The sequence below is a fragment of the Candidatus Avelusimicrobium sp. genome (assembly GCF_051874775.1).
Lineage (GTDB): Bacteria > Elusimicrobiota > Elusimicrobia > Elusimicrobiales > Elusimicrobiaceae > Avelusimicrobium.
This window is the reverse complement of the sequence record NZ_JBJEGE010000009.1, coordinates 1-52,594: the sequence shown is the minus strand read 5'-3', so window position 1 is coordinate 52,594 and position 52,594 is coordinate 1. Positions and strand designations below refer to the sequence as shown.

Genomic DNA, 52,594 nt, shown 5'->3' with positions numbered 1-52,594 from the left:
CACTGCGGGCACGGGCAAATCGAGCGTCGGCAAAGCCGTCGCGGCTAAGTTGGGATACGGTTTTTTAAGCACAGGGGAAATGTACCGCGCGCTTGCTTACAAAGTGTTTGAAAAGAAGATTAGTCCCGAAGATCACGACGCCGTTTTGGCCGCTGCGCGCGCTTTGCGTTTTACGTTTGCGCGCCAGCCGGACGCCGCGCTGAAAATGTTCGTAGACGGCGAATTTTTGGGAGCGAAGCTTCATCTGGAAGAGGTAGGCGGCGTTGCTAGCCGCGTGTCCACCAACGGCGAGGCCAGACGGGTGCTTACCGAAAAAATGCGCGAAGTGGGAATGGACGGCGGTATCGTAATGGAAGGGCGCGATGTGGGCACCGTGGTGTTTCCGGACGCGGAAATGAAATTTTATTTGGACGCCTCCGCAGAGGAACGCGCCAAACGCCGCGTCAAACAGCTGCAGGAAGTGGGCAAAAAGGCCGATTACGATCAAATTTTGGCGATGATTAAAGAACGCGACTACCGCGATTCCCACCGCGCCGCCAGCCCCTTAAAACCCGCGGACGACGCCGTGATTATCGATACGTCCGCGCTCGATATGCAGCAGGTTATTGGGGCGATTTTGGAGAAAGTCGAGCATTATGCTTCTTAATTTGATAAAATTAGTGGCGAGGGTTTATTTTAAAACCTGTTACGATTTTAAGGTGGAGGGGCTCGAAAATATCCCCAAAACCGGCGCTCTTATTATAGCGGGGAACCACTTGTCTAACGCCGATCCGCCGGCCATAGGCAGTTTTGCCGGTCTGGTGCGCGATTCGCGTTTTGTAGCGAAAAAGGAACTTTTTTCCGTTCCGCTGCTCGGTTGGTTTTTCCGCCGCAGCGGTTATATTCCGGTAGACCGCGCCCGCACGATTGGGGATTTTGGCGCGCTTAAAGAAGTGGTGCGCGCCTTGGAACAAGGCCAAAGCGTGGTAATGTTTCCGGAAGGATCGCGCAGTAAAAACGGCAAACCGCAAAAGCCCAAAAGCGGCATAGGATTTTTGATTTATAAAACGGGTGCGCCCGTTCTTCCCGTCAAAGTGGAAGGTACGTTCGGTTGGCCGTGGGTCCGTAAAATCCGCGTGAAATTCGGTACGGTTACGTATTTTAAAAAAGATCCTGCTTTGGAACCGAAAGCGCAGTATAAACAATTTGCAAACGAAGTAATGGAAGCAATAAATTCAATTCATATCTAACGGAGGTCAACGCAGATTTTCCCTTCGGGAGAACCTGTAATAAGGACTTATGACGACAAACGAAGAAATTAAACAAACCGAAGAAACAATTAACGAACAAGAAATGACGATGGACCAGTTAATTGCGCAGCAAGAGTCTTTATCGGAGAAGTTGTACAAAAGAGAAATTGTAGACGTACCCGTTGTACAGATTAACCAAGATTATATTTTAGTGGATACCGGCGCGAAAAAAGAAGGCGCTATCGCCGTGTCCGAATTTGAAGGCAAGCCGCTTCCTGCGGTGGGGGATACCGTGTCCGCCGTTTTGGTAAAACGCGGTTCCGATGAAAGACCTTCCATTTTATCCCATAAAAAAGCGTTGGAATTTTTAGGCTGGGATATCTGCAAAAAAGCTTACGAAGACAAAGAACGCGTCAAAGGCACCATCGTGCAATGCGTTAAAGGCGGTTACATTGTGGAAGTGTTCGGCGTAAACGGTTTTATGCCTTTATCCCTGTCCGAACTGCACACCGCTTACAAACACTATTTGCCTGTGGGCGCGAAAATCAAAGCGCAAATCGTTGAATTTTCCAAAGAAAAACAGAAACTCATCGTTTCACGCAAACAAGTGTTGGAAGAGGACGAAGCCGTCCGCCGCGAGCAGGTGCTGGGCGAAATTAAAGAAGGCGACGTGTTACGCGTGGTCGTATCCAAAGTGGACAAAGAAAAACTGTTCCTGCGCTTCCACGGCATTGAAGGCGTGGTAACGCTTGAAAACATCGCTTGGAAAGAACCCGAAACCGCCATTGCCAATTTCCGCCGCGGCCAACGCTTGAAAGCCAAATTACTGACGTTGGACAAAGAAACTCCGCGCTTGGAATTTGGTTTGAAGCAGCTCTTCTTAAATCCCGCCGACGCCTTGAAACGCCGCTATCCATACAAGAGCTCCGTCAAAGCCGTCATCACGAAAGTGGACGCCGAGAATGGGGTGGAGTGTACGATTGGCAAAAACAACACCAAAGGCTTCATCAGCCCGTTTGAAATGGGCCGCGATTTTGCCGCCAAAGAAGGCGAAACCATTACTGCGCTTGTGGTGGGGGTAAATCCGGAAACCTTTACGGTCAACCTCTCCGTTAAAAAATACGATCAGGTGCAGAACCGCAAAGTGGTTGCCCAATACTTAAAACAGGCTCCGCGCCCGACCTTGGGTCAGCTGTTGCAAGATTCTTTCAAAACGGAAGAAGAAGAGGCCAACAACTAAGTTAGAATGAATTGAAAGATGTAATAAAAACCCTCCTGCATAGCAGGGGGGTTTCTTATGTAGGCCACTCCCCGGCTTTACCAGCTTTCTGCAAATGCAGTCTCAACCACTTCTCTCTTGTGTATTCCCTCCTTATCAGGTCATTTTGAAATTTTTTGTTCAGAATCTGCCGCTTTTTTACGGACACTGCTTTAACGCCGGAGATCCCGCGCAGAAACACCACGGGATGACTGTAATAGCCCCGGCCAGTATAGAGAACTCTCGCAGGGAATACTCCCTGACGTAACGTGCTATGGACTCGCGCGGATTTTGTAAAATATAAATATGTCCGGAGTAAAATTACTTGTGCTTTCCTGCTGTGCGCCGTGTTCGTGCGCCGTCATCAAAAAATTGGCGGACGACGGCGTAGACGCCACCGTTTTATTTTACAATCCCAACATTTATCCGTCGGCGGAGTATGAAAAACGGCGCGACGAGCAACGCCGCGTGTGCGAAGCTTTCGGCTTAAAATTCGCAGAGCTGCCTTACGAACCGGAAGTTTGGGATAAAGCGGTGAAAGGCTTTGAAAACGAACCGGAACGCGGCAAACGCTGTTCGGAATGTTTTTATATGCGCCTTAAAAAAGCGCAGCAGTACGCTCTTGAGCATAAGTTTGACGCGTTGACCTCTGTCCTGGGGGTATCGCGTTATAAAGACTTGGCACAGGTAAACGAAGCCGCGCGCCGCGCGTGGCAGGAAAGCGTCAAGCCGTATTGGCCTGCCAACTGGCGCAAAGGGGGGCTGGAAGAGCTGCGCCGTGCGCTTGTCAAAGAATTAGGCCTTTATGCCCAAACATATTGCGGCTGTAAATACAGTTTGGCCGCGTCTTTGGCGAAAAAGAAAGAAAATAAATAAAAAAACAGCAGGCGGATTTGATGATGATTCATTATAATGATAATGCCAAAAGCGGAACGGGGGCGTTATGAAGAAATGGGGCAGACGCGCCGTATATGGAATAACGGCGTTTTTTATTTTGTTGGTATTATTTGATTTATCTTTGCGGTGGGTGTCGTCCTCGGTTTGGGTGCGCCGCCGGGTAGCGGCGAAACTGTCCGAATCCCTGCAGCGCGAGGTACGGCTTGAAAAAATATCCGCCAGTTTGCTCGGCATAAAAATCAACGGATTGGCGGTGTCAGAAGCGGGCGGTTTTAAAGAAGGCACTTTTGCGGGCGTGGATCGGCTTCGTCTGCGCGTTTCGTGGTATCATTTGCTGCATAAACACGTTAAAGTGCACTCGCTGGCCGTAAACGGCGTTTACGTGCAAGTTATCAGAAATTCGGACGGCGGATTTAATTTTGATTCCTTAACTGCCTCTCCTGCAGAGCCGGACGCATCTTCCCCGGGCCTGCCGGTGCGTATTACGGCAAATCGGGTGGATTTGCGTAACGTCAATTTTGCCTATTTGCAGGAGCCGGAATTTTCCGTACGGGTGCATAAGGCTTCTTTTTCGGCGCACGGGGTGGGTATAGACCGCTTGTTTGAAGTCCGTTTAAACGCAACGGGCGAGTACCGCTCCGGTCCGGTGTCTGCATTATTTCCGGTTGGGTTGGAAGCGCGCGTTCATTTGGGCGAAATGAATTGGCAAAATGCTTATGTCCAGTTGGGGGCGCTTTCGGTCCGCGCTAATGATGCCGTTTTAAACGTGCAAGGTTCCGCGCACGATTTTACGCGCCCGCAGGCGGAGTTTTCGGCTGATTTGAGGCGTTTATCTGCTGCGTCGTTAAAGCCTTTTATGGCAGAGTTACCTGCTTTTTTTGTGCCGCAGATTCATTTCTCTGCGGCAGCATCTTTCGATTTACCGGCCCAAAAAGCGGAAATTTCCTCATTTGGATTCTCTATGGCGGGGTTGCAGGCGGGCGGCGGCGTGACGGCTGATTTTGCCCAAACACCGCTTTATAACGCGCGGTTGATGTTCCAGGCGGATTTGGCGAAACTGGCCTCTCTCGCGCCGGAACTGATGAAGCCGTATGCGTTGGGCGGCGGGGTAAGCGGAACGGCGGAGGTGTCTAACGAGCGGCTTTCGGCAGAGGTGTCCTTGTCAGACGCGGAAGGCGTTTTCCCGTATGCGGGCGCATTTAAGGGGTTAAATGCGTCGCTCACCGCCAGCGAATCCGGCGATTTGAAAACGGGCGTCGTAAACGGCAAATTGACGGGAAATTTAAACGGGGAACCTTTTTTAGTAAATTTTCGCGTTACGCAGACGCTTCAAAAAATCGCCGCCGTGTTGAATGCGTCGGCCAAACGCGTTACGCTGCCGCCTATGCCCGACTCCGAAGCCAAAGAGCCGGAACCGGATTTTGTAGCGGATACGCATATTGAACCGGTGGTCAAAACGAAGTGGAACCTGCCGCCCGCAGCCGTATTGGCGGATGTGCGGATTGCTTCGCTCGACGCGCCGTTTTTCTATGGAACGGATATTGTGTTTAAAGCGGATTTAGAGGGGCTTACACCGGATTTAAAACAGGCGCAGGGTAGTTTAAGTTTACGTACCGAAAACGGTGAAATCCGCGATTTGTACCGTTTGACAAACGCCAGTCCGGTAACAAAGGTGCTGTTTTTGTCGCTCAACGTGGTGGGAAAAGTGTTCAATTCGTTGGATGTGTTTTCCGTTTTAAACGGATTGGTCGGAGCAGATGACTCTGCCGAGCAGGACGCTCAAACCGCGGCGGAAAAAGTGATCAAAGTAGTGGAAGGACCGAACGGGGAACCGGTGCAAATTATGGTGCCGTATTCCTCGCGCAAAATGGACGGGCGGATGAAATTTGACCAGTTTGATACGAGTATTTACTTCAAGTCCGGCGTGGCCGATATGAAAGAGGGAACTTTTGTTTCGGACACGGTGTCTTTCACGCTTTCGGGACAGACGAATTTTAAAACGGAGAAAGTAGATATGAGCGTTCAGGCGGCCCCGGGCAAGCATTATGCGGACGGGATTATGCCGCTTAAACTTAACATTGGCGGGACGGTGGCTAACCCGACGGGGAGTATGAGCGTATTGGGGTCCGTGTCGTCTCTTGTGACGCAGGGGATTGCAAATAATTTTGCGTCCAATGCAGTCAAAAAAGGTGTGGGCGGCATTTTCGGATTATTTAAGAGAAAATCCCCAAAGCCGCAAGCGGATAATAAAGCGGAGCAATCGCTTTTAACGGCGCCACAAGAATCCGCAGCTATTTTGCAGGAATGAGCCGTTAGAAAAATAGTTTTATATCGTATCCGCTTCGGCGTATTTTGTCGGGGCGGATTTTTGATGAGAGTGTTTTTATCTATCTCTCGGTTGTTTTCGTTTCGCAGCTTCGCTCTTGGAAATGGACTTTTTGGATAGAAGATAACAGTAATGCCCAATCATTATAATGATAACTTTCCTGTGATGGAAGAATGGTATGATTCGTGTGTAACGGAAGTATATGATTCTGGCAGAAAGTAAAATAATTTGTAAACCGTTAGGATATAAATAAAAACTAAACTACCGCAGGGTATTGCCTGCGGTAGTTTAGTGTATACCGTTAAAGCCTTATTTGTTAGTAATTTCCAATTCCACGCGGCGGTTCTGCGCGCGGCCTTCTTTGGTTTTATTGGAAGCCACCGGATTGGCGGCGCCGTAACCGATAAAGGATACGTTCTTGGCCGGCACGCCTTCTTTAACTAACTGCATTGCCACGGCTTTGGCGCGGCGTTGGGAAAGGTCAACATTGTAGTTGGCGTCGCCCAAAGAATCGGTATAACCGGCTACGCGTACGGTGCTGTTCGGGTATTTTTTGAGCGCTTTTGCGGTAGCGCGGATTTGCGGCAGCGATTCGTCGGAAATTTCGTCGCTGTTATAGGCAAAATTAATCGGTTTTTTATAAGAAAGCACTAAGCCTTTGTCCGTTTTGCGGGCCACTTTGGCCACTTCGGAAAAATCTTCTTCTTTTACCTGAGCGGGTTTTACAGGGGCCGCTTTTACGGGAGCGGCTTTTTTAACGGGCTCTTGCACAACAGGTTTGGCGGGAGCTTGTTTTTTGCACGCGGTTTTGGTGCAGGTGCAGTGGCACGCGCCCAAAAATAAGGCTGCGGCCAATAAAGTGGTTACTTTTTTCATTACGAGTTTTCTCCTTAATTTAGTTTATGCTTCTATCCTCTTTATTCTACAAAATTCGACATTCCGGCGCGCCCTTTTTTTTCATCAGTTCTCTATACAGCCGGTAGACAGGCTTGCCCAGTTTAGGGTGAATGTATTCCGGCAAGATATAAGAAAGCGGTTTTAACACAAATTCCCGCTCGTGCAGACGCGGGTGCGGCACGATAAGGGGGTATTTGTCGTCGTCCTCAAACAGTATTTTGTCGTCGTAAAACAGCAGATCCAAATCTATCACGCGCGGCCCGTTGGGAAACGTCGGCGTCCGCCCGAGATGTACTTCCAATTCTTTTAATTTTTTTAGAAGCGGCAGCGGCCGGTACGGCGTACTTAGAATAACGACCGTATTAATAAAATCAGCTTGGTTTGTAAATCCCTCCGGCTTGGAAACAATGTACGGCGCGGTTTCTTTTACCGTGCCGAGTTCGGATAACGCGGCGACGGCGCGGTCGATATTTTCTTTGGAGGGGGCGATGTTGCTGCCCAGTGCGATGACGGCTTGCGGCATATTATTCTTCTCCCCTGTATTCCACCCAACGGTCCGCTTCCTCGGCCACTTTTACGGCGTAGAGGTGCGGGAACATTTCGCGCACGCGGCGGTAAATCCACAGGCAGACGGCTTCGGTAGTGGGGTTTTCAAAAAAATCCCCTAAGTTGCGTCCGGCAAAGTGTTGATTGATTTCTTTTTCAAACGCGGCGGAAAGTCGGCGGAAATCAAGCAGATATCCTTCCGCGTTTAACGGGCCGTGAAAGGTTACCTCGTAGCGGAAAGTGTGTGCGTGCACGTCCTCGGCCAGCGTGCCGCCGTGGCCGTGGCGGGCAGTAAACGCGCCCGTTTGCGTGAGGTAAACCGTTGTCATTTGGAAGACTCCAGCTCTTCGTAAAAATTGATGATTTTGCGCGTTTCTTTTACGTCGTGTACGCGCAAAATGTCGGCCCCGTTTTGCAGCGCCACCAAGTTGGCCGCCAGCGTTTGGGCCTTGCGTTTGGGCGCGCCTTCGCACTTTTGGCTGAGGAAGGTTTTGCGCGACAGCCCGACAAGCATCCGCACGCCCAAGTCTTTGAAAAAAGCAAGGTGTTTTAAGAGTTCGTAATTTTGCGCGCGCGTTTTGGCAAACCCGAAACCTACGTCTATAATCACGTTTTGTTTGGCGATGCCGCACGAAACGGCTTCGTCAATTTTGCGGGCCAAAAAGTCTTTAATTTCACCCAACAAATCGCTGTATTCGGTTTGGGTTTGCATCGTTTGCGGCGTGCCGCGCGTGTGCATAACGACGATTTTGGCGTTAAAATCTTTGACGAGTGTGAACATTTCTTTATCCGGTGTGCCGCTGACGTCGTTAATAATGTTGACTCCCGCTTTTAATCCCTCCAGCGCGACGGGGATTTTAACGGTGTCGAGCGATACGGGGATTTTCGGCCATTCTCGGCGTACGGCGGCGATAAGCGGCAGTACGCGGGCTTTTTCTTCGTCCGCGGACACGGGCGTGGCGGAAGGGCGGGTGGATTCTCCGCCGATGTCCAAAATATCGGCGCCGCCTTGCACGTAATCGTTGCATTTGGCCAGTAAAGAAGCCAGATTATTTTGCGGATCTCCGTCGTAAAAAGAATCCGGCGTGGCGTTTACAATGCCCATTAATTGCGGTGTCATGTTTTCTCCGTCGAGGAATGAGGAATCTCTATTTAATCATTTCCAAAAATTCGCTGCGCACTTCCATTTTTTTAAACGCGCCGCGGATCGCGCTCGTTACCATTACGGCATTATGCTTTTCAATTCCGCGCGAACTGATGCACATATGTTTGGCCTTACATACCACCATTACGCCGTGCGGTTTTAAGGTTTCCATTAAACTGTCGGCGATTTCGGCCACCAGTTTTTCCTGAATCTGCAGGCGGCGCGCAAACACTTCGACGAGGCGCGCCAGTTTGGAAATCCCGAGTACGCGCCCTTTGGGCAGGTAGCCGATGGAAATCGTCCCGAAGAACGGCTGTAAATGGTGTTCGCAGGTGGAATAAAATTCAATATCTTTCAGTACCACTATTTCTTCGCAGGAACCTTCGGTGAATGTTTTTAACACGTCCTGCGGCTTCATTTTGTATCCGCCGTAAAGTTTCTGCCAGCTGCGTAAAATGCGGTGCGGCGTTTCAAGTAAGCCTTCGCGGGAAGGGTCATCGCCGATGTAGGCCAAAATTTCGCGCAGGTTGTTTAAAATCTTTTCTTCCGTCAGCGGATATTTGCCATTTTGTGCATTTGCAGGCTTAGCCGCGCGGCGGGGTGTTCTTTTAGCAGTTTTACGCATAGGTCAATGTTCTCCTGTTTGTTGCTTTCGGGTTGAAGATAAATCTGCGTTTTGGCGTTTTCATACGCATAGTATTTTTTCAAATCGGCAAGGTCGGTGTCCTGCCCGACAACGATTTTAATGACGTCGGCTTTTTTGAGCATTTCCGCGCTGACGTACTTTTTTGGCGATACGCAGACGAAATCTACAAGGCTGACGTCCGTATCAACGGAGCCGTTTGTTTCCAAATGGATGGTATAGCCCGCATTTTTGAGTGCGGCAAACAGTGCGGGCGCGTCCTGTTCGGTCGGTTCTCCGCCCGTTACAATAACGGTTTTGCACGGATATTTTTTTAGTTCGGCATTTAGACGCGTTTCGTCCCATTCTTCGCCCGTTTGAAAGGCGTATTTCGTGTCGCAGAACGGGCAGTTCATACTGCACCCCGCCAAACGTACGAATACGGCGGGCATACCAGTATGTTTGCCTTCGCCCTGAATGGAATAAAAAACCTCGTTAACCTTCCACGACGGCTGCGGCATTTTCGCTCTCCCAAATTTCCAGCGTTTTTAATTTGAGCCCCGTTCCGGCCAGTTTCGCGCCGATTTTGGTAAACAAAAACTGCGCCAAATTTTCGGCGGTGGGGTTTTCCACCCAGTCGTTTAAAAATTTATGGTCGGGCAGGTTGTCGTCCAACAGCTTTTTGACGACTTTAAAGTCGCACACCATTCCGTCCGGTTTGACGGGCCCTTCAATAATAAATACGGCTTTCCACGTGTGGCCGTGCAGGTCGTGGCACGGGCCGTCGTAATGCGGCAGACGGTGTGCGGAGCTGAACGAGCGGATCAGTTTAATAAGCATCAGCGGTCCTCCGTAAGCGTGTTGAAAATTTGTTGTACGTAAATAATGCACAAAATCACTTGCGCCAGCGTAAAGAGCGGAATGTAAAACCACATCCGCACATACCACAGCGCGGCCAGCGGCCCCAGCAGAAAAACGGCCCATTTGCAAATAACCGCATTAGAAACGTCGGCGCGCGTGAGGGTTTTAAAGAAAAATCCCACCGCTGCGGCCGTGCAGAAACCGAACAGCATCATCAGCGGAACCAGCAAGCAAGCCGTCAAAAACGCCACCACTTTTAACGCGGCGGCGATATCGGCTTGGTTTTTGGCTAAAAATTCGGGCGTGGTGGAAAACGAAACGGACGGGGGGATATCGCGGCTTTGCACGCCGGCGGAAGAAGGCATATAAAGTTTGTTTTGGCTGATAAACATCAGCTGTTGCTTTTCCGTCATTTCATCAAGCGTGGGCGGGGTTTTGCGTTGTGCGTCAAACGTGATAAAAAAGCCGCTTTGCGCAATTTCGGCGCGGACCTCTTGTTGCGGCGCGGTCAGTACGCCTTTTTCGAAGGTTACAACGGGAAAATTTTTTAAGAAAACGGGTAAATTTTCCTTGATTTTGTCTCCCGCCGCAAAATGGAACACGATAAGCGACAGAAAAAAAAGGTATACAGCAAAACACACCGTTTGTGTGCGCGTAGCGGCGGCCAAACGGTGGTAAATACGGAACGAAAAAATAGTTTTAAAATGGGCCCAAAGCATATATTTCATTATAGCAATTTGGGGCACAGTCCGCGGGAGACTCAACGGTTAACGGGTATTTTTGTCTTTACAGGTTATCTGCGAGCCCAAAAAGAAAATCTGGTTTTTCTTAAACACGCACGAAAGTTTTTGCGCTCGGGGGGAACCGTCCGCCGCGTCCGGCAGGGGGGCTAAACACGAAATACGTGTGCAAGAATAGGTTTCCGCACATTGGGGAAAAGATGAGGAGGGAAAATTATCAATAAACCAAGAAAAATTCAGATTATAGCGAAGCGTCCGTAAAAATTCCGCGCAGTCAAGCTGTTGGAAAGGGCATTGCGGCTGTGCCGATTCAGGCACCTCGCTCACCGATTGGTTAAGCAGTGTATAGCGTTCCGAATCCACGGGATCGCCCTCCGTCATATAAACGTCGAAACAGGTGTACCCGTCCGGTGTGTTTTTGTTGCAGGAAAATTGTTTTAAAATGTTGTGTCCGTGGCAGGTGTCCTCCACCGCGTATTCGTTGGTGGACAGGTATTGCGCGGGCGCGCGCAGCGTAACGGGTCTGTAAGGCGCATTTTGCCCCCAAGCCGCTGCGGACGCCATCAATAAAACGATATACAGTTGCCGTTTCATATCTCCCCCTGTACGAAGTATACGGTTTTTGCGGCGGGCGCAGAACCGTAAAAAAGGGTTAGTCCGCTCCGTACGCACGCGGCCGTGCGCGTTCCTTGATATGTGTTGCGCGCCGGAGCGGAATTTATTAGTATATAATCGTAAGATTTTATTTGTCTCACCATATAGAGGAAATATGTCCAATAAACTTTTTTCGCTTTTTTCCGGTAAAGATAATTCCGCCACAGCCCCCGTCAAAGTTTTGACGCCTGAAATGTTTGCCTTTTTACATCAGTTCCCAACAGCCGTTTTACTGTTGGACGCTACCGGTAAAATTACGTTTGCCAACCCCGCTGCCGCCGCACTGTTGCGTACGGACGTTTCCTCTCTTACTTCTTCCCGCTCGGACCGTTTGGGGTTGACAATGACGCAAATCCGTTCGCTTTCGGACGCTTCCTCCTCCCAAAAAATGGTGTTGGATATTGTCAATCCGGATGCGGAAGCTCTGTCTGTCAGCGTGGGCGCGCGTCCGCTGGCCTCCACACCGTTTATTATGCTGACGCTGGAAGATGTTCCTCTTTTTAGGCAATTAAACGCCGAAAAGGCATTTTTGGCTTCGCTTGTGGACGGATATCCCGTTGCGGTAACGGTGCAGAATTTGGCCGGTATTTGCTTACAATGGAATAAAAACGCGGAAAAGTTGTTTGGGCATAAATCCCCGTCCGTGTTAAACCAAAGTATTTACAGTTTTTTACCTAAAGAAGTAGTGCAATCCGTCAAGCGTATGGATGAAGAAATCTGCTCCAAACAGCAGACGCAGTACGGCGTGCGGTTGACATACAATAACGTAAACGGCGGGGAGCGCGTGCTGTCGGTAACCAAAACAATGCTTGCGGATCAGGACGGCAAGGGTTGTTTTATTCTCAGTTTGTACGAGGATGTGACCGAGCATCATTTGCACGAACAAGAACTCCAGCGCAACCGTACGCTTTTGCAGGCTATTTTAGATAATGTTCCGCTGGGCCTCTATACGCGCGACTGTGATGCCAAAATGACCTTCTACAATAAGCAAAGTATGAAGGTCTTAAATGAGCACGACAGCAAGCAGGTTGACCATCCCCACCCATACCAAGATGAGAAAGTGGTTAAAGCCCACCGCCAGCGTGAAGAACAGATCTTGCGCGACGGCAAAGCGTGCGATTATCCGGAAGAAGTGTATATTGACTCCTCCGGAAATGAAAAAATTATTCATATGATTAAAGTTCCGTTGATGGATGCGGGGCCGAAACCGCTTGTGCTGACGATTGTGGAGGATATTACCAAACGCCGCCAGCAGGAAAAAGAAATCCAGCGCGTCAACGGGTTTCTGTCTGCTATTGTGCAGAACGCACCAATTGGGCTGTATGCGCGCGATGTAAACGGACGGATGCTGCTGCGCAACAAGATTTGCAACCACTTGTTTGGTAACATTGCCGAAGAAGCGTATGACGAAAAAGGAAATCTGCCGCACGAAACGGCGGATCAGGTCAGCCAGTATATCAGCCGCGAACAGGAAATTTTGCAAAGCGACCAAACGCGGGATATTCCCGAAGAAAAATATGTTACTGCTACTGGAGAAAAGAAGCTTTTGCATTTGGTAAAAGTTCCGGTAAACAGTCAATCCTCACAAGAGGGGTTTGTCATTACGCTTGTAGAAGATATTACCGAAAAGCGTTTACAGGAACGTAACCTGATAGAAACGAAAAACGCCTTGCAGGCTATTTTGGAATACGTACCCGTGGCCATTTATGCGCGCAATGTAGACGATACGCTTTCGTTCGTAAACCGACGAGCTGCGGAAATGTTTACAGGGGAATCCGAATACCATTGTGAGGACAATTTCTACGGAGAACGCGAAAAGGCGCTTTTCAAAGACGGAAAAATGTTGGAATTTCCGGAAGAAACGTACGTTACCAAAAACGGCGACAAACTGCTGCTTCATTTAATCAAAGTGCCGGTTTTTGACAAAGACGGCAAACCGTTTATGGTGCTGACTGTGGCGGAAGATATTTCCGAAAAGAAAAAACAGGAACGCGCCATTGTGGACGCGCGCAACTTTTTGCAGACGCTTATTAACCAACTGCCGGTGGCGCTTTCGGTAAAAGATTACGACGGAAAGTACATCGTTTGGAACAAAAAGAGCGAGGAGCTGTTCGGCGTCGCTTCGGAAGATGTTATCGGCCGCACAGCGTATCGGTCGGACATTAACAAAGACCAAGCCGAATTCTTGCGCGAGGCCGATTTGCGCGTGTTTGAAAGCAAGCGGGAACAGAATATTCCGCAGGAACTTATTTCCACCGCCAGCGAGGGCATTAAAATTATGCACACGGTTAAAACCCCCGTGTTTAATGCCGACGGTACCCCTAACTGTTTGATGATGGTGTCGGAAGACATTACGGCAAAAACGAAGATGGAAAAACAAATCCGCGAAGCCAACGATAAAAATATGCTTTTGATGGAAAACGCCCGCGAAGGCTTTATGATTTTGGACGAAGGAAAAATCATCTACGCCAACCGCGCGTTTAGCCGCTTCTTGGGCTTTGAGGAGGTCAAAGATATTACGGGCCGTGCACTGGTGGATTTTGCCGCTGAAGATCACCGTTTATTCTTGCAAGATAAGTATGACGCCGTACTGGCGGGTGCGCAGAACGCGTCGTCTGCTATTGAAGTGCATTTTATGAAAAAAAATGGTGTTGAAGCGGAGGCGGAATTTTCGGCTGTGGTTTCCAAGTATTTGGGCCGGCGTATTGTGCTGGGTTTCGTGCGCGACGTGACGGGTTCCAACCGCCAGCTGCGCGATGTGAAAAACGAGCGCGAACGCTTCCGCTCCGCATTTGAAAAAAACGTTACACCGGCATTCATCTTATCGCACAAAGGTTATATTTCGGTAATGAATGAATCCGCCCGCCATATGTTCGGTTTTACGGAAGCCGACAAAAAATTCTACCGTAACGTATACATGCGCCCTGCGGTATCGTTGGCGGCGCGTAAAAAACTCAAGCAGGGGCTTCCCGCTCAAATGGATTATGTGTTTGATTTCGCCCGCGCAGCCAAGATGTTTCCCAACCACATAGAGGGCACCGGAACATTACCCCTTTCGGTAACGTTTATTCCTATCAATAAACGTGACACCAAAGACGGTACGGTGGAAGCGGATTACGTCGTTTTCTTGGAACGTAAAGAACCGGTAAAAACGCCGCCCGCTCCGCCGGAGGAGCGCAAAAAGCCCGTTAAAAAATCCGCTCCCGTTCCGCCGCCTCCGCCCGTATTGCCTGTGGGCATGCCGAAAAGCACTAAGGAGTTATTGGTCCTTCCCAACAGCGAGCCGTATGCGCTTTGTTCGGAAGATTTTAAAATTGAAGTTTGTAACGATTTGTTTTGTTCTCTATGCCAGTTAAAAGAGGAAGAACTGAAAGGCCAATACCTGCGTGCGGTAATTTCCGCGGATTCTTTACTTGTGTTTGACGAAGATTTAAAAACGCTTCAGGCGGACGGAGTGTTGTCTAACCGTGAATACTTCATTACGGTGGGCGGCGGTCTTGAAAACTGCGCTGTGCGTTTGACAGCCGTTAAAGAAGCCGACGGCCGGTATTTATTTGTCTTGCGCAGTTTAGTGTTCCACCGCCAGATTATGAAAATTTTGGAAGAACGTTCTGCCCAGCTCAGCGCGCTTTTAGAAGCGACGGACGGTGTAGTATTTTCCATTTTTTTGGAGAAGGGACGCTTCGGCCAACTGGATCAGGCCAATAAACATCTTGCCCAAAAAACAGGTTTTTCACACGATGAACTTGTACATCTGGCGTTTAAAGACTTGTTTTTTGATCCTTCGCGTGAAGACGCTTCTCCTGTACTGACACTTGAACGGGCGGAACGGGAACTTGCTGCACAGGGTAAAACGTCTTTTCATACATCGGTGCGCCAGAAAGAAGGCAAAGGATTTGCCGCACAAGTAGTGGTAACAGCCCTTGATTTGCCTTGTAAGGACACTGCTCTTGTGGTTATACACGATTTAACGTCCCAAATGGATCAACTTTCCAAGGATTCCAAAGAAGCGCGCGAACTGAAAAGCGTGCGCGAAGCACTGCCCGGTCTGTATTTAAAAACCGACAGTGACGGCCGTGTGCTGGAAGCGTACTCTAATTTGGATTATTTGACGAATGCTGACGTAAAAAATGTCTTTTTGGGCAAAATGCCTGTGCAATTCTGGCCGCAAGAAGCTGCTTCCCGCGCGATGTTTGCAATTAAAGAAGCGCTGTCCATTAATGTCAGTACGCATTTTGAGTTTGACTGGATGCTCAAGGAGCTCCCCCGCAGTTACGAAGTGACGGTAACGCCGATTTCCGGCCGTGCCGAAGCCGTGCTGTGGATTAAAGATGTTTCCGAAAACCGCGTATATGACGAACAAGTGCGTGAACTCTACCGTATTACGCGCGAAGTTGGGATTACCATTACTGAGCAGGTAGATGCAATTTTGGCATTCGGGCAAAAAATTTTTAATGCACAGGCCGGTTTGGTGCTGCGCTTTGATCAAGGTAAAGGCGGACCGGAAAGTTCCGTTGTATACGTTACCAAGAACGATTTTCACTTGGAGCGCCAAATGGTGTTCCCTGTAGAAGAATGTTTGACGGACGTTTTGGACGGCAATGTAGTAATGTTTGCGGATTTGGCAAACGCTTCGTGTACGCGGTGTTTACATCAGGCAAAGGGTTTTGGATCGCTGATTGCCGCCCCGCTTTACGTAGGCGGCGAAGTGCAGGGAGCATTGTGCTTTGCCTCGCGTATTTCGCGCCGCAGTTATGGGCAAGGAGCAGAAGAATTGATGGGGCTGATGGCCAAACTGCTTGGTTTTCGCATTGAACTGCGCCAGACAGGCAAAATGCTTGGCGACGCGTCGCGTTCGCTGGCGCGGACGTTGGAGTACGTGGAAATGCCCGCTGTGATGATTGATTTGGACTATCAGATGACGTACGTCAATAAAGCTTTCTTAGAAGCAACGGGCCGCCGTGTGCACAATTTGCTGGGACAAGATTTCTTTGCCGAAGTGATTCGCAATGACGATCTCTCCAAACGAATGTTTAAAGCGGCTGAGAGGTCGAGTTCGGGAAACGCATTTCAAGTGCGTATGGACTTGCTGCACGAAAATGGCTTGTACGAAGATACGCCGTGGGACGTATTTGTCTGTAAAGATGAGAATGGAAAGGTGGACGGTTATGCGCTGATTGCGTCGGAACGCTGATGTTTTTGACGGGCTCGGAGACGGTTAATTTCCGAACTAATCTATTTTTTTATTCGGAAAACAATTACTCTGCCGTTAAACTAACCTCATAAAGAAAGCAATAAGGGGGTATTTATGGGGAAAAAGACATCGGGGAAGCGTTCTTGTCAGCCTGTAGATCCGGCAGGACCGTGTTTGATGGTCTATCGGTTGGTGGAGCGTAAAAACGCAAAAGATTTTGATCCGTTTTCTTTTTTGAGCGTTTGTTATTGCGGAGAAAAATTTGACCGCACAGCTGCGCCCATTCCGGCGCCGGAACCGGATCGGCTGGCTATCAACTATTTAGTAACGGGTGTATTGCATCCTGCGGAAATGCCGGAGGGAAAAGAGGCTGAGGCGATGGTCAATACGGTGGGCGGACTGCGGCAGGAAACGGCTGAGCGCTCTGTGGACGTACTTAACTTAGAGCTTTGGATAAAAGCTTTTGAACCATCTGACGGGGCGGGAATACGGTTGGAATTGGACAGCGAAAACGTACCGCTGGTCCGTACGGGGGACGGTGTGCAGGTGCGTGTTCTTTCCGGCCGCTACAGTGATACCCCCGGAGCTGTGTTTGAACATCCCGCGGGGACAGTTTTGTTTGATGTAACGCTTTCGGAGGGAGCGGTATTTGAGTACCAAGCTCCGCCTGAGAACACTACCTTTGTGTACGTTTTTGCAGGAAAGGCCCAATTTGGCCGTAGAGGTCGTAAACGGTTTGGTAAAAATTCGCTTTTACGTATCTCAGGGGGAGAAATTTTTGCTGTAACATATTGTTCCGGAGCACGCTTTCTGCTTATTTCGGGGCGGCCGGTAGACCGCGAAAAAGCAGCGCTTTGTCCGCAGGAAGAAAAGAAAATTTGCCGCGTGAAGGGTAAATAAACTGCGGGGCGTATCATTCGTGTAGGATAAATAGATAGGGGGATTTATGCTGCGCAAATGTCTGACATTAGGAATTTTGCTGTGGATTTGCACACCGTCTAACGCGCAAATCCAACGCTCGTATCATTATGGGGTAGTACCGACGGAAAATATTACCACGTTTGAGGTGAATCCGTCCACCACCGCCATAGATGATTCAGGAGGAATCTCGTTCACCCAGCTTACGCTGAAGGCGTACCGCGTTATTGATGAGCGTTTTAACTGGGGAATAGAGGTCCCCGTGTCCCGTTATGAATCGCCGGAGAAATCCGTCAACGGGTTGGGCGACGTGCTGGCCAGTTTTTCGTGGTTGATTCCGGAGGGCGATAAGACGTTGGGTTATGGTTTTAAAATGGAACTTTTTCTTCCTACTGCCACCGATAAACGGCTGGGTATGGGCAAACTGCAGCTCAGCCCTTCGGCGTTTATTTTGTTTTCTCTCCCGAAAAATTTGTATGCGGCTTTTGGATATAAACATTATCAGTCTGTGGTCGGAGACCACGCACGTGACGATGTAAACTACGGTCGTTTGCGCGCCAATATCGGATATATGTCGCCGGCGCAGTGGTGGGTTCTGACCAACTTATATTATTATATTGATTATGAACACGGCGGACAGGCAGAGTTTATTCCCGAACTTGAAATCGGCACGCTGGTTAACGACGGTACGGCATTTTATATTAACGGCAGTACGCACGCTGCCGGAAACTGGCGTACCAAAGACTGGAGTTTGGGTGTCGGCTTCAAACTGTTGTATTTATAAGTACAGCTCACAATAAATCCCATGCGTAAGCACGGGGAGTTTCATAGATTATTTTTTTGCCCTGCTTATTGCTTATTCCACGCAAAAACATCGCTCTGGTCTTCTCCTCCCAACACAGGCAAAGCAGTTTGCCTGTTCCTCTCACCAAACAAAAAACCCCGTTTATCACGGGGATTTTAAGTATGCGCTCGGCGGGATACGAGGAGTATTTTGTTTCCTGTATAGTAAAAGTTAAAAAATATGCCTTTTTCGCTATACAAAATAATTTTCCGGTTCCTTTAATGTTCCTGTTTATTGAGCGAAATTATTTATTTTTTTACTACATTTTTTACTACACTTTTGGTAACTTTTCAATGGCTCCTGCCAGGGTTACTGGCGACAAATGAGCGTATATTTCGGTAGTTTTTATAGAACTATGGCCTAAAAGTTTAGAAACCGTATATAAATCTACCCCATTTTGAACAAGATGGCTGGCAAAAGTGTGGCGCAATTTATGAACATTTCCTTCAAGACCGCATCTTTTGACGATTTTGTCACGAAAATAGGTCGTATAACTATCTAAAGAAAGCCGCACCCCATAACGGTCATAAATTACATAAGGGCCTTTATGCGGCAAGTGCTGTAAATGCTCTCTTAAATCTGCTGACAAAGGAATATCCCGGCATTCATAGTCTTTTGGCGTCCAATCTTTTTTGGGCGTTACGGATAAGATTCCTTTTTGGAAATCAATGTCTTTCCACATCAGATTGTGAATTTCTGCCCGCCGAAGCCCAGCGCGGGCTCCTAACAGGATAATAGTTTCCCATGGAGGGGTTTTTCCGGGAGGATATTCCGCTGCGGAAGAACGGGCATAAGATAGAATTTGAGAAATTTCCTCCGCTTCAAAAAATTCAATACGGCCCTTGGGAGTTTTGAATTTGCTAATACTGCTCCAGTTTTGAGGCTCAATTAATCCCCATGCTTCGGCTTTTCGCATAATAACTTTGATACTTTGTATTGTGCGGTTGATTCCGTGCGGTCCCAAAACGCCCCGCGCACGTGGATATTTCTTTTTACCTTTAGGGCGGACTTTTTCAGTACGATTTTTTAGCCATGTTTTGAACTCATCCAATAATGCTGGCGTAATATCCGCCAAATCTGTTATATGAGTAAATTCTTGCAGATATTCTAAGGAAATTTTGTCGCGGGCTACCGTTTGTTGGGCCTTGTTTGCGAGGGCCCATTCCATATATCGGTCTATAAAAGATAGAATTGGGGTCGCTCCGTATTTGGAGCGGCCTTTTTGTTCGGCTTTTATATCTGCCAGCATACGCTGTGCCGCCGCTTTGTTTTCGCAAAGGGCGTATTGTTTGCGCTTTCCGTTGACCATCACAGAACCCCAGTAAACAGGGGATCCGGCGCGTTTGTAGACAGAAGGTAGTTTTGCCATAGGATTAAAAACCCCGCCGGAGCGGGGCTCTATTATTTTGCCGTAAACTGAAAGTTTATGCCCAGATTTTCCGTAAGTCCGATTAATGTGGCAAATCCGGGGTTTGCGTCCTTTTTTAACAGGCGGTATACATTGGGCCGCTTAATGGCGGTTTTACGCGACAGTTCCGCGATATTGCCGGACATCGCCAAAATACGTAGGTTCATTAAGAACACGGGCAAATTGTGCGTACGGTTATAATCCGCAATGATACGTTTTTTAAACGCTTCACGGCGTTTTGGGTTTTCTTTTAAGATTTTGGCGTAAGAGGTGTCAAAATCCTCTTTTGCCAGTTCAAAATCATTGTTTTCCATACTTCCCCTCCAAGTATTCTTTAATGGCGTGGGCTTGTTTAATATCGTCTTTTTGCGTTCCTTTATGCCCACCGCACAGCAGGAGCAAGACGGCTTTGCCTTGGAACATCGTATAATATACGCGGTATCCTTTTTGGTAATTTATTTTGATTTCGTAAACTCCTTTGCCGACGGATTTGCAGTTGGACGTATTGCCGCAAAGAACGCGGTCAATGTAGTCGGCGATTTTATCCTGCACCGTGGCGCAGAGTTTATCAAACCATTTTGAAAATAATACCGTTTGCTCTCTTTTCATATTATAAGTGTATCATATAAGATACGTTTTGTCAAGGGGGTTATATGAGGCCTTTGCTGAAAAACATCACTTCTGAACCTTGATAATGCTCTTTAACGCTGTAATTAAGGCTATATGTTTTACAGCGGTGCGGCGTATATAGTTGGCGCACTTCTTTTACGTTGTCATAGGATACAATCCAATGTTTAGAATACTTTTTTACGTTGTTGGCCAAGATTGCATGATCCGCATTAGAGAAGTGATTGTAATATAAGGACGCCCCTTTAACATAATAGGGGGGATCTAAAAAAACGAGGCTATCGGCCGGGAGTTCTTCTTCCATCCTTTCTAAAAAAACAGAGGCTTCTTCGTTGGATAGGTGTATCCAATGTTTGAGTTCGGTAATTTTACGGATTTTATCGGCCAAGGCTGCTTTATTGAAACGGGCATCTATTTTGTATTTACCCGTCTGTTTTTTGCCCCCAATAATTCCACCGCGTACCACCCCCGACACATTGGTTCGGTTTAAGAAAAACGTGGAAAAGCCTAAATCAAATAAAGAGGCGTTTTCTTTATCTAATTGAACGGCAAATTGGCGTTCGTGTTCTTCTACGGTTATAGGGGTGTTTTGCATTGTCTCAATTAATTTTTCCGGCTCGTTTAATACGGTATGCCAAAAAGCATAAATAGAGCGGTCTAAATCGTTTATGTATATCTTGGATACGAAGCCGGAGAAAAGCAGATTTAACGCCAAACCGGCCCCGCCAGCAAAGGGTTCGGCATAAGCACCGCCCACCAAGTTGTTTTTTTCCAACAACTCTTTGATTTCTTCGGCAAGACACGCTTTGCCCCCGGGATAGCGTAAAGGCGACCAGTTTTTATGTTTCATGGCTATATACTACCAAATAAATTGTGTTTTGGCCATAACCCTATTTTACATCGGAAAGCATAAAAGCAATCAGTTTTTCCATATTGATATATTGCAAAATCAAAGTGTTGACATTTGGCAACATCTCGGCATGCACGAAATTATTTAATTTTGTAATACTTACATCTTCTTTTTGCTGTTCGATATCTATTTTTAGTGTTTCCAAGTCCTTAGGGTCCGCAGTATAATTTTTATTTTGTTGGATTTTGTTAATAGCTCTCACTAGTTTGTGTTTTAATTGGCCTTCTGTATCTTGTTTTTGAAAATGTAAGTAATGATCGGTACTTAATTCTAATAAAGTACGGAATAATATTGCCCCAGCAATTGGAAAGTCTTGCAGTTTTAACGTGCGCAATTCATTTACAATATCATTGATTTTGTTTAAATGTGATGTGTCCGGCAGACAGGAGGTTTTTAAAATAAGGCATTTCCTGTCTGTGGACTTTTTGACCCCGGCTTTGCTTAATTTAAAAGGAGTGTCCGTTGGTATCTTGGTTGTCGCAGTTTTAGGTAACCTAGTTTCAGGGAATAGCGACGGCTGTATCATAGAAGGTACGTTTTCAGTGGGCTTGGCTTCTTCTGCCAGATTTGTCTTTGTTGTTCCACAAAGGTTATCTATAATTGGCAAAATCATTGCCTTTATTTGTTGCGCTGTTCCTAACGTACGGGTATTATAAGAACGGTCCTGAATGTTCTTATATATCTCTTTCATTATTTTGATTATATCATCAGATTGAGACGGTAGATTATTCCACAAAGTCTGTATTTTTGTAAATACCTCTTTCGTGCCAATAATCCTTTCAAAAGTGGAAAACCCATCATCCGGCAATATCAGCCCGTTATTATCTGCAAATTCAATCAATTTGAGAATAAAAGCGTTAGGGTCTTTTCTTCTCTGTCGCTCTAGTGGTCCCCAAGTAATTTGTTTCAATCCATCATCGTCTGTTGCGTGACGTCCATCTACAATTAAGTTAATTAAATCCAAATCAGATTCTTGACGACATTCTATCTCAGCGCTGATTTTTTTTATTAAGTTTTGATTTGTTGAAATTAATTTTTCAACGGCTTTTTTTATGTCGGCCGGGGCAAATTCAGGATTATTTAATACAGACAATGCCGTAAGACGACGATTTCCGTCATAAACAATATTGTTAGGGTCAATCAGCAATGGTTCTATTAATCCTTCATATTTAATTATAGCCTTACATAAATTCAGTAATTTTTTAGGATTTAAATTTGCAATTGCATCTTTTATCTCTTCCTGCTTAGCATTGGTACTAGCAATCCTGGGGTTTTTATTCCAAAAAATTAACTTATCAAATGAAACTTTTACATAAGGCATATACACATTCCTCCATCAGTTGGGTTTTTTACCTTTACAACGTTTTCGTTCCGCCGTCATATGGCACGGCGTGGCCGTGCTTTATAAGAGCCGTCCCCAAGTCAGACCCGTTGACCTTAACTTCACATAAAAGGCGGAAATACTTGTCCCGGCCACAGTTGCGCAGGAGTATCTTGCCGCCCCGCAAAAACTGCTTGGTAAACGCTTTTGCGGCCTTGGCCGCCGCCTTGGTTTCTTCGGTTCCGCCGCGCATTTCGGGGCAGTCCACGCCGCGCACCCTTACAGGTATAGCCTTACAAAAAATAGAGTACCGGCACGCTAAATAGACCTTAAAGGTGTCGCCGTCGTATACCGACGCAAGCGACACCTTGTTAAAGTTTTGTAGTTTTACTTCTTGCTGGGCCATACCAAGCGGCGTAGCAAGCAAAAAGATAAATGCGATAAGAAATTGACGCATTATTTGGTTGTTTTTTCCATCGCCGAATAAATATCTTTGGAATTGAGTAGATATTTAACCTGCCAGTAATCGCCTTTTTTCTGCATTGCTAGTACAAGTTTGAGATCATCATTATCTTTTCCATACAAAATTAGTTCTACTGTGGCGGCTGTATTGTCTTTATTTAAGACTTTTACAGATTTCAAATATTTGGTGGGAGAACCAGTTTTTTGGGCTTCTTCTGCTTTGCTTTGTACTGCGGATAAAAACGAAGTTTTGACGGTGGCTATAAGAGCCGGTTTCATCATACTTGCAAGACCAACGGCAAAAGGGTTGGAAGCCATCTCGGGAGCTTCGCTTAATTGTTCATCTATCATTTTACCGGCAAGGCTATCTATATCAATATATTTTTCCATTAATATAGGGTTGTTATCCTTGATTGCTAGGCCGGCTTGTTTTAATGAATACAGAGGGCCCTTTTTGTATGAATTATAGACAATGCCCCCTATTCCTGCTGCTAATATAATAAAAATGGAGAGTATAATTAAAATTTTTTTCATATTATTTAGCCTCTTTTTTCTTTCTAAAAATGAAAGTTTGGTGTTCGATAAGGGTTTGGCTTTGTCCAAACAGCATACCTAAACAACCGGGGGAAACCAGTTCGGTGATGCTCCCTTGGGAATAAAACTCCCAGCCTTCTTTTGCTTGTTCATTTAGTATCTTTTCTAAGCAAGATTCAAAAGTCTCTTTCTTTTTAGCGTTAGGGATAATTTGCCCGCTTATTACTTTGTATTCGTACATTTTTACTCCGTTAAACCAAGCCAGTTTTCTTTGTCTTGGCGGCTCCACGAGCCTATAATCAGCCCGATAATAACTAACTCTTCGGGTATAAACGGCTTATATTTCGGGTTAGTGGAGCAAAGTTGGATGTGGCCGTCCGTTAATTTGTTAATTACTTTCATACAAATTCCGTGTTCCGTTTTTACCACCATCGCGCGGCCATGTATAGGTTCTTCCGTCTTACGGATTACACAATAATCGCCGAGGTGGAGTTTTGGCTCCAAGGAATCGCCGTTACACTTTACTACAAAATCTGCGCCGGGGAATACCCACCGGGGAATATCCCAAAATGTTTCCACGTCGGCTTCCGAAAATTCCGGCAGTCCGGCGGGAACGTCGGCTAAAATAGGCAAAGAAATCGTGTTTTTGTCTGTTAAGGGAGTAACTCGTATAGAGCGAGAAAACTCTAAATTTTCTTCCCACCAAATGCTTTTTAATTCTTTTTCTGATTTATTAAAAATCTTCACCATCTTTTTTATGTTCTCTACTGATGGCTTTTTTTTGCCCGCCACCCATTCGGATACTGTTGGAGTAGAAATTTCTAATAAATTGGCTAATTTTGCTTGCGCGCCGCGTAAAATGCCGTCATTAAATTCTGTTAATAATTCTTCTTTTGTCATACTTTCCTCGTCGTAAAATAGGGTGATAATAAAATACCCCTTGACATAATGGCTAATGTTAGCTATTATTATCTTATAAGGCGCAAGTCTTATAACACAAAACAAAACAGTCTTACCGCGTTGAAAACTGCGAAATAATACAACGCGATTAACCGCCCGGACAGGCGGCACAAACAGAAAGTACGACATCACGCTAACGATTTGCGGGAAACCGTAAAATAATCAGTTCTGTTTGTGAACCGATAGCACAGGGCCAAGCCCAACCTTTCGCAGAGGTTTGCTATCGGTTTTTATTTTAGCAAATTTGAGTTATTAAAGAGGGTACAAAAAAATGACGAAAGAACGCAGAGCAAAAATGCCACTTGAAAAAACCGTCGGGGGGATTGCTTTTTACACCGTATGGGGAATGTGTTCCAAAATAGAAGGACGCAATGCGGGTTCCCATTTAAGTATTACGCAATTGCTGAAGTATGTAAAGGAAGGTTGTCCCTGTTTTGAACACGCAGGAATGCTGCTTTTTGAACAGGATTTGACGGGTTTTATGGAATGGCTCCGAAAACGTAAAGCAGCAAGGCAGATAAAAGCGCAAGAACGGATCCGCCGGATTTACGGGAGGTAATATGAAAAACTTTTTGCACGTTTTAAGTACGCCGGAGGAGTGGAGTTTGGTTTCTGTTTGGCTGGTTGGTTTAGCCGCGGCGTTTACGCTGGCCGTACTCTTTGGGGCGGCGTTTGATGCAAATTTTCCGGCTTAAAGAACCGGACGGGCGCGCAGGGCTTTCATCCCTGGTCTCCTAAAAAATAAAGTACCGCGCCCGATAGATTTTAACTGCGCCGCAGACCAAACGAGCCCGAGGCAGGCGGTCATCCTGCAAGCCGGACGCGGCGGCACCCTCCCGCGGTTGTTCTTTACGAAGCAGTAAGTATGGCTTAACCCTTGACGGAGTGGACGCACTGGCACACCCGGCAGAGTGAGGGAGCGGCCCGCCCCGCGTAAAAACGTATGGGGCTAGGGGAAAACTAAATAGGTTAACTGGGCGGTGTGCCGAAATACCGCCCTGTTATAAGAGAGTATAAAAATGGCCTTAAAACAAGAACAATCTTATAAATTGCGGGCCTTAAAATCCCGTCAGAAGAAAGTCCAAAATGTTATCGCGGAATTGCAAAAAATGTGGCCTGCTGCTATCGATCGGGCTTTCGTAGAAAGGCATATCGCGCAAAATGTGGGAACTCTTACCCAAATAGAAAGCGAAATTAAACATTTGGAATCATTACAAACCCAAACTTGGAGGTAACAAACTATGGTGTTTCAAAAAGCAACAAAACAAAAAGCCAAATTACGTATGGCATTAACCGGCCCCAGCGGCTCGGGCAAGACGTACAGCGCGTTGAACATAGCGCAATACCTTGGCAAAAAGGTTTGCGTGGTGGATACGGAGGGCAACAGCGCAAGCAAATATGCGAATTTGTTTGATTTCTGCACGCTGTCTTTGACGGACTGCCACCCCAATAACTTTATAAAAGCCATTGACGCGGCGGTGGCGGAAGGTTTTGACGTAATTATTATTGACAGCCTGTCGCACGCCTACAACGGCAAAAACGGCCTTTTGGAATTGGCCGATCGGGAAAAAATGAAAATTTCCAACCAATTCCAAGCGTGGGCCAAAGTGGCGCCCATCCAAAATGCGCTTACCCAAAAACTGCTTACCGCGCCGATCCATATCGTTACTACTTTGCGTGTAAAAACTGCATACGATATGCAGGAAGAAAATGGCAAAAAGAAGCCCGTCAAAATCGGGTTGGCTCCCGTTCAGAAAGAGGGCATTGAATACGAGTTTGACGTATTGGCGGAAATGACGCCGGAAAATATGTTTATCGTATCCAAAACCCGCTGTCCGGAACTGAACGGTCAAATCTTTAATAAGCCCGGCAAAGATGTGGCGGATATATTAAACGCGTGGCTGAATGACGGCGTAGAAGCCGCCCCCGCGCCGGCTCCGGCAACCGAACAGCCCGCGGTGCAGCCCCAAGCGGTTTCCGTGCAAGCGGCGGCCCCGAAACCGTCCGTCCAAAAAGCTCCGTTAAAACTCCAAACAGCCGCGCCTAAGAAATCCGCGCCGGCGCAAGCCCAACAAGCACCTGCCGAACCCGTTTCCGCCGGAATGGAAGCGTTTCCCGAAAAAGGACTTTTTGAACGCGTGGGCGTTCTTGCGGAAATTAAAAACAGCGGACAAGGTAAATGGGAGCTGTTTTTAAAAGGCGCAAAAGAGGCGTTGGTTACGTTTTCGCAGGCTATGAACATACAGGCGGTCAGCTTGATGGGCAAAGCCGTTAAAATCAAAGCCGTAGTAAACAACCCAGGGCAGTATGTTTTACTGAATATCGCTCCGGCGAACTAAACAGGAGGAAAAAATATTATGATGCAGTTTCCCGTAGACGTAAACGAATTCGAAAGAGCCGGAAGCAACGAACGATACATTATTCCGGACAATACCTATACGCTGGAAGTGTTGGAAGTAACCGACGGCGGCACGAGCAAAAACGGCGACCCGAAGCTGGATTTTAAACTGGGGCTTGCTGAATACCTCAACAATCCGGAATGGCCGTATAACCGTTGGACGTATCATTCCATTTATTTGATTCCGGCGGGGAAAAAAGGCCACGGAATCGCGCTTCACTTTTTAAAGGTACTCGGAGCCGTGCCGGATGAAAAAGGCGTAATCAACATTGAGCCGTCGGCTTTTGTAGGCCGCCGCTTTCAAGCGTACGTTTTCAGCGAGAAAGACCAACAGGGTGTTTTGCGCCAACGCATAAACCATATTGAAGCGTTGCCGGAGGACGCGCAGGTGGAGGAGGTGCCGTTCTAATATGATTACCGCACTTCCTAAACCTAAAATCGATGTTGAATTTCGCGTCGTACGACGCGCCCACGTTTACACGTCCGGAGGGGTGGACTACCCCTCCGTTACGAAAATCTTGGGTGTAATTGATAACGGAAAGTCCAATGCGCTTGCTATTTGGGCGCGTCGAGAAGCGTTAAAACTGGCGCAGAACGAGCTTTTTGGCGCGTTGGATGGCGGTATAACCCTTGGTTACGAAAACGTGGCCGAAATCATTAAAAGCGCAGACCGCCAGCCGGACAGGTTAAAGGACGCCGCCGCGGATTTGGGAACCCGCGTACACGAAGCCATTGACGCCTATATTTTGGGCAAAGACCCTGTGCTGGACGAAGAAAGCGTGGTCGGTTTTACCAACTTCATTGACTGGATGAGCAAAGAAAAAATCCGCATTATTTCGGGCGATATTCCGGTGGCAAGCCCCGAATGGGGATTCGGCGGGAGGCTGGATTCCGTAGGCGTGAACGACAAAGACGAAATCATTATTTTGGACTGGAAAACGTCCAACGCTCTGCGAGATGAATATCCGCTCCAAGTGGCAGCGTACGCGATTGCATTTGAGGAAATGTACGGCTTGCGCGTTGCCGGTGCCAAAGTAGTGCGCTTTGGTAAAACGGATCCGGCGGATTTTGAAGCGCGTGACGTCAGTTTGCGCGAGGCCAAGCTGGCGTTTTTTAAAGCCTTGGGACTTTTTAAGGCGATGAAAGCCGAACTTTGGGCCTAGTTGCGGGCCGGGTGGCGGCGCACCTCCCCGCCACCCCAAAGCCGTTATTAATTTAGGAGCCTTTTATGATTTACAGATGTTTGGTTTGCGGCAAATGGCGTTTGGGTAAAGGTCCTGTGTGCCACGGGTGCCGGCGAAAACTGTCGGCCATTAAAAACGAGGTCAAAAATAAATGAAATTTGATTTTTTAAAACTCTCGCCCCGAAATACCCACACCAAAGAAAAGTTTTTACTGGGCGCGATTTTAGCCGAAAGATACGGAAAAGAACTTCGTGCGGAATACCGATTCTGCCCCAACAGACGTTTTCGGGCGGATTGGTTTATCCCCAGTTTAAACGTATTGGTGGAATACGAGGGAATCTTTGGCGGCAAAGCCCGCCATACGAGCGTGGGCGGGTATTCCACCGACTGCGAAAAGTACAATTTGGCGACCGTCATGGGATACCGTGTGCTGCGTTATACGGCCAAGAATTACACCCAAGCGATTGCCGATTTGGACGAACTGGAACAGGATTTGAAGGTCGGGGGGAGTGTATGAAGATACCCTACGTCAAAGTATATACGGCGGATTTGCTGGCTAAAAGCCGCCGTTTAAGCGAGGAGCAAATCGGCCGCGCTATACTGGGCATTTGCGAGCAGGCGTTTGAAAACGCAACCGATTACAGCCCGCAAACGGATGCCGAAAAGGCTTTGTTTGATATGTTAATCGGTTGGAAAAATGAAAGCGTCAGCGCGCTGAAACAAAAGAAAAAAGCGGGCCGTTTGGGGGCGCAAAAGACAAACGAAAAACGCAAACTTTCAGACGGCGGCACCGCCGCTTTATCTGCCGTCGGCACCCGTAAGCGGCATACAGAAACAGATACAGATACAGAAACAGAGACAGATATAAATAAACAACTTACCGCGGCACCTGCCGCGGGGCAAGTGAACCCGAAACCGAAATTGAATAAATTGCAGGAATTTTCAAACGCCGTTTTGGCGGAATTTGAAGAGTTGGAAACCAAGGACCAAATCGCCGTATGGTTTAAGCGCAACTGCCGCTGTTTAAGCGATATTTTGAAATTTTGCAACGGCGAAATCCCCGTGGGGTTGGCCGTAATCCGCGTTTGCGTGGAGCGGTTGGAAAAAGCGGGACTTTCCGGCGGATATGAGGCCGTTTGCCGGAATCTGCCGGAATACTACCACGAAGCCAAAAAACGCTTGGCGGGGGAAGTTTATGCGAAGTAAAAAAGCGTCAGACGCTTACAAAAGCACCGTTCTGCCTTACCAGCCGGACAGCTGCCGGAATTGTTGGAATAAGCCCAAGGGAAAAGCAGACAACGAAATGGCACCGCGCTACCATGGCATTTATGTGTCGCTCCCCGTAATGCTGGTGGAGTTGGACGGTAAAACTACGCTGGTTTGCTACCGTGCCGAATGCCCGTTCTGCGGCGACGTGAAGTATTATGACGGGTTAGGCTGCCCGTACAAGCTAAACGGCGGCAAGGCGGATTTCGGCGTAGCGTATTGGCTGGAAATACGCCGCAACGGGTTAGACCCGGACGGGTTTATCCGCGCCGTGCATACGCAGAAGTGCCGCTATTTGGAAGCTTCTAAACTGCCCAAATACGAGAGCGGGAATCATCGGGCGGAATTTTACGAACCCAAAAGCGAGCTGTGCGAACTGTTTTAGCGTAAAACAATAGCAAGAAAATAGCAAGAATTTTTGGGAGGATAAAAGAGGAATAGTATGCCTAAAACCTTACATCTTACGCTTACTTTTCATTGGTGGAAAGAAATCGCCGAAGGGATTAAAACGTGCGAATACCGCCGCTTTTGCGAGGGCTGGCGCAAACGATTAAACGGTTTGCAACGTGGGGATTTGGTTGTATTTCACCGCGGATATACGATGCGAACGCTTACGCGGCAGATTGAGAGTATCCGAATAATTGACGGCTGGAAGTTGCCCAACGACGTTTATAAGTTTTTCGGATGTCCAAATGAAAGCCAATTCTTTGAAATTCAATTTCGGTAATTAATAACAGAGGTTACGGCTACGTTTCCGCCGCCATTGGCGGCCCGCTTTGCTCGTACGGCAGGCGCGCATCGCATAACACGCAAAGAGGACGTAGCAAATGAAAAAAGAGATTATTGGCAAACAAACATTGTACTGCGGCAATTCTTTGGAAATCATGGACTTGCTCAATGATGCGGCCTATGGGTTGGTGCTATCTGATCCGCCGTATATGATAAACACCAAAAGCGACGGAACGGGCAAGATTGACCCTTGGGGCGATTATATGAACGCCGCCGTATTTTACGCCGAGTGGATTGGCAAGGCGAGGAAAAAACTCAAAGACGACGGCGCTCTGATGTCGTTCTTGAATTGGCGGAGTGTTGCCACGTTTACCAAAGCGTCGTGCCTGCTTGGGTGGCCGATGGAAAGTTTGGTCGTGTGGAATAAAAAGTATTTAGGCACCAATATGCGCGGTTTCCGGCCTGCATACGAAATGGTCGCGCTGTTCACGCAAGCGGGGTTCAAAATCCCAAACCGTTGCTTAGGGGACATTGTGGAGTGTCCGCGGCTAACGCGTAAACCGAACCATCCGGCCGAAAAGCCCGTCGCGCTGTTGGAGTTTTTGCTGACAGCCGCGGCGCAAAACGATGTGCTGGACGTGTTTATGGGTTCCGGCACTACTTTGGTGGCGTGCGAAAAACTGGGCTTGCGCGGTACAGGGATTGAAATTAACGAAAAATATTTTGACGCCGCGTGCAGACGGGTTGAAGAAGCCGCGAGATAACCGAATATCCCCCCAATACAGGGGGGATAAATTTTTTATTTGAACAACGAGGCTAATTGCATTAGAAGATTAATAACTTCCCAAAGAGTTGGTTTACTTATTTTCATTTGCTTTGGCTCCATTCTAACGGTTTTAAAGAGATTACCCATCCTCGGTTTTTAAATTTAAAGTATTGTTTGGTCATATTCCTTGGTACTATTTGTAAATTTTTTATTTGTTTATATATGTCTATCTGTAAACTGTTTTTCCTCTCGTATATAACCTATCTGTTCGCTATTGCTAACAAGCAGGGGCCTCCTGTAAAGGAGACCCCTTGAAAAATAGCGTTTGATTAGTTATACTAGTATTACTGCGAGAACTGATTATTTAGGCCTTAAATTGGCCTGAGTGGTTGGTTCTCTTTTTTTCCACTCTTACACCCCGCAATCGCGGGGTTTTTTATTCCCCAAAACTGAAAACAATGTGGCAAGGCTTACTGAAAATAAACGGAAATTTGCTTTAGCGTTCCTGCAAACGAGGAACGCTACGTCTGCTTATTTGGCCGCGTACCCGCACTTTAAGGGCAAACGGGAGACCGCCGCCAGCAACGCAAGCCGGATTCTAAAAGAGCCGGAAGTCGAAGCGTATTTGCAGGAACTGGGGGCCGAAGCCGCCAAGCCCACGATTTTGAAACTGTCGGAACTGGGCGAATTTTGGACGCAGGTCATCCAAGACGCCGGACAGGACATAAAAGACCGCCTGTCCGCGTCGCGCACGTTGGCCCAGTATGCTTTTAAGTTCTTTGAAAAACAGCCGCAGAACGACGCGGAACAAGCCACCATGCAAAGTGGCGGCAAACCGCCTTTAAGCCCCGATTTTGCATCATTTTGCGAAAGCGTTGGCTACTTCCGCCCGTATTCCAAGCAGGTGGAAATGGCGGAGTTCGTGCGCGGCTCGGGGGCGCGGCTTTTGCTGGGTGCGCGCGGGTACGGCAAAACGGATTACGGCGTTATCTGCGGGATTGCGTGGGCTCTTTTGCGGGAGCCGTCGGACACGTGGCTTATTCTTACGAAAGAAGAAGAACGCGGCAAGGATATTTTAAGCGAAATCGCGCGCGTGTTGGAAGCGTGCGGCATAGCGTTTGAACAACGAAACAGCAAGAACTTGCGCTTAGCCGGACACGCGGGCAAAGACCCAAACGTCGCGGTTTTGCCGCTCCGTTCCCGTTCTTTTCGCGGACGCCACCCCAAGCATATCGTTTGTGACGATTTAATCACTCCGGACGATACCAGCGCGGCGGAGCGCGCAAGGGTGGAAAAGGTGCGCGAAGAACTGATGAAGCTGACGGACAACGTGGTTTTTATCGGCCAGCCGGCGCACGCCAAAGACGTATACGCCAAAATGCGTAAACTCGCCGGCGTTAAAACGCTGGAAGTGCCGTACGGCTCCATCCCCGAACTGGACTGCAATTTGGAAGCCCAGCGGGCGGCGGGTATCAGCGAAGCGAGCATACAGGCCAGTTACTTTTTGAAAATCAGCGAGAGCGAGCGTTTGCCGTTTGCGGCGGTGGAATACGCAAATTTCTTCCCGTCAGACGGGTGCGCGGGGTTTATAGACCCCAGCCACGAGGGCAACGACTACACGGCCCTTGCGCTTGTAAAACGGAACTTTGATTTGCTGATTATTGCCGGGTTTGCATGGCAGAAAGCGTGGGACGACTGCTTGGAAGAAATCGTGGCCGTAATGAAAGCGTTTAACTGCCAAACATTCGCCTTTGAAACGAACGGCGTGGGCAAACATCCCGTGATGGTGCTCCGGCAGGCGGGGGCAAACGTGCAAGGCTGGCGGTCGGACACGAACAAGCACGCGCGGATTATGAACGCGGCCGCGTACCGCCAAAATTTACGTTTGGCGCAGTTTTTACCGCCGGATTTAAACGCTCCGGCGTACAGGGAAGCGCAAACCGCGTTTAACGATATGGTCGTAAATTACGAATACAAGGCCGAACACGACGACGCGCCGGACGCTTTGGCCAATTTGCTTATGTATGTGGGAGTTTTAACGGATGAACATAAAGGACATTTTTAATTTTCAAAAGCGGGATACGCAAACGGACTATTCCGTTTCGCTGTCGTATCCGCTTGTGTACAACGGCAAAAATGCGGATTTTGCGCATACGTTTGTGTTGGAACTTTACCGCCGCATTTTGACGGACTGCTTTAATCATTCATCGGAAATCCCGCAGGATAAACAAGGCGCGTTGTGGGATTCCGTGATGTGTTTCGGTGCGGAAAAAGGAGCCAAGGGGCTGATTTCGTTTTTGGCCGAAGCGATAACCGCCCGCACGCAAAAACTTTATTTAGTTTTTGACAACGGTTTTGTACGCCTTGCCACCAACGAGGAAAAGAAAGACATTGACGCCGACCCGATTAAAAAAGGCGCGGTGTGTCTGTGTTTTGCCGATTTCAAACAGGCGACGATTTTGTTGGTGCTTGCGTCCTTAATGGAGCGGTTGCTGGAAAACGCCAACGCGGGGCTGAACATTTCCCGCAGCGTTTTAATCCAAATCAACCAGTTGCGCGAAAGCGTTTCTCTGCCGAATGCCGAGGGAGCGATTGCACAGGCCAAAGCCATTGAGCAGGGCCTTAAAAGCGGCAAAGGCGCGCTGTTGGACGCGGCGGACAAAGTGGAAGTGCCTGTTTTTAATACCGACCCGCTGGAAAGCGCCTTGGAAATGCTGTACGGGCTGATGTCCTTTTTTACGGGTATGCCGCGGGCGTATGTGTCCGGCGAACTGACGGCGGGTTTAAACGCCACGGGCGAGGGCGACCAACAAGCCACGGAGCAGGGACTCAAATTTTATTTTGTCAGCATTTTTAAACCCGTGTGCGAGCAGTTGTTTGGGGTGCAGAATCTGACGTTTAAAACGTCCGAGTGGCGCAAATTTGCCGAAATTGCAAACGTCTTGCCGGTGTTGGAAGCCACCGACGCCATACCGGCGGTCGTAAAAGAACGCCTTGTTAAAGAAATGTTTGGCTGATGGGCGAACGGTTTGACCCGTCCGCGTGGCTGGAACGGGTATTCCCAAAAGGGATAGAAAAGACCGGCTTACTTACGGACGGGCTGGACATTAAAAAGCGGTATTTGAAGGCTCTTGTCCGTGCGACAGGGCAGAGCGGCCGGAAGATTACGGCGGAAGTTTATAAAACGGTTGAGTTTTACGCCGAAAAAGAAGCCGCTTTAAAAGCCGCGGGCGAGCGGGCGTTTAAGCAGGAAGCGTTAAACGGGCAGGCTCTTTTAACAAGCCGTCTTAAAAACTTTTTGGTGTACGCCGAGGTGCAGGAACAGCGCAAGCGGCACAAGGGCAAGATGTACCGCTGGTTGCCGTCCAGTGCGGAAAACCCCGATCCAGAACACCAGTTGTTGTACGGTAAGATTTTCCGCGAGGGCGAGGGCGACAAAGACGGGTATATGCCCGGCGAGCGTTGGGGTTGCCAGTGCGGAATTGAGTGGCTGGATGACGAAGATATGACGCCGGAAGATAGGGCAGGAATGGTAGATGTCAGTTTAAACAAAACAAATATTCTACCTCCTCTTAGTCCGGATGTTTTAGAGACAATGGGGGTGCGTAATAAACGGCCCGCCCTTATGCTTCGCACGATACGGCGTAATAGCGCGAAACATAATGATTTAAGCAAGATGGACTACGATACTGGTATCCGGCAGGCCCTGTATTTACGAAAGAAGCCAATATTTCAAGATGAAGAGAATAAAAATTATTGGCATTTCGTGGGAGAACCCACCCAAAAAGGACGCAGTTATTTTGATTTGATTTTGGAAAATTCCAAAAAGAAAAAACGTTTGGAAATAGTGCATTTGCACAAACGAAATACAAAAAGTATGGAAAAGATGTTACGGAAGTACGGGATTATTAAATAAAAAGACTGACTAACTTGGGTGGCCCCGCAAAGGTAAGGTGTAAATCCTTACCAGTATTGCCCCACCATAAGCCAATCATTGGCCAGCATCCGAGCGGGAAAATTTATGCGTGTCAAGTTAATCAGTCATTAATAGTATAGCGAAATAACGCTTATTTTTCAAGGGGAAACGATATGGATAAATTACTCAAACTGATGTTTCAAAAATACCCGCTCCGCGCGGCAGACGGCGCGGACGGTGCAGACGGCGGCGCGAATAACAACGCGGATTTTGCCGCCAAGTTGGACGCTCTGACGGCGCAGGTGGAAAAACTGCTTGCCGGCAAAAAAGACGCGGACCCCGATCCCACGGACGCGGACAAAGTACGCGCCGAACTGGAAGCCAAAGCCCAAAAGGAAGCGGAAACCGCACGTATGCAGGACGCTATCAAGTTTAACTTGGGCGTTTCGCAGTTTGTTGCGGACAACAAAGACTACTTGGGCAAACTGGCCGAAGGGCTTGTGAAAACCGTCAACGAGAAACAATTTTCCGACGAGGTGCGCAAAGCGGCCGCGCTCAAAAAGAATTTACTGGAAGATTTTTTCAGCTTGCAGGAAAACATTGACGCCGCGCCGGAAGAACTCAAACCGCGCATTTTGTCGTTTAAGGCGCTCGCAGACGACGACAAAGAAAAACAAGCCGCCCAGTTTTGGGATACGCTGACGCTTACCTTGGGGCAAAAGAAACTTGCCGCCCAAGTGGCCGCGGCCAAACGTGCGCGCGCCGGACATTTTGAAGAAACCAACGATTTGATTAAACAATACAACGACAGGGTCTTTGCCAAACGTGCGCATTACCTTGGCGAAAAGGAGCAAGCAAAATGAGCAAACAATTAGGCACGCCGTACAAACGCGGCAAGTCTGACGTGATTGACAATTTTGCCCCCAACGGCGGCACTCCCGTCGGCGAGGGGTTGGCCGTTACCAAAGCCGCAGACGGCACGATTAAAGCGCAAAGCGCGGCCTCCGATGTGGTTATCGGCGTAAGCGGCGTATGCGAAATCAAACGCCAGTCCGTGGTGCGCTGTGGTTTGGAAACGTACGTCCAACTGGCTACGGGGGCCACTCCGGCGGACGGAAAAGCCGTTTATGTTTCCGGCGGCAAATTTACCGACGCCGCCAAAACGGGCGAAACCAACAACATCGCGGTAAACGCTGTTTTTTGCACGGGCAAAGTAACGGCCAAAGACAGCAAAGGCAACAAATACGACGCCGCAGCCATTGATTTCGCCGGCGGGCTGTAATCTATGGCTAAAACCGTAAAAGAGGCGGCCAAAAAGCCCGAAGCGGAACAAAACCCGCAGGCTCCGGCCCCGAAGCCGGAAAACGCGCAGAGCGCGGCCCAAAGGCCCGTTTTGCGTAAGTTCTTAAAATTTCAAGGAGTTAACAAGAAATGACCGATAATCACATCGTTCCCACCCGGGAAGAATTGATGCAGGGCGTAACGCTGGATTATGCGCCTTTTTACAGCGTTTTCAAAGCGCGCGCCCACGAAGCGAAAATTGAAAACGTCAAATTCAAAACCATCCGCGCCGAGGATGACATCGTGGCCGCGTTTATCAACGCGCAGGACACGGAACGCAAGCACGTCAAAGCGACGGCGGGCGACAAATCTTACGCCAAAGCCTTTAAAGGCGTGCAGTACGCCGAAAGCATTTTAAACGCGCAGTCCGCCTTGCCGGATATGAACAACCGCGTTTTAAAAGCGTTCCACAAACAGCTGGATAAAGAAATTTGGCTGGGTAAAGACAACAACGGCGTGATCGTATCGTCCGACCCGTTCCACATTACCAACCCGTCCGCGACCTTGCCCAAAACCATTAGCGGCAATAACGGCATTGACGCGCTGGTATCGTTGGCGACCGACCTGCAAAAACAGGTGGAAGTAACGTCCTCCTCGTCCAATTTCCAACTGGCTTTTTACGGCGACGCGGCTAAAAAATATCTGCGCAAAACGCTGACCAACGGCACGGCGTACAACCGCATTTTGGCCGACGCCTTGAAAAACGTGGCGTTTTTGGAAGTGCCCGCCAACTTGGCCGAAACCGAAAGCGGCATCGTGGTTATCTGCCCCGAAATCGTGGAACTGAACCACACGCTTCTGCCGCAGGTACAGGGCACCGGCACCGACGAACGCGCCGGCGAAGTATGGGTCAATTACATTTACGGCACCGCCATGGTGGACGTAAAAGAAATGGGCGGGTTAATCGTACAGCCCATTACGGTGGCGGACTAGGAGTTTGCTATGCGTGAAGAGTTAGATAACATTCTTGAACAATTAGGGGCGACCTGTTTAACCTTGGCCGAGTGGGCCAAGGCAGCCGCTATTATGAACGGCAGAACCGATGCCAAGGCGCAATATCAAGCTCTTCACGCCGTTTTAACCGCGCGCGGCGGAATTTGCAGCGGGGAGTTGGAAGCCCTGCATTCTTATTTTGCCGCGCGTGGGTTGCGTGTTGCGGATTTGGAAGATAAACCGGGATTTTCCAATATCTTTATCGGTGCTCCGTTATGAGCAAAGATATTGAGTTTGTGGCAAAGCAAAAACTGAGCGTGTTTTTGCCTAATAATTTAAACCGCTATACGGTGCAAGCGGGGGTATTGGAAGATAAGCCAGCGGCTAAGCCCGCCGCGGGAACAACACGCCGGCCAATGGGCAAAGTGCGAAAAAGAAAGGGCGAAGAGCAAGGGGTATCCTTGCGCGACTTAATGGCTAAATTTAATACGTCGTACAACATCTTGCTGGCCCCGTGGCGAAACCCGAATAATAAAGAAGTCGCCCAAGTGGTGGACGACATTGCAAAGGATTTAAATCATAAGGGCCGTTGGTTGGCCCGAATCAAAGCAGGGGTACAGGCCGTAATCCGTAACCCAATCAAACGCAAGGAATACGGCTCCAATACGCAGGCAACCCAAAAGCGCAAAGGGTTTGACTGGTTGTTTGTGCAGACGGGCAAGCTGTTTGAAAGTATCAAAGTGGAGTTTTTGAATCGTGTTTAAAAAGCAACTGGAAGCTGACTTGCAGGCGATTTTTAAAGTGAAAGACGTCCGCTTTTGCGCGGCGGCGGACACTATAGAACAGGACGTTTTATGCGTGGACACTGCTTCCGTCCGTTCTGGCGCGCAGGCGGGCCGCGCGTGGGCGCGCGTCAGCGGTACGCTGGCCATTAAAGGCACACTCAAAAAGAACCCGTCGGGCTTTTTAACCAAAAAACTGTACGAGGCTCCGGCAGACGCACTGGGCCGATTTTGGTTTTCCGGCAAAGAAACGGCGGTATTAACGCCGATGCCTTGGGAAATAAAAGCGTACCAAATGGATTTTACGTATTTTTACGAAGAAGAATACGCGCCTGTAAAGGGCATAATTGAATACGCCAAACTGTTTTGGCGGTTTATCATAGGAGAATAAAACAATGGCAAACGGCGATGTGTTGTTAAATTATATTTTGCAGTTGGAAACCCGCACCCCCGTTCCGGCGGCCAGTACGGGCTTTTTGCGTGCCGCCTTGGTGGTGGTTAAACCCAAATCAGGCGTGGAAACGGGCAAAATCACGCGCTTAACGAGCGCGGTGGCGGCGGAAAGCCTTACGGATAACGAGGACGTAAAATATCTTTTTAACGGCGGGATGAACGCGGCTTTTGTTTTACCGACCAACGATTTGGATTTGTCGGACATTATTTCCGCCGCCAAAGAACGGTTTTTTACCGTGCTTGTTTCGTCCGACTTTTCCGCCGCGGAAATTGACGGTTTGGACGTCGGCGGTTTTTCCGGCGTAGTCGCTGCGGTTTTTGAAGATGAAGCCAAAGCAAAAGTATTCGCCCAACAGAAGAACCGTACCGCCTTTTTGACGGGCAACGGCAACAAGGGCGCAAACGCGTTTTATGCGTTCGGTTCGTTTTTGAGCGCGAGCGCGTGGAACAATCAGCAGTATATCCCAGTCCCCAAAGACGACGGCATTAATGATACGGGTACGGCTGACGCGCTGTTTGAGGACCGCCTGAGCTTTGCGCTTACGAGCGAAGACCAGTACGGCCCGCGTTTGGCGTTCTTCTGCGCCGGCGGGCAGGCGATTATCGCCCCGTACGTTACAGAAGAACTGAAAATCAACGCGCAGGGGTGGACGATGCAGTACCTCAATTTAAACCGCCCGCAATATACCCTTGTGCAGGCCAAGCTGTTGGAAGATAATTTAAACGCCAAAGCGTACGCCAAATACGTGGCTGCGGGGATTTTGTCCTACGTTCGTTTTACGATTACGCTTACCAATCAAAACTATGTGGCGGATATTGACGTCCGTATTCCCGAACCGTCGGCGTTGTGGCGGCTGAAAGGCATTTTAACGCAGGAGGCTTTGTAATTTATGAGCGAAAGAAAATACGCTTTACGCACCAGTTTGTGCGACTTTTATTTTTCCCGCAACGGGGAAGATTACGATTTGACCGCCGCCGTTGACAGTGCGGCGTTTGAAGACCCCGAACGCAAACATTTAACGCGCGGCTCTTCCGGCCAAAACAGTACGGGGCTTATTTATACCGAGGGCATCAAAGACCCGAAAACCTTGACGGTGGTGTTTATCGGCCTTAGCGCGGAATACGCCGCGCTGCTTGCCGATATGTACAAAGAGGAAGAACGCACGGACTTTAAAATCATTGACCGCAAGACTGGGCAAATGCGCTCTTTTAAAGACGCTATCGTCAGCCAAAAACCCGCGCAGGCTACGATGTCCGAGGGGGCGGAAGAACAGAACGTGCAAGTTATTTTTGAATGTTTTACCGTGGAGGATAAATAATGTCCGTTAAAGTCAAAGAACTGCGCGGCTATCGTTCGGTACTGGCGTATAATGCGTTTTATGCGTTGCTTATGGGGCTTGCCGTAGAGCAAGCCCACTTGGGCCAGCGCATAGAAACGACATTCGCCAAATTTGAGGCGTTGCCGGAAGAGCAAAAAGAAGAACAGTTAAAACACGCGTTAAAACTTGTCAATTTATCCAAAGACGATATGCTCAATTTATTGGCGTTTGCCGTGGATGCAAACGGTATTCCGTACGCCCAAAAGGACGTGGAAGAAATGGAGCCTCAGAAAATCTTTGAGGGTTTATTGGCCGTTTGCATGGCGTTTGCAAAAATCAAACCGTTTTTCCTTAATGAAAATGTAAAAAAAAACTGCCCGCCGGAAGCGTAGATATTCTGGCGGAAGCGTTTAGGCGCACGGACGGGAACTATACCTTGCAGGAAATAATGGACGCGGCCTTTTACCGCGCCCTAAACAGAGCGGAGTTTACAGAATGGCAGAAAGTTACATCATTACTATAAAATTTCAGCCGACGTCGCAGTCTTTGCAGCAGACGGAAAAGAAGCTGAACGGAATTTTTGACAGAGTAACCCACCGCTTCAAAACGCTGTTTCAAAAAGCGTGGAGCGGTATCAAATGGGGGGCCGGAATCGGCTTTGCCGCAACCGCCATTACCGCCTTGCTGGGCCGTTTCGGGCAGGTAAACGACCAAGTAAACGGGCTTTTGGCCAAGGCCAGCAATTTAAAAGACAGGGCGCAAGGGGCGGGAACGGATATTGCTTCTTATGAGTTTATCAGCGGCTACGCCCAATCCAAGGGGATAAGCCAAGAAATGTTTGACGCGCTTTTATCCCGTATGCAAACGATGGTAGGCGCGGCTAAAAACGGTGAACGGAATGCTCTTTGGAATTACCGCGGCGAAACGGATATGGCCAAAGTGTTTTACAACGTAATGAACCGTATCGCTGAGGTCAGCGCGGTGGATAAAGCCCAAGGGGCCGCGCTTGCTTCGTCCGTATTCGGGCAGCGCGCGGTAACGCAGTTAGGGCCGCTAGTGTCCGAGGGGTTTGGCGACAAAGAACTGCTTAAAACCTTGCAAAGCGTGGACTGGGAAAAATACCAAAATACTGTTTTGGAAAAGGATGCTTTGAGTAACAAGCAGGCGCGATTAGCGGTTATGCGCGAAATAGATGATTTTTTTGCAAAGTCCAAGCTGACTACGGACAATACTATTAAAAAGCAAGACGCCTATCTGCGTACCCAAAACGCAAAAGATAATTCTTTTTATGGTAATTACGATAGAATGGCCCAACTCCAAGAAACGGCGGACAAGGTGGAAAAAGCCATCACGAACTTTAGCTTGACGTTTCTGCCCATTCTTACAACGGCTTCGGAAGGCCTTGAGGAATTGATTGGTGCCGTCAAAGACGCCAAGGGCGACCCTACGCCGCACCTTAAAACCATAGCGGGCTTTATCGTAAAAGCTATGGGGCCGCTCGGCTACAGTACCAGCGCGGCTTTACATCTTTGGAACGGGAGAAACAGATGATCAAGTTAAATGCGGCCCCTGTTCTGTTGTTGTATTTCGCAAAAAAAGCCGGAAGTAGAAACAGTTTTACAACCCCTATACCCGTATATTTGGATGAAAAACTGACGGGTATTTATGTGGACACGGAAAAATACGGTTTAACCGTTTCCACCGACGCCGTTGTAAATTATGATCCGAATAATGGCAACAAAGGCAATTTGGTTTTACAGCAAAAAGGCGAAAGCCAGCAGACCGTTATTAATTTAATCGGACGCAGGGACAGCATTATTTTGAATATGCTTTTGCCCGCGTTGCAGAGCATTTATTCAAAGATTATTGCCAAGAAAGATTACCGGCTAGCGTATTTCAACAAAAACACGCTTATTTTTAACGGTCGGCTGGCCTCTTTTGAAATTAACCAAACGCGGCAAAATGATTTGGTTTCTTTTTCGCTGGGGATAGAAGTTCCGGCGGAAGAGAGCGAGCAAGGCGTAACTATGATAGAGGGCAAGCCCATTAGCAAAATCCCTTTAAAGGCGGCTTAGTATGGATAAAAAATTAACGTGGTTCCGGCTTTTTAACACGGCGGAGGTTGCAAATCTGCCCTATGTGAAACAGGACTTTGATTTGCAGGATTACGGCCCCGTTACCGCGCGGCTGACCAAAGGGCAACATTACGCGCTTGTTTTGCCGGAAGAAGAACTGTTTTTGCCCGTCGGCGTCAACGGGCGCAATCCGTTTATTACGCCGGACGGCAAGTTCGGCGCGGCACTGGACGCGGAAGGGTACGTTTGGCTGGGGGTGCTGTTGTGATACTCAACTGCGAACACGGTTTTTATTCGTTCATTCCGGAAGATATGGACGACCAAGCGTATTTTGAAGCCGCCACGGGTTATAAACTGGTGCGCTTTGCGGACGGCCTTACGTTCGCGCCGCTTGCGGATTTGCCGTGCGTCAGCATTAAAGGACAGCCGTACGGCGGCCTTACGGCTGGCGTAAACTACTGCGGCTTGCCGGAAGACGTAATACGCGCCAACGGTTTCGTGTTTGACCTCGCCGCGCGGAAACTCGCCCCGCTTTCCGCCGTTACCAAAACGCTGGAACTTTATCCGCAGGTCAACGGCGCGCTGATTGCGGTGGACGAACTGCCGCAGGCGGGCGCGGTGTACAACCGGCAACGCTTGTTATCTTTTTCGGGCGTGGCGCGGTGGCAGAACAGACAATTTATTTTGAGGACCTATGAGTTGCAAAACCAAAGCAATTAAAGCCGCGTGCGAAAGCGGCACAGTAACCGTAAACGGCGTTGTCGTGCCGGAAGCGGTTATCGTATCCGCCGGACGGGCAAAAAGTGAGGGCGTGGCCTTTTTCAGCGGGGAAAAAGTGTTTTACGTTGCGGTACCCGTGGAAACGCTTTCCCAGTTAATCGGTTTAACGGCCCAACTGGCGCAGGCGGTGTCTTCGGGCGTGTTACCCAGTAACGCTGGCGGCCCGATTACGTCCGGCAGTTTTGCGGCGGATTTGGCGCAGTTAAAAGAGGCCTTGGACGAATTAAAGGGGAATATCCAATGATGAAAGACGTTCAGTACGACGCGGCCAAAAATGATTTGGTTTTTGTTAGTTCCGAGGTTCCGCGTGCGGCAAATTTAATTGACGTTCAACTGGGCGCGCTTACGTACGCGCCGGAATGGGGCGCGGATAAGGCGTACTTTTTAAACCCCGATTACACCATTCAAGCCGAATGCTTTGAAGCCCATTTACTCCAACGTATGGGCTATTGGGGTATCAACGTGGCGAAGTTCGCCGCCAAACAGGGCAAATTCTGCCGAGAAATGCTTTTTAATTTAGCCGAGCCGGACGGCGGCACGGCCTTAATGCGAGGGTAAAAAATGCCATATACCGATAAAAACGGCTATGTGCCGCATACTATGGAAGAAGTAATGCAACTGATTTTATTGGATATAAACGACCAGTTCAATACATCGTATTCTTATGACCAGTTTGTCGGAACGGGGTTTTATAAGTTCTTTTATGTACTGGCTCAGCGTATTGTTGCGTTAGATACTTCGTTTGCCGAAGTATATGCTAAATTACAGGACTATGTCCGCTTTATGAATGAACAAATCAATGCGCCTGCGGTAAACCCCGAACGCGCATTAAAAATACTCCGTACAGCCGGATTTACGGCTTCGGTGCGGCCTGTAACGCAGGACACCGCCGGAGAGTTGGCGTTTTGCGTGGATTTAGACGATAAACTACCCAATTATGCAACACAGAAACAGCGCGTATTAGACATCTTGAAAACGTGCACGGCGGGGGGAATTTATTTCGCGGGCACGGAAACGGGAACCTCGATATTAAGTAACGGGCAGGCTATGCCGTACGCGTTTTTCCTGCCAGCACGGTACGAGGTCAGCCTGAAACTGACCATACACGCGTCCGCTTCTTCGGGTTTGGCTGTACCGTTGGAATCGCAAATTAAACAAACGCTTGCGGATAATTTAGCGGCTATGTACCGGATGGGAGTAGATTTTGAGCCGGAGCGGTATTTTACCGTTTCGCGGGATGCATCGTATGCTGCGGCCGTAAAATTAGAGTACCAAAAAGAAACGGGCGGGGCGTGGAGTGATGAGGTATACAAAGCGGATTTCAAAGATTTATTTGTATTTAATCAAGAACGTATGGAAACGGTGGTGCTGTAATGGAATACTTCACGGGGGACAAAAGCGAAAAGAAAATTGTATCGTGCGCCGGAAGCCTTTTCCAAATATTGGAAGGAGAGGTGCGTGCGTTTTTTCAAAACGCCTACAATGCAGAAGGGTTAGGGCGCGTGCTGTATGATGCGGGGCTGGCTCCGCTGTCCAACATTTTACCGCGCGACACGTTTGCTGGTACGATGAACGCCCTTTTTGAAAAATTCCGTACGGCGGGTACGTTTGAAAGTTATATTTCGGTTTTTAAAACGATTTTTGGGGCGGATACAGGTGTAGTATTTGAAGTTTTAGGTAAAGCCCAACTGCGTATTAACATTACGGCCAAACGTGCCGGCACGCGGCTTTGGGGTACTTTGGATGAAAAACTGGTAAAGGATAAAGCCGGAAAAGTGTTTGCATTCCAACGTACAGTCAAAAGCGGTGATTATTATGAAGCCCGTCAAGTGCTGACAATTTTGACTCCGGGCGGTATTTATTTGGAAGTTACGTTTAAAAGCGAATAAGGGGATTTTATGGCAGAAACAAATCAATCTTATGAAATAGTGAGTATATCAGATTTAAATCCGATACCCGAGTTGTCTGAATCAGACAAAACGCCGGTGGAAAACGCGGCAGGTACGTATTCTATGACGTTGGCACAGGAAAAAGAATTTTTTAACCGGGGTATGCAACCCAAAGAAATCCCTGTGCAGACATTGTCCTCCTCTTCCGGCACCGTTACGTTGGCAGACGGTAACGTGTACCGTATACGTATCAGCACTGCTACGACCTTCGTTCTTCCGGCCGTGACGGACGTCAGCGTGCATCATCAAATTAAAGTATTTTTGAGCGTGTCCGGCACGCCTGCCATTAACTGGGGGACAAGCCATTTTTTCGGCGGGTTTGCCCCGTATGTGCAGGAAGGGGAGTTTGTTGTATATTTTGATTTTGTTCCGGCACTTAACGTATGGGTGGCCGGCGCTATGGAGGCAGGCGCATTATGAGATTGTTTTCCAGCGAAATATTATTGGGGGCTTCGCGCTGGCTCGGTTTTGGCACCGGCAGGGACGGAGATGTCGTTTATCCGTCCAGCTGTACTTTTGCGGGCGGTATTGTGAACGCGCGTAATTTTACACTAAAAAGCAATGCGGTTTTGACAACCGAACGGTTGGTCCCCATTTTTATTAAGGCAACGCACTCTATTACCATTGAGGACGGTGCTGTTATTGACGCAGACGGAAAGGGTTATACCTGCGTTGAAGAAAATAATAAGTTTGGATTGGAAGGCTCAGTCAGCAGCGGTGTCTGCGGATCTAAAGGAATAGGCGGCGGAGGAGCCAACGCAGGAGGAGGTGGCTTTCAATACTCCTCCGGCGGAAAATCCGTTTCAGTAAATACGTTTTTGTCATATATTGCGTTGCATTATGAAGAACTGCTCGTTAAGAATGACCAACAGATTATCCCTTTATTTGGCGGGGGCGGCGGTTGGGTTGTGTCGGGAGATTTAAATTACAGCGTTGGCGGCGGGGCGATTATTCTAAGTGCGCCTGTGATTAATTTAGGCAGCGCCACGTTGCGCGCCCGCGGGCTTCCCGGGGCTGGTGCCAGTTGGGTAGGCGGAGGCGGGGGAGCTGGCGGTTGGATAGGACTGTTTGGCAACCGTTTAAATGATGCGGGCGCTTCGTTTTTAGCCTGCGGAGGCGGCGGAGGCGGGGGAGCGTGGGGTGGTGTCGGCTCTGCCGGTGTTTGGCAGGACGGAGGTGCTTCCTGGGGGCGAGGTTATACCGCGGGGGGTGCGGGTGGCGGATCCACTGCTTTAAACGAAGACGGAGGAACGGCCGGAAAAGGCGGCTATGGAACACAATATAGCGGCCAAGCGGGAACGACTACGGGCAATGGCGGATACGGCGGCAACGCCACGGGTTCAGACCGCGGCGGCCGCGGAGGAGCAGGCGGAGGAGCCGGCAAAATTTCGTGGCTTCAAATTAACAGATAAGGATGTTTCTATGAGATACGCAAAAATAATCAACGGTAATTTGGAATACGCGCCAAAAAACAAGGGTGCGGTCAGCAATTTTGACCAAGACATTTCGGCTATGCTTGCCGATGGATATCTGCCGGTTATTCCGGCGGTTAGGCCGGATGACGGAAAGGAGTATGGTCTGTCCTATGAACAAGCTGGCGGGCAAATTCGTGAGGTGTGGACGTTACTGCCTCCTCCTGAACCCGTAACGCTTCCGCTGGCGCAGCAGGTGGATGTGTTGGAAACACAAACGGGCCTTACCCGCGCGGTGCGCGAATTAGTGTTGACTGAAAATTCCGGCTCTAGTCAATACGTCAAAGACCAAGCCCGCAAATTGGAAAATATGGCGGCTCCGTTACGCAATGCTGCAGAGGAGGAATAATGAGTTGCACGCGGGAAACGGAGGGCTTTTATAAAGGCGACGATGTGGTTCTGTCTCTTGAAATTGTACAGCCGGACGGATCCAAAATGGACTTTGGCGGGAAAAAAATCATTTTTATTTTGAAGAAAAACCGCCTTGAACCGGACGATAAAGCGGTGCTGCTTAAAGAGTATCAACCGCAAAGAGGAACGCTTTTAAAAATACCGCTTACGGCCAAGGAAACGGATATTGCGGCGGGAGTATATCAGTTCGCCGTGCGCGTAGTGGTAAACGGAACACAAACCACGGAAGGCGAGGGAACGCTAAAAGTGATGCAAGGGGTGTTTTATGGCGCGTGAAATCCGGCTGGTTTTGCAGGTAGGTACGTCCGAAGTGCGGACGCAACCCGCCGTACAAAATACACTTGTTTTGTGCGGCGGAGCGCAGTCCAGCGTTTCGGCGGGACTGCAAGAAATGAAGCAAATCAAAAGCGAAGTTTTGGAAATTGCCCGTTGCGCTCGCAATATAGCGGGCGCGGCGGAAGATGTCCCTGTGGACATCGCTATCTTACTTGATGAAAATAAAGGAGTGTAATATGTCGGAAGAAACAACTATCTATTCAGCAAAACATTGGGCGTCCAAGGCGCAAAAACAGGCTCAACAGGCCGCAGAAGAAAAAACCGCCGCGGCCAGCAGTGCCACATCGGCGCAACAAAGCGCGGGAATAGCGACTACCAAAGCCGAAGAAGCCGCTTCCTCCTCCACCAGTGCACAGGCCTCTGCCACAGCGGCGGCGGGTAAAGCCACCTTGGCGGAAGAATCGGCAAGCGCTGCGGCCAATAGCGCCAGTTCGGCTTCGTCCTCCGCGGCTTCGGCGTCCACAAGCGCAAGCGAGGCTTCTTCCAGTAAAACTGCTGCTGAAACGGCTAAAACCAAAGCCGAGGCCTTGGCCCAGTTATGTTTGGCTTTAGCAAATAATCCCGAAGACGAAGCGGTGGATACATCGGCCTTAAATTAGGGGGCCATTATGGCAAACGAAGTTTATTCCGCTAGACATTGGGCGGCCAAGGCACAGCAGGCCGCCAGTCAGGCTGTTTCAACGGTTAAAATGCCTATTACGGTTCTGACGGTTAGTTCCGGCAACATATCTTTAGTTCCTGACGCAGTTTATAGATTGAGCCTAAACGAAGCAACGGTATTTACTCTTCAAGCCCCTGAAGACATTTCTGTACACCACCAGATTAAGTTGTTTATGGAAGTAACGGGTACGCCGACGATAAATTGGGGAACCGTAAACTTTTTCAACGAAACCGCGCCAGATATTGCGGAAGGGAAATACATCGTTTATTACGATTATGATCCGAATTTGTCGGAGTGGGTATGTGGTGCGATGCGCGCGGGAGTATCACAATGAACGAACAGGAAGAAAATAGAAAGAATGCGGTATCCCCAAGCACAATTAAAGAATGGCTCGTTTTGGCCGGAATCGTAGGCGGCGTGATTATGTGGTTCGCCACGATGTACGGCCTGCCGCCGCGCGTGGAAAAACTGGAAACAACGGTTTCCGATATGCAAAAGCAGATTGACCGCAACGACGTCAAAATCAACATTATTTTGGACGACGTCAAAACGATTAAAAGTTTTCTGCTCACGAGGCACGGAGGGGAATAATGCCAAAGTTTAGCAAAACGAGCGAGGCACGGCTCCAAACATGCCACCCGGATTTGCAGGCGGTATGCCGGGAACTTATCAAACAGTATGATTTCGCGGTGCTGGAAGGGCACCGCGGCGAAAAGGCACAAAACGCGGCATACGACGCGGGCAACAGCCATGTGCGCTATCCAAACTCGGCCCATAATAAAAAGCCCAGTTTGGCGGTGGATATTGCACCATACCCGATTGACTGGGGCAATTTGGCCCGATTTCGGGAAATGGTTTTCCGCTTTGACGCTGTGGCCGCGGTACTTCGCGCCCGCGGCGAAATCCAAAGCCACTTTGAGTACGGGGCCTTTTGGCCTAACTTCAAAGATTATCCGCATATTGAGATTAAAAGTTAATTCCGTCGAATTCGACGGAATTAAAAAGGAGAAAGAATTATGGAACATATTACGGGTGCTATCGCTTGGCTGAAAGCGAACTGGGCCGATATTTTGGCCTTATGGGCGTGCATTATCGGTACGGCGGAAATCGTCGTCAAATGGACTGACAGCAAGAAAGACGACGAAATTCTGGGCAAAGTCCGCGCCGCCGGCGTGAAGATTATCAGCTGGCTGACTAAATTCGGGTTTGAACAGCCCAAGGCCAAATAATGTGGGAAACATTATTAAAAGCGGTATTGACGGCGGGGGCGGTGTGGTGTATTGCCGCCCTGTCGGCCAAATTGGCCCGCAAGAGCGCGGCCTTGGAACAAGCACAAAAGGAGGCTTTGGAGCGTGAAAAAGTGGAGCAGATTATTGATAATGTGGAGCATTTGCCTGCTGATGACGTGCGCCAGCGGTTGCAGAACCTCGGACGTAAAGAGTAGCGCGGCGGTTTGCCGGATCCGCTTTGATTATGCAGATACGGGGGTAAACGAGCAGAATGCCCGCGCCATGCTCGCTTTTTATTGCGTGTGTAATCCGCAGGCGGAAGGATGTCAAAAATAAAAAAATCCTCATTTTGGGGCTTGAGGATTTTTTATTTTACTACATTTTTTACTACATATCCGTCTAAAAGAACTGCGCTCGGCGGGAGTCGAACCCACATTTCCAGCTTCGGAGGCTGACGCTCTATCCATTGAACTACGAGCGCGTTACGACGATAAATTATATATCTATTATACTAAACTATAAGCAAAGTGCCAAAATCGTGCCACTTTTTTCATAAATTTGTGTCAAAATAGTTTATTTTCCAAGTAAGAAATCCGCCAAATGGATAATTTTGACTCCATTTACATTTCCAACGGCCAGATTATCTAAAGTAACCACGTATTTGGGATAATTATCTTTAATGGCAAGCAAATTATCAGTTTCACGGGTAGATTCGGGCGGTAAATGAACACAAACCTGAACATAGACTTTATCATCTTGTTTTTGAGCAATAAAATCAATCTCTTGGGTTTGATTCTTGCCAATAAATACCTCATATCCTCTACGGCGAAGTTCTAAATAGACGATATTTTCAATGACGGCGGGTAACATTGTATTATTGTAACCCATCAGCCCATATTTTAAGGATACATCGCCCAAATAATACTTTTCTTGGGTTTTGAGAATAGATTTGCCTATTACATCATATCGTTGGCATTTATGGATGATGAATGCCTGCTCTAACCATTTCAAGTAATTATAAATAGTTTCTACTGATATTTTACGATGTTCACTGCGTAAGAATTTAACAATAGAATTAGCAGAGAACGTTTTACCCATATTGTCCAAGATGAATTTTACAACACGGTCAAATAAATCCTGTTTATTGATGCGGTGTCTGCGAATAATGTCGTTTGTAACAATGGCTTTATAAATATCCTGTACAATTTGGTAGGCAGACTGCGTATCTAGTTTATTAGCGGCAATGAGAGGGAATCCGCCCATTTTAATGTAGTTTTCAAGGAGTTGTTGGGCAGGTAGTTCAGAAGGGCGCATAAAGGAAAGGTATTCTTCAAAAGATAATGTATAGACGGGAATAGACACATAACGTCCTGACAGATACGTGGCTATTTCACTAGACATTAATTTGGAATTAGAACCTGTTACATAAATATCTATATTCCCTTGTTCCATTAACTGATTGACTACCTTTTCCCAACCGTCAATTTCCTGTAGTTCATCTAAGAATAGGTAATATTTATCATTGCTTGTAATATCTTTTTTTACATCCGCTAACATTTCATTGGCAGTCAGACCGCTTAATTCAACATCGGTATAGTTGCGGACAATCATCTGTTCCTTCTTAATCCCACGGGCAAGAAGTTCGTTTTGTATCATTTCAAAGATAGTAGATTTCCCGCAACGTCTGATTCCTGCCAGTATTTTAATAATGGGGACATCTATAAATTTGCTTATTTTTTCGATATAATCGGGTCTGTTTATCATAAATACCACCTCTCAACGTATTTATAGTATATAGAAAAACTTGTAAAAAGTAAATAGTTTTTCTAGTTTAACCTGAAAAACTTTATAAAAATGTTAACTTCTTAAGGTGTGTTTTAAGCTATCTTGATAACCTACGCACAAGTAAAATTGTGCGTAGGCTAGCAGATGACAATACCAACTTACACAGTTGTATTTTGTAATGCTTCAACCAAGAAAGGCAGATGCTTGCGCCAAGTGTCTAAACGCATACATATAGAAGACTTATAGAACCTAGAAGGTCCAAATGGAGTTATATCGTGTACACTCATCGCTAAGCATTGATGCCCCTGATAAGAGAAGACTTTACATTTCACCTCTTCTGTTGTATTTTTGGCAAAACTATAAATAATAGTTTCACTTTCCTTTTCTTGGATATTTTGGACAGAAACATTTTTATTGTTTGAATTCGCATCCAAATTATCAAATGCTCTTTTTAATTCTTCAATCGATATATCTTTCATAAATACAGCCTCATTGTAATTGTGGAATTAAATCATTTACCACTTCAATTGATTTGCGCAAATAAGTAGGGCTTAAGTGCGCGTAGCGTTGGGTCAATTTTAAGTCACTATGTCCCAAAATTCGCTGTAAGTCTGTTATACTACCGCCGCTCATCATAAAATGTGAGGCAAAGGTATGTCTAAGGTCGTGAAACCGTATATCACAAATTCCTGCCTGCTTGAGGGCGTGTTTAAAATCAGCAGATACTTGTTTATCTGAAATCGTAAACACTTTGCCATACGGTTGTGGTTGCATATTAAGTAGTAACATTTTAAGCGAGGGCATAATCGGCACTTCGCGTTGATAGCCAGATTTGGATATGTAGATATGGATGATATTATTGGTTAAATCAATATCTTTCCAATCTAGACGCATAATTTCACCTAGCCGCATCCCAGTACCAATTGCAAACGCCACCATTTCCTGAGACCGACCAGAGATATAGGTTAAGACGTCCCGCACTTGTTCCTTAGTTAAATAATGAGTTCTAGCAGGGTTTTCTTTGTGTTTTGCCACCCCAATGCACGGATTCTCACCTCTATATAGTTTGAGCCGTAGCATTTTATTAATAATAGCGTTCAAGACCGTAAAATGCCTGTTCGCTGTAGATGGAGTTGTTTCTGCCATCCGCTTATTGTAGAACTCTTGAACGTCTGCTGTGGTAATACGTGCTAAGGGTTTATTGCCAAAGTACCTTTTTAAACATTCAATGGTACATTTGGTTTTCTTAGCACTTTTCTTTTTGGACAAGTGAATCTCAAAATACTTGTCTGCTGCCTCAACAAACGTGAGTTGCTGTTTCTGACGTTCTGGAAAATACTTGCCTTCCATAACCTCAGATTCTCTTTTGGCTAATACTTCTTTAGCGAAGGATTTAGTACCCTTCACTATTTCGCGGTGTCTTTGATTGTTTTCATCAAAGAAACCAATTTGATATTTATCTATAGCAATCTTTCTGATGCTCATAAAATACCTTCTTGTTTATTTATAATGTCATGTAACATATTGTAACATATTATATTATGTTGTAAACTACGTGCCATACAAAAATTTGTTATAATTCCTGTATGGGAACGAAAGAATCACCAAATACGCCGATAACAATTCTGTTAACTGGCGCGCAGTATAGGGCTCTAAAAAAGATGTCCCAAACTGATGAACGTAGTATCTCCTGGCTGATTCGCAAGGCAATAAATGGATGCTATGCTAAAGCAATTCAAGCCGAGGAAGATACGTCAACTCAATCTGAATCTTCTACAGATGCTTAAGGCATTTTGTCTATAGGTTATTACCTGTAAATTGGCCATATAAGCCCCAAAATTAGACAAAACGACCCCTAAGAGCATATGTTGGCTCTCTTAAACATCCTTCAGGTTATAATGGTTTTACGCCCGAATACGGAAGATGCTTTCTAGCCCGTCTGTACTGCCTTTTGTTTCTTCAATTGACTTATTTACTTCACTTAAGTCGAATCTAATACTTCTTTTACTAACTGGTACTATCCATTGCTTTGGAATCTTGCCCTGACATTTGTATGTATAGATACTTTTTTTAGTAGTCCCTATATACGTTGCCAGTTCCTCAGCAGACACTAACCGTGGACCCATTATTCTCACCGCCTTGCTGTTTTAGCGATTTTGTAGTATTACCTACGCATTGAGGTATAATTTTATTCCACTCCATATCTTTAAAGTTTTGATATGTTTGGAGTGTAACAGGTTGAAATGAGTTAATACTAGAGGCAATAATATCCCTAATAACTAGTTCTTCCTGTTGTTTAGGATAAGACAGATTTTTAATCTTCTTCCAATAATTGTGGGCATATTTCTTGTTAGAATGATTTTTAATCCACTCATACGTAAAATTTACCCCAAATGTTTGTATCATCCAAGCAAAAGCAACCTGAGATGCTATACTTGTTACTCCGTGAATACTATT

General features: G+C 47.7%; 74 protein-coding genes and 1 tRNA gene (1 of these 75 cut by a window edge). 52 read left to right on the top strand and 23 right to left on the bottom strand.

Features of this window, described 5'->3' with window-relative positions; translation table 11 throughout:
• The 5 genes from cmk to ACI351_RS01990 all read left to right on the top strand — a co-directional run.
• A protein-coding gene (cmk, locus tag ACI351_RS02010; protein ID WP_439733588.1) for a (d)CMP kinase crosses the window boundary here: on the top strand, window positions 1-646 show its 3' portion. It extends 35 nt beyond the left edge of the window; 646 of the gene's 681 nt are visible here — the last part of the coding sequence; the start codon falls outside the window, past its left edge; the stop codon is at window positions 644-646.
• On the top strand, window positions 636-1,229 hold the full coding sequence (locus ACI351_RS02005) for a lysophospholipid acyltransferase family protein (RefSeq protein ID WP_439733587.1): 594 nt from the start codon (window positions 636-638) through the stop codon (window positions 1,227-1,229). The genes cmk and ACI351_RS02005 overlap by 11 nt, the downstream gene beginning before the upstream one ends.
• Before the next feature lie 49 nt (window positions 1,230-1,278).
• The gene (locus ACI351_RS02000; RefSeq protein ID WP_439733586.1) at window positions 1,279-2,469 is read left to right on the top strand and encodes a S1 RNA-binding domain-containing protein; all 1,191 of its coding nucleotides are present in this window, start codon (window positions 1,279-1,281) and stop codon (window positions 2,467-2,469) included.
• Between the two features lie 324 nt (window positions 2,470-2,793).
• Complete coding sequence (locus ACI351_RS01995; protein ID WP_439733585.1) at window positions 2,794-3,363, top strand: epoxyqueuosine reductase QueH; 570 nt, start codon at window positions 2,794-2,796, stop codon at window positions 3,361-3,363.
• A gap of 67 nt (window positions 3,364-3,430) precedes the next feature.
• Window positions 3,431-5,692 (top strand): AsmA family protein, encoded by a 2,262-nt coding sequence (locus ACI351_RS01990; protein ID WP_439733584.1) that lies wholly within the window; start codon window positions 3,431-3,433, stop codon window positions 5,690-5,692.
• Between the two features lie 327 nt (window positions 5,693-6,019).
• On the opposite strand, the gene ACI351_RS01985 is transcribed toward ACI351_RS01990, so the two are convergent.
• The 9 genes from ACI351_RS01985 to ACI351_RS01945 are packed head-to-tail and all read right to left on the bottom strand — an operon-like array spanning window position 6,020 to window position 11,114.
• On the bottom strand, window positions 6,020-6,586 hold the full coding sequence (locus ACI351_RS01985) for an OmpA family protein (RefSeq protein WP_439733583.1): 567 nt from the start codon (window positions 6,584-6,586) through the stop codon (window positions 6,020-6,022).
• 46 nt (window positions 6,587-6,632) lie between these two features.
• Complete coding sequence (gene folK / locus ACI351_RS01980) at window positions 6,633-7,130, bottom strand: 2-amino-4-hydroxy-6-hydroxymethyldihydropteridine diphosphokinase (RefSeq protein WP_439733582.1); 498 nt, start codon at window positions 7,128-7,130, stop codon at window positions 6,633-6,635.
• A gap of 1 nt (window position 7,131) precedes the next feature.
• Window positions 7,132-7,482, bottom strand: a complete 351-nt coding sequence (locus ACI351_RS01975) for a 6-pyruvoyl trahydropterin synthase family protein (protein ID WP_439733581.1) — start codon at window positions 7,480-7,482, stop codon at window positions 7,132-7,134.
• Window positions 7,479-8,273 (bottom strand): dihydropteroate synthase, encoded by a 795-nt coding sequence (gene folP / locus ACI351_RS01970; RefSeq protein ID WP_439733580.1) that lies wholly within the window; start codon window positions 8,271-8,273, stop codon window positions 7,479-7,481. The genes ACI351_RS01975 and folP overlap by 4 nt, the downstream gene beginning before the upstream one ends.
• A gap of 28 nt (window positions 8,274-8,301) precedes the next feature.
• Entirely contained in the window at window positions 8,302-8,922 is a 621-nt protein-coding gene (gene folE, locus ACI351_RS01965; RefSeq protein WP_439733579.1) for a GTP cyclohydrolase I FolE, read from the bottom strand.
• Complete coding sequence (locus ACI351_RS01960; RefSeq protein WP_439733578.1) at window positions 8,847-9,440, bottom strand: 7-carboxy-7-deazaguanine synthase QueE; 594 nt, start codon at window positions 9,438-9,440, stop codon at window positions 8,847-8,849. The genes folE and ACI351_RS01960 overlap by 76 nt, the downstream gene beginning before the upstream one ends.
• On the bottom strand, window positions 9,415-9,759 hold the full coding sequence (locus ACI351_RS01955; protein ID WP_439733577.1) for a 6-carboxytetrahydropterin synthase: 345 nt from the start codon (window positions 9,757-9,759) through the stop codon (window positions 9,415-9,417). The genes ACI351_RS01960 and ACI351_RS01955 overlap by 26 nt, the downstream gene beginning before the upstream one ends.
• Complete coding sequence (locus tag ACI351_RS01950; protein ID WP_439733576.1) at window positions 9,759-10,499, bottom strand: DUF1189 family protein; 741 nt, start codon at window positions 10,497-10,499, stop codon at window positions 9,759-9,761. Before ACI351_RS01950 ends, ACI351_RS01955 begins: the two co-directional genes overlap by 1 nt.
• Window positions 10,500-10,547: 48 nt before the next feature.
• A complete protein-coding gene (locus ACI351_RS01945; RefSeq protein WP_439733575.1) occupies window positions 10,548-11,114 on the bottom strand; it encodes a hypothetical protein in 567 nt (188 codons plus the stop codon).
• Window positions 11,115-11,289: 175 nt separating this feature from the next.
• On the opposite strand from ACI351_RS01945, the gene ACI351_RS01940 reads away from it, so the two are divergent.
• The 3 genes from ACI351_RS01940 (at window position 11,290) to ACI351_RS01930 (ending at window position 18,070) form a co-directional block, all read left to right on the top strand.
• On the top strand, window positions 11,290-16,368 hold the full coding sequence (locus tag ACI351_RS01940) for a PAS domain S-box protein (protein WP_439733574.1): 5,079 nt from the start codon (window positions 11,290-11,292) through the stop codon (window positions 16,366-16,368).
• A 114-nt stretch (window positions 16,369-16,482) separates the two neighbouring features.
• Entirely contained in the window at window positions 16,483-17,268 is a 786-nt protein-coding gene (locus ACI351_RS01935; protein WP_439733573.1) for a pirin-like C-terminal cupin domain-containing protein, read from the top strand.
• A gap of 46 nt (window positions 17,269-17,314) precedes the next feature.
• Window positions 17,315-18,070, top strand: coding sequence for a hypothetical protein (locus tag ACI351_RS01930; RefSeq protein WP_439733572.1), 756 nt, complete (start codon window positions 17,315-17,317; stop codon window positions 18,068-18,070).
• Between the two features lie 331 nt (window positions 18,071-18,401).
• Here ACI351_RS01930 and ACI351_RS01925 read toward each other — a convergent pair whose 3' ends face one another.
• Genes ACI351_RS01925 through ACI351_RS01885 form a run of 9 tightly spaced genes read right to left on the bottom strand, consistent with a single transcriptional unit; the run spans window position 18,402 to window position 24,292 of the window.
• On the bottom strand, window positions 18,402-19,499 hold the full coding sequence (locus ACI351_RS01925; RefSeq protein WP_439733571.1) for a tyrosine-type recombinase/integrase: 1,098 nt from the start codon (window positions 19,497-19,499) through the stop codon (window positions 18,402-18,404).
• Window positions 19,500-19,531: 32 nt separating this feature from the next.
• Entirely contained in the window at window positions 19,532-19,852 is a 321-nt protein-coding gene (locus ACI351_RS01920; protein ID WP_439733570.1) for a helix-turn-helix domain-containing transcriptional regulator, read from the bottom strand.
• On the bottom strand, window positions 19,839-20,147 hold the full coding sequence (locus ACI351_RS01915) for a type II toxin-antitoxin system RelE/ParE family toxin (protein WP_439733569.1): 309 nt from the start codon (window positions 20,145-20,147) through the stop codon (window positions 19,839-19,841). The genes ACI351_RS01920 and ACI351_RS01915 overlap by 14 nt, the downstream gene beginning before the upstream one ends.
• Window positions 20,148-20,187: 40 nt before the next feature.
• On the bottom strand, window positions 20,188-21,015 hold the full coding sequence (locus tag ACI351_RS01910; RefSeq protein WP_439733568.1) for a DNA adenine methylase: 828 nt from the start codon (window positions 21,013-21,015) through the stop codon (window positions 20,188-20,190).
• Between the two features lie 40 nt (window positions 21,016-21,055).
• Window positions 21,056-22,396, bottom strand: a complete 1,341-nt coding sequence (locus tag ACI351_RS01905) for a hypothetical protein (RefSeq protein ID WP_439733567.1) — start codon at window positions 22,394-22,396, stop codon at window positions 21,056-21,058.
• A 34-nt stretch (window positions 22,397-22,430) separates the two neighbouring features.
• Window positions 22,431-22,853 carry a thermonuclease family protein gene (locus ACI351_RS01900; RefSeq protein WP_439733566.1) on the bottom strand — a complete coding sequence of 141 codons (423 nt, stop codon included), beginning with the start codon at window positions 22,851-22,853 and terminating at the stop codon, window positions 22,431-22,433.
• Window positions 22,853-23,392 carry a hypothetical protein gene (locus tag ACI351_RS01895; RefSeq protein ID WP_439733565.1) on the bottom strand — a complete coding sequence of 180 codons (540 nt, stop codon included), beginning with the start codon at window positions 23,390-23,392 and terminating at the stop codon, window positions 22,853-22,855. Before ACI351_RS01895 ends, ACI351_RS01900 begins: the two co-directional genes overlap by 1 nt.
• A 1-nt stretch (window position 23,393) precedes the next feature.
• Window positions 23,394-23,633 (bottom strand): DUF4177 domain-containing protein, encoded by a 240-nt coding sequence (locus ACI351_RS01890; protein ID WP_439733564.1) that lies wholly within the window; start codon window positions 23,631-23,633, stop codon window positions 23,394-23,396.
• Between the two features lie 2 nt (window positions 23,634-23,635).
• Window positions 23,636-24,292, bottom strand: coding sequence for a LexA family transcriptional regulator (locus ACI351_RS01885; RefSeq protein WP_439733563.1), 657 nt, complete (start codon window positions 24,290-24,292; stop codon window positions 23,636-23,638).
• Between the two features lie 331 nt (window positions 24,293-24,623).
• Here ACI351_RS01885 and ACI351_RS01880 point away from each other — a divergent pair, with 331 nt between their 5' ends.
• From ACI351_RS01880 to ACI351_RS01670, 43 genes are all read left to right on the top strand, one after another.
• Window positions 24,624-24,911 (top strand): hypothetical protein, encoded by a 288-nt coding sequence (locus ACI351_RS01880; RefSeq protein WP_439733562.1) that lies wholly within the window; start codon window positions 24,624-24,626, stop codon window positions 24,909-24,911.
• A gap of 1 nt (window position 24,912) precedes the next feature.
• Window positions 24,913-25,047, top strand: a complete 135-nt coding sequence (locus tag ACI351_RS01875) for a hypothetical protein (protein WP_439733561.1) — start codon at window positions 24,913-24,915, stop codon at window positions 25,045-25,047.
• A 324-nt stretch (window positions 25,048-25,371) separates the two neighbouring features.
• Window positions 25,372-25,587, top strand: coding sequence for a hypothetical protein (locus tag ACI351_RS01870; RefSeq protein ID WP_439733560.1), 216 nt, complete (start codon window positions 25,372-25,374; stop codon window positions 25,585-25,587).
• 6 nt (window positions 25,588-25,593) lie between these two features.
• Window positions 25,594-26,691, top strand: coding sequence for an ATP-binding protein (locus tag ACI351_RS01865; protein ID WP_439733559.1), 1,098 nt, complete (start codon window positions 25,594-25,596; stop codon window positions 26,689-26,691).
• 18 nt (window positions 26,692-26,709) lie between these two features.
• Window positions 26,710-27,159: a hypothetical protein gene (locus tag ACI351_RS01860; RefSeq protein ID WP_439733558.1), complete on the top strand. Its 450-nt coding sequence runs from the start codon at window positions 26,710-26,712 to the stop codon at window positions 27,157-27,159.
• Window position 27,160: 1 nt separating this feature from the next.
• Complete coding sequence (locus ACI351_RS01855) at window positions 27,161-27,913, top strand: PD-(D/E)XK nuclease family protein (protein ID WP_439733557.1); 753 nt, start codon at window positions 27,161-27,163, stop codon at window positions 27,911-27,913.
• Window positions 27,914-28,085: 172 nt separating this feature from the next.
• Window positions 28,086-28,451, top strand: coding sequence for a hypothetical protein (locus tag ACI351_RS01850; RefSeq protein WP_439733556.1), 366 nt, complete (start codon window positions 28,086-28,088; stop codon window positions 28,449-28,451).
• Window positions 28,448-29,140, top strand: a complete 693-nt coding sequence (locus tag ACI351_RS01845) for a hypothetical protein (RefSeq protein ID WP_439733555.1) — start codon at window positions 28,448-28,450, stop codon at window positions 29,138-29,140. Before ACI351_RS01850 ends, ACI351_RS01845 begins: the two co-directional genes overlap by 4 nt.
• A complete protein-coding gene (locus ACI351_RS01840) occupies window positions 29,130-29,585 on the top strand; it encodes a hypothetical protein (protein ID WP_439733554.1) in 456 nt (151 codons plus the stop codon). The genes ACI351_RS01845 and ACI351_RS01840 overlap by 11 nt, the downstream gene beginning before the upstream one ends.
• 57 nt (window positions 29,586-29,642) lie before the next feature.
• Entirely contained in the window at window positions 29,643-29,927 is a 285-nt protein-coding gene (locus ACI351_RS01835; RefSeq protein WP_439733553.1) for an ASCH domain-containing protein, read from the top strand.
• A 100-nt stretch (window positions 29,928-30,027) separates the two neighbouring features.
• Window positions 30,028-30,693, top strand: a complete 666-nt coding sequence (locus tag ACI351_RS01830) for a DNA-methyltransferase (protein WP_439733552.1) — start codon at window positions 30,028-30,030, stop codon at window positions 30,691-30,693.
• A 462-nt stretch (window positions 30,694-31,155) separates the two neighbouring features.
• Complete coding sequence (locus ACI351_RS01825; protein WP_439733551.1) at window positions 31,156-32,760, top strand: terminase small subunit; 1,605 nt, start codon at window positions 31,156-31,158, stop codon at window positions 32,758-32,760.
• Window positions 32,738-33,712 (top strand): hypothetical protein, encoded by a 975-nt coding sequence (locus ACI351_RS01820; RefSeq protein ID WP_439733550.1) that lies wholly within the window; start codon window positions 32,738-32,740, stop codon window positions 33,710-33,712. Before ACI351_RS01825 ends, ACI351_RS01820 begins: the two co-directional genes overlap by 23 nt.
• Window positions 33,712-34,611, top strand: a complete 900-nt coding sequence (locus ACI351_RS01815; RefSeq protein WP_439733549.1) for a hypothetical protein — start codon at window positions 33,712-33,714, stop codon at window positions 34,609-34,611. Before ACI351_RS01820 ends, ACI351_RS01815 begins: the two co-directional genes overlap by 1 nt.
• Before the next feature lie 173 nt (window positions 34,612-34,784).
• Complete coding sequence (locus ACI351_RS01810; protein WP_439733548.1) at window positions 34,785-35,474, top strand: hypothetical protein; 690 nt, start codon at window positions 34,785-34,787, stop codon at window positions 35,472-35,474.
• Entirely contained in the window at window positions 35,471-35,893 is a 423-nt protein-coding gene (locus tag ACI351_RS01805) for a hypothetical protein (RefSeq protein WP_439733547.1), read from the top strand. The genes ACI351_RS01810 and ACI351_RS01805 overlap by 4 nt, the downstream gene beginning before the upstream one ends.
• A 3-nt stretch (window positions 35,894-35,896) precedes the next feature.
• On the top strand, window positions 35,897-36,046 hold the full coding sequence (locus tag ACI351_RS01800) for a hypothetical protein (protein ID WP_439733546.1): 150 nt from the start codon (window positions 35,897-35,899) through the stop codon (window positions 36,044-36,046).
• Window positions 36,043-36,885 carry a hypothetical protein gene (locus ACI351_RS01795; protein WP_439733545.1) on the top strand — a complete coding sequence of 281 codons (843 nt, stop codon included), beginning with the start codon at window positions 36,043-36,045 and terminating at the stop codon, window positions 36,883-36,885. Before ACI351_RS01800 ends, ACI351_RS01795 begins: the two co-directional genes overlap by 4 nt.
• 9 nt (window positions 36,886-36,894) lie before the next feature.
• The gene (locus ACI351_RS01790) at window positions 36,895-37,164 is read left to right on the top strand and encodes a hypothetical protein (RefSeq protein WP_439733544.1); all 270 of its coding nucleotides are present in this window, start codon (window positions 36,895-36,897) and stop codon (window positions 37,162-37,164) included.
• Complete coding sequence (locus ACI351_RS01785; protein WP_439733543.1) at window positions 37,161-37,649, top strand: hypothetical protein; 489 nt, start codon at window positions 37,161-37,163, stop codon at window positions 37,647-37,649. Before ACI351_RS01790 ends, ACI351_RS01785 begins: the two co-directional genes overlap by 4 nt.
• Window positions 37,642-38,058 carry a hypothetical protein gene (locus tag ACI351_RS01780; RefSeq protein WP_439733542.1) on the top strand — a complete coding sequence of 139 codons (417 nt, stop codon included), beginning with the start codon at window positions 37,642-37,644 and terminating at the stop codon, window positions 38,056-38,058. The genes ACI351_RS01785 and ACI351_RS01780 overlap by 8 nt, the downstream gene beginning before the upstream one ends.
• Window positions 38,059-38,062: 4 nt before the next feature.
• Entirely contained in the window at window positions 38,063-39,007 is a 945-nt protein-coding gene (locus ACI351_RS01775) for a hypothetical protein (RefSeq protein ID WP_439733541.1), read from the top strand.
• A gap of 3 nt (window positions 39,008-39,010) precedes the next feature.
• The gene (locus ACI351_RS01770; protein WP_439733540.1) at window positions 39,011-39,439 is read left to right on the top strand and encodes a hypothetical protein; all 429 of its coding nucleotides are present in this window, start codon (window positions 39,011-39,013) and stop codon (window positions 39,437-39,439) included.
• Window positions 39,439-39,831 (top strand): hypothetical protein, encoded by a 393-nt coding sequence (locus tag ACI351_RS01765; RefSeq protein ID WP_439733539.1) that lies wholly within the window; start codon window positions 39,439-39,441, stop codon window positions 39,829-39,831. The genes ACI351_RS01770 and ACI351_RS01765 overlap by 1 nt, the downstream gene beginning before the upstream one ends.
• A gap of 103 nt (window positions 39,832-39,934) precedes the next feature.
• Window positions 39,935-40,990: a hypothetical protein gene (locus ACI351_RS01760; protein WP_439733538.1), complete on the top strand. Its 1,056-nt coding sequence runs from the start codon at window positions 39,935-39,937 to the stop codon at window positions 40,988-40,990.
• Complete coding sequence (locus ACI351_RS01755) at window positions 40,987-41,514, top strand: hypothetical protein (RefSeq protein ID WP_439733537.1); 528 nt, start codon at window positions 40,987-40,989, stop codon at window positions 41,512-41,514. The genes ACI351_RS01760 and ACI351_RS01755 overlap by 4 nt, the downstream gene beginning before the upstream one ends.
• Window position 41,515: 1 nt before the next feature.
• Entirely contained in the window at window positions 41,516-41,782 is a 267-nt protein-coding gene (locus ACI351_RS01750) for a hypothetical protein (RefSeq protein WP_439733536.1), read from the top strand.
• Entirely contained in the window at window positions 41,779-42,234 is a 456-nt protein-coding gene (locus ACI351_RS01745; protein WP_439733535.1) for a hypothetical protein, read from the top strand. Before ACI351_RS01750 ends, ACI351_RS01745 begins: the two co-directional genes overlap by 4 nt.
• A complete protein-coding gene (locus ACI351_RS01740) occupies window positions 42,209-42,538 on the top strand; it encodes a hypothetical protein (protein WP_439733534.1) in 330 nt (109 codons plus the stop codon). Before ACI351_RS01745 ends, ACI351_RS01740 begins: the two co-directional genes overlap by 26 nt.
• Window positions 42,535-42,852, top strand: coding sequence for a hypothetical protein (locus tag ACI351_RS01735; protein WP_439733533.1), 318 nt, complete (start codon window positions 42,535-42,537; stop codon window positions 42,850-42,852). The genes ACI351_RS01740 and ACI351_RS01735 overlap by 4 nt, the downstream gene beginning before the upstream one ends.
• A gap of 3 nt (window positions 42,853-42,855) precedes the next feature.
• Window positions 42,856-43,668, top strand: a complete 813-nt coding sequence (locus ACI351_RS01730; protein WP_439733532.1) for a hypothetical protein — start codon at window positions 42,856-42,858, stop codon at window positions 43,666-43,668.
• Window positions 43,668-44,183, top strand: a complete 516-nt coding sequence (locus ACI351_RS01725) for a hypothetical protein (protein ID WP_439733531.1) — start codon at window positions 43,668-43,670, stop codon at window positions 44,181-44,183. Before ACI351_RS01730 ends, ACI351_RS01725 begins: the two co-directional genes overlap by 1 nt.
• Window positions 44,184-44,192: 9 nt before the next feature.
• Entirely contained in the window at window positions 44,193-44,663 is a 471-nt protein-coding gene (locus ACI351_RS01720) for a hypothetical protein (RefSeq protein WP_439733530.1), read from the top strand.
• On the top strand, window positions 44,660-45,655 hold the full coding sequence (locus ACI351_RS01715; RefSeq protein ID WP_439733529.1) for a hypothetical protein: 996 nt from the start codon (window positions 44,660-44,662) through the stop codon (window positions 45,653-45,655). Before ACI351_RS01720 ends, ACI351_RS01715 begins: the two co-directional genes overlap by 4 nt.
• Window positions 45,656-45,665: 10 nt before the next feature.
• The gene (locus ACI351_RS01710; protein ID WP_439733528.1) at window positions 45,666-46,064 is read left to right on the top strand and encodes a hypothetical protein; all 399 of its coding nucleotides are present in this window, start codon (window positions 45,666-45,668) and stop codon (window positions 46,062-46,064) included.
• Window positions 46,064-46,402 carry a hypothetical protein gene (locus ACI351_RS01705; protein ID WP_439733527.1) on the top strand — a complete coding sequence of 113 codons (339 nt, stop codon included), beginning with the start codon at window positions 46,064-46,066 and terminating at the stop codon, window positions 46,400-46,402. Before ACI351_RS01710 ends, ACI351_RS01705 begins: the two co-directional genes overlap by 1 nt.
• Window positions 46,392-46,637 (top strand): hypothetical protein, encoded by a 246-nt coding sequence (locus ACI351_RS01700; RefSeq protein WP_439733526.1) that lies wholly within the window; start codon window positions 46,392-46,394, stop codon window positions 46,635-46,637. Before ACI351_RS01705 ends, ACI351_RS01700 begins: the two co-directional genes overlap by 11 nt.
• Before the next feature lies 1 nt (window position 46,638).
• Window positions 46,639-47,061 carry a hypothetical protein gene (locus ACI351_RS01695; RefSeq protein ID WP_439733525.1) on the top strand — a complete coding sequence of 141 codons (423 nt, stop codon included), beginning with the start codon at window positions 46,639-46,641 and terminating at the stop codon, window positions 47,059-47,061.
• 9 nt (window positions 47,062-47,070) lie between these two features.
• Entirely contained in the window at window positions 47,071-47,457 is a 387-nt protein-coding gene (locus tag ACI351_RS01690) for a hypothetical protein (protein WP_439733524.1), read from the top strand.
• A complete protein-coding gene (locus ACI351_RS01685; protein WP_439733523.1) occupies window positions 47,454-47,714 on the top strand; it encodes a hypothetical protein in 261 nt (86 codons plus the stop codon). The genes ACI351_RS01690 and ACI351_RS01685 overlap by 4 nt, the downstream gene beginning before the upstream one ends.
• Window positions 47,714-48,100, top strand: coding sequence for a M15 family metallopeptidase (locus ACI351_RS01680; protein ID WP_439733522.1), 387 nt, complete (start codon window positions 47,714-47,716; stop codon window positions 48,098-48,100). Before ACI351_RS01685 ends, ACI351_RS01680 begins: the two co-directional genes overlap by 1 nt.
• A 39-nt stretch (window positions 48,101-48,139) precedes the next feature.
• On the top strand, window positions 48,140-48,352 hold the full coding sequence (locus ACI351_RS01675; protein WP_439733521.1) for a hypothetical protein: 213 nt from the start codon (window positions 48,140-48,142) through the stop codon (window positions 48,350-48,352).
• Window positions 48,352-48,567: a hypothetical protein gene (locus tag ACI351_RS01670; protein WP_439733520.1), complete on the top strand. Its 216-nt coding sequence runs from the start codon at window positions 48,352-48,354 to the stop codon at window positions 48,565-48,567. The genes ACI351_RS01675 and ACI351_RS01670 overlap by 1 nt, the downstream gene beginning before the upstream one ends.
• A gap of 194 nt (window positions 48,568-48,761) precedes the next feature.
• On the opposite strand, the gene ACI351_RS01665 is transcribed toward ACI351_RS01670, so the two are convergent.
• From ACI351_RS01665 to ACI351_RS01650, 4 genes are all read right to left on the bottom strand, one after another.
• A tRNA-Arg gene (locus tag ACI351_RS01665) sits at window positions 48,762-48,833 on the bottom strand.
• A 92-nt stretch (window positions 48,834-48,925) separates the two neighbouring features.
• Entirely contained in the window at window positions 48,926-50,116 is a 1,191-nt protein-coding gene (locus ACI351_RS01660) for an ATP-binding protein (protein ID WP_439733519.1), read from the bottom strand.
• A gap of 179 nt (window positions 50,117-50,295) precedes the next feature.
• Window positions 50,296-50,616: a hypothetical protein gene (locus ACI351_RS01655; RefSeq protein WP_439733518.1), complete on the bottom strand. Its 321-nt coding sequence runs from the start codon at window positions 50,614-50,616 to the stop codon at window positions 50,296-50,298.
• 10 nt (window positions 50,617-50,626) lie between these two features.
• Complete coding sequence (locus ACI351_RS01650; protein ID WP_428072569.1) at window positions 50,627-51,622, bottom strand: tyrosine-type recombinase/integrase; 996 nt, start codon at window positions 51,620-51,622, stop codon at window positions 50,627-50,629.
• A 101-nt stretch (window positions 51,623-51,723) separates the two neighbouring features.
• Between ACI351_RS01650 and ACI351_RS01645 the strand changes: the two genes are divergently transcribed.
• Window positions 51,724-51,924, top strand: a complete 201-nt coding sequence (locus ACI351_RS01645) for a hypothetical protein (protein ID WP_439733517.1) — start codon at window positions 51,724-51,726, stop codon at window positions 51,922-51,924.
• A gap of 313 nt (window positions 51,925-52,237) precedes the next feature.
• Here ACI351_RS01645 and ACI351_RS01640 read toward each other — a convergent pair.
• On the bottom strand, window positions 52,238-52,594 hold a 357-nt coding region (locus ACI351_RS01640), incomplete at its 5' end, for a hypothetical protein (protein WP_439733516.1).

Coding starts and splice junctions, on each gene's coding strand:
- ACI351_RS01770 (WP_439733540.1), top strand. CDS start 39,011: ATGAGCGAAAGAAAATACGCTTTACGCACCAGTTTGTGCGACTTTTAT.
- ACI351_RS01855 (WP_439733557.1), top strand. CDS start 27,161: ATGATTACCGCACTTCCTAAACCTAAAATCGATGTTGAATTTCGCGTC.
- ACI351_RS01955 (WP_439733577.1), bottom strand. CDS start 9,759: ATGCTTATTAAACTGATCCGCTCGTTCAGCTCCGCACACCGTCTGCCG.
- ACI351_RS01850 (WP_439733556.1), top strand. CDS start 28,086: ATGAAATTTGATTTTTTAAAACTCTCGCCCCGAAATACCCACACCAAA.
- ACI351_RS01900 (WP_439733566.1), bottom strand. CDS start 22,853: ATGCGTCAATTTCTTATCGCATTTATCTTTTTGCTTGCTACGCCGCTT.
- ACI351_RS01880 (WP_439733562.1), top strand. CDS start 24,624: ATGACGAAAGAACGCAGAGCAAAAATGCCACTTGAAAAAACCGTCGGG.
- ACI351_RS01790 (WP_439733544.1), top strand. CDS start 36,895: ATGCGTGAAGAGTTAGATAACATTCTTGAACAATTAGGGGCGACCTGT.
- ACI351_RS01700 (WP_439733526.1), top strand. CDS start 46,392: ATGGCGCGTGAAATCCGGCTGGTTTTGCAGGTAGGTACGTCCGAAGTG.
- ACI351_RS01730 (WP_439733532.1), top strand. CDS start 42,856: ATGCCATATACCGATAAAAACGGCTATGTGCCGCATACTATGGAAGAA.
- ACI351_RS01975 (WP_439733581.1), bottom strand. CDS start 7,482: ATGACAACGGTTTACCTCACGCAAACGGGCGCGTTTACTGCCCGCCAC.
- ACI351_RS01720 (WP_439733530.1), top strand. CDS start 44,193: ATGGCAGAAACAAATCAATCTTATGAAATAGTGAGTATATCAGATTTA.
- ACI351_RS01910 (WP_439733568.1), bottom strand. CDS start 21,015: ATGAAACATAAAAACTGGTCGCCTTTACGCTATCCCGGGGGCAAAGCG.
- ACI351_RS01775 (WP_439733541.1), top strand. CDS start 38,063: ATGGCAAACGGCGATGTGTTGTTAAATTATATTTTGCAGTTGGAAACC.
- ACI351_RS01930 (WP_439733572.1), top strand. CDS start 17,315: ATGCTGCGCAAATGTCTGACATTAGGAATTTTGCTGTGGATTTGCACA.
- folE (WP_439733579.1), bottom strand. CDS start 8,922: ATGCGTAAAACTGCTAAAAGAACACCCCGCCGCGCGGCTAAGCCTGCA.
- ACI351_RS01680 (WP_439733522.1), top strand. CDS start 47,714: ATGCCAAAGTTTAGCAAAACGAGCGAGGCACGGCTCCAAACATGCCAC.
- ACI351_RS01845 (WP_439733555.1), top strand. CDS start 28,448: ATGAAGATACCCTACGTCAAAGTATATACGGCGGATTTGCTGGCTAAA.
- ACI351_RS01865 (WP_439733559.1), top strand. CDS start 25,594: ATGGTGTTTCAAAAAGCAACAAAACAAAAAGCCAAATTACGTATGGCA.
- ACI351_RS01735 (WP_439733533.1), top strand. CDS start 42,535: ATGATGAAAGACGTTCAGTACGACGCGGCCAAAAATGATTTGGTTTTT.
- ACI351_RS01995 (WP_439733585.1), top strand. CDS start 2,794: ATGTCCGGAGTAAAATTACTTGTGCTTTCCTGCTGTGCGCCGTGTTCG.
- ACI351_RS01895 (WP_439733565.1), bottom strand. CDS start 23,392: ATGAAAAAAATTTTAATTATACTCTCCATTTTTATTATATTAGCAGCA.
- ACI351_RS01840 (WP_439733554.1), top strand. CDS start 29,130: ATGCGAAGTAAAAAAGCGTCAGACGCTTACAAAAGCACCGTTCTGCCT.
- ACI351_RS01960 (WP_439733578.1), bottom strand. CDS start 9,440: ATGCCGCAGCCGTCGTGGAAGGTTAACGAGGTTTTTTATTCCATTCAG.
- ACI351_RS01875 (WP_439733561.1), top strand. CDS start 24,913: ATGAAAAACTTTTTGCACGTTTTAAGTACGCCGGAGGAGTGGAGTTTG.
- ACI351_RS01810 (WP_439733548.1), top strand. CDS start 34,785: ATGGATAAATTACTCAAACTGATGTTTCAAAAATACCCGCTCCGCGCG.
- ACI351_RS01925 (WP_439733571.1), bottom strand. CDS start 19,499: ATGGCAAAACTACCTTCTGTCTACAAACGCGCCGGATCCCCTGTTTAC.
- ACI351_RS01860 (WP_439733558.1), top strand. CDS start 26,710: ATGATGCAGTTTCCCGTAGACGTAAACGAATTCGAAAGAGCCGGAAGC.
- ACI351_RS01765 (WP_439733539.1), top strand. CDS start 39,439: ATGTCCGTTAAAGTCAAAGAACTGCGCGGCTATCGTTCGGTACTGGCG.
- ACI351_RS01760 (WP_439733538.1), top strand. CDS start 39,935: ATGGCAGAAAGTTACATCATTACTATAAAATTTCAGCCGACGTCGCAG.
- ACI351_RS01985 (WP_439733583.1), bottom strand. CDS start 6,586: ATGAAAAAAGTAACCACTTTATTGGCCGCAGCCTTATTTTTGGGCGCG.
- ACI351_RS01935 (WP_439733573.1), top strand. CDS start 16,483: ATGGGGAAAAAGACATCGGGGAAGCGTTCTTGTCAGCCTGTAGATCCG.
- ACI351_RS01725 (WP_439733531.1), top strand. CDS start 43,668: ATGGAATACTTCACGGGGGACAAAAGCGAAAAGAAAATTGTATCGTGC.
- ACI351_RS01670 (WP_439733520.1), top strand. CDS start 48,352: ATGTGGGAAACATTATTAAAAGCGGTATTGACGGCGGGGGCGGTGTGG.
- ACI351_RS01800 (WP_439733546.1), top strand. CDS start 35,897: ATGGCTAAAACCGTAAAAGAGGCGGCCAAAAAGCCCGAAGCGGAACAA.
- ACI351_RS01920 (WP_439733570.1), bottom strand. CDS start 19,852: ATGGAAAACAATGATTTTGAACTGGCAAAAGAGGATTTTGACACCTCT.
- ACI351_RS01915 (WP_439733569.1), bottom strand. CDS start 20,147: ATGAAAAGAGAGCAAACGGTATTATTTTCAAAATGGTTTGATAAACTC.
- ACI351_RS01785 (WP_439733543.1), top strand. CDS start 37,161: ATGAGCAAAGATATTGAGTTTGTGGCAAAGCAAAAACTGAGCGTGTTT.
- folP (WP_439733580.1), bottom strand. CDS start 8,273: ATGACACCGCAATTAATGGGCATTGTAAACGCCACGCCGGATTCTTTT.
- ACI351_RS01870 (WP_439733560.1), top strand. CDS start 25,372: ATGGCCTTAAAACAAGAACAATCTTATAAATTGCGGGCCTTAAAATCC.
- ACI351_RS01990 (WP_439733584.1), top strand. CDS start 3,431: ATGAAGAAATGGGGCAGACGCGCCGTATATGGAATAACGGCGTTTTTT.
- ACI351_RS01805 (WP_439733547.1), top strand. CDS start 35,471: ATGAGCAAACAATTAGGCACGCCGTACAAACGCGGCAAGTCTGACGTG.
- ACI351_RS01695 (WP_439733525.1), top strand. CDS start 46,639: ATGTCGGAAGAAACAACTATCTATTCAGCAAAACATTGGGCGTCCAAG.
- ACI351_RS01705 (WP_439733527.1), top strand. CDS start 46,064: ATGAGTTGCACGCGGGAAACGGAGGGCTTTTATAAAGGCGACGATGTG.
- ACI351_RS01675 (WP_439733521.1), top strand. CDS start 48,140: ATGGAACATATTACGGGTGCTATCGCTTGGCTGAAAGCGAACTGGGCC.
- ACI351_RS01830 (WP_439733552.1), top strand. CDS start 30,028: ATGAAAAAAGAGATTATTGGCAAACAAACATTGTACTGCGGCAATTCT.
- ACI351_RS01905 (WP_439733567.1), bottom strand. CDS start 22,396: ATGCCTTATGTAAAAGTTTCATTTGATAAGTTAATTTTTTGGAATAAA.
- ACI351_RS01835 (WP_439733553.1), top strand. CDS start 29,643: ATGCCTAAAACCTTACATCTTACGCTTACTTTTCATTGGTGGAAAGAA.
- ACI351_RS01660 (WP_439733519.1), bottom strand. CDS start 50,116: ATGATAAACAGACCCGATTATATCGAAAAAATAAGCAAATTTATAGAT.
- ACI351_RS01795 (WP_439733545.1), top strand. CDS start 36,043: ATGACCGATAATCACATCGTTCCCACCCGGGAAGAATTGATGCAGGGC.
- ACI351_RS01750 (WP_439733536.1), top strand. CDS start 41,516: ATGGATAAAAAATTAACGTGGTTCCGGCTTTTTAACACGGCGGAGGTT.
- ACI351_RS01710 (WP_439733528.1), top strand. CDS start 45,666: ATGAGATACGCAAAAATAATCAACGGTAATTTGGAATACGCGCCAAAA.
- ACI351_RS01645 (WP_439733517.1), top strand. CDS start 51,724: ATGGGAACGAAAGAATCACCAAATACGCCGATAACAATTCTGTTAACT.
- ACI351_RS01940 (WP_439733574.1), top strand. CDS start 11,290: ATGTCCAATAAACTTTTTTCGCTTTTTTCCGGTAAAGATAATTCCGCC.
- folK (WP_439733582.1), bottom strand. CDS start 7,130: ATGCCGCAAGCCGTCATCGCACTGGGCAGCAACATCGCCCCCTCCAAA.
- ACI351_RS01885 (WP_439733563.1), bottom strand. CDS start 24,292: ATGACAAAAGAAGAATTATTAACAGAATTTAATGACGGCATTTTACGC.
- ACI351_RS01820 (WP_439733550.1), top strand. CDS start 32,738: ATGAACATAAAGGACATTTTTAATTTTCAAAAGCGGGATACGCAAACG.
- ACI351_RS01685 (WP_439733523.1), top strand. CDS start 47,454: ATGAACGAACAGGAAGAAAATAGAAAGAATGCGGTATCCCCAAGCACA.
- ACI351_RS01950 (WP_439733576.1), bottom strand. CDS start 10,499: ATGCTTTGGGCCCATTTTAAAACTATTTTTTCGTTCCGTATTTACCAC.
- ACI351_RS01815 (WP_439733549.1), top strand. CDS start 33,712: ATGGGCGAACGGTTTGACCCGTCCGCGTGGCTGGAACGGGTATTCCCA.
- ACI351_RS01655 (WP_439733518.1), bottom strand. CDS start 50,616: ATGAAAGATATATCGATTGAAGAATTAAAAAGAGCATTTGATAATTTG.
- ACI351_RS01715 (WP_439733529.1), top strand. CDS start 44,660: ATGAGATTGTTTTCCAGCGAAATATTATTGGGGGCTTCGCGCTGGCTC.
- ACI351_RS01740 (WP_439733534.1), top strand. CDS start 42,209: ATGAGTTGCAAAACCAAAGCAATTAAAGCCGCGTGCGAAAGCGGCACA.
- ACI351_RS01650 (WP_428072569.1), bottom strand. CDS start 51,622: ATGAGCATCAGAAAGATTGCTATAGATAAATATCAAATTGGTTTCTTT.
- ACI351_RS02005 (WP_439733587.1), top strand. CDS start 636: ATGCTTCTTAATTTGATAAAATTAGTGGCGAGGGTTTATTTTAAAACC.
- ACI351_RS01690 (WP_439733524.1), top strand. CDS start 47,071: ATGGCAAACGAAGTTTATTCCGCTAGACATTGGGCGGCCAAGGCACAG.
- ACI351_RS01755 (WP_439733537.1), top strand. CDS start 40,987: ATGATCAAGTTAAATGCGGCCCCTGTTCTGTTGTTGTATTTCGCAAAA.
- ACI351_RS01890 (WP_439733564.1), bottom strand. CDS start 23,633: ATGTACGAATACAAAGTAATAAGCGGGCAAATTATCCCTAACGCTAAA.
- ACI351_RS01945 (WP_439733575.1), bottom strand. CDS start 11,114: ATGAAACGGCAACTGTATATCGTTTTATTGATGGCGTCCGCAGCGGCT.
- ACI351_RS02000 (WP_439733586.1), top strand. CDS start 1,279: ATGACGACAAACGAAGAAATTAAACAAACCGAAGAAACAATTAACGAA.